Genomic DNA, 54611 nt, shown 5'->3' with positions numbered 1-54611 from the left:
GCCAACTCGCCCGCTCGCTGATGCAGAGGTTGCGCGTGCCGCGTCACGTGCCGAAAGCCGCAGCGGAGTGTCGGCCTGTAGATCTCGGGAGGCAAGCAGGGGAGGCGCCCCGAGGTAGTACCCAGATCCGTACCCAGGACGCATCGAAACGGGTCGGACCCTTGGGAAAGCGTGAGACGGATCGAGCATCAGATGAGTCGCGTAGCCGCGCGCTGTCGAGAGCCTGGCGTGCGCTTGAGACACCGTCAGGGCTACTCATAACCCAGAGATCGCAGCCGGTCGGGCGCGATGCATCCGCGCCCTCGATGAGGTCCCCGTCTGTTCCGCCCGCGCGGAATGCGTGCGGAGGACGGCAGACGCCCCTCTGTAAATCTGTCGGCGTATGCCTACGCAGGTTCGAACCCTGCACTCGCCACCAGCACATCGCAAGCCGAAAGTGGGCCCCTGACCTGCGGAAACGCAGATCAGGGGACACTTTCGTCTCAGCCCTCAGTGTCCGGCTGACTACGGCGGCCTACGGCTGTGCTTGCCATATCCCTGCCACCGTTTCAGGCGGGCTTCGCGGGTTCAGGCAGGTTACTTCGATCCCGAGCTGACCGATCCCCGCGCGCGCTGCCCTCCTGCTGGCCCGTGCTGCGGCACGCCACTTCTGCGCCGACTGGGGCGGGCGTCTTGCGCGCGTTGCGGGTCGCGTGCACCGCGAACGGCTGGCCGGGCCGAGGTCTTCGTCGCCTTCGGATCCGACCCGGCCATTCGACAACCACAGGGGCCGCCCGTACCGGGCGACAACCACAGGGTCGCCCGTACCGGGCGGCCCCTTCCGTTCTTACGCCCGGCCGCGTAACACGATAGTGCGCTCCTCGGAGTCGGTCCCACAGTCGAAGGACCCGCAGGCGAGCGCGTTCGTGACACTTGCCGCCTTGCCCCCGGCGAACTTGCCGCCGTCGGGCAGGATCTCCATACTCCACGACTGCGGCGTGCCGTCGCACAGAATGCCGGAGATAGTGTTCCGGCCGCGCACGGTGAACCGCCCGGCCCGCTGCGTCAACTCGGTGCTCACGTCCGTGAAGAATGGCTCGCCGGTGCAGGTCGCGGTCCCGCTCACCGTCGCCGTACCGGTCCGGCTGTTGAAGGTCGCGACCGGGTTCACGGTGATGTCGATCGTGGGTGGCGGCGGGAGCACATCGACCGTGAGGTTGAGCGTCCCACCGTTACCCCCTGCGTCGAACTGGTTGTCGAAGACCAGCACTGTGTACGTCGTACCAGCGGTCGCCCGCCAGGACGCCTGATTAGACCCACACACCACCTGGCTCCAGTTCCCCGGGCTGCCGGTTGCCACGATCGCGGTGGTCGAGTACGTCGACGAAGACACATCGAACCGGAGAATTTCGTCTGCGGTCGGGGTGATCCCGTACCAGACGCTGGCATCGGTCGGCAGGGGCGCGGGTGTTCCACAGAAGGCAGTACTGAGATCGTCGCTGTCGGTGGTCGCCTCGGTGGTGTCGAGGCTGTCGGTGAACGGGATGGCCCCGACCACGGTGCGGCCGCCGTAGGTGTCGTTGCCAGGCGGAGCCGCGAACCCGATGCCCGCGGACATGATCAGGGTCCCGAGCACAAGCGCAGACACGGCCGCGCTCCGAAGGTGTCTCATGATGCCGCTCCTTGCAGGATGCTGGCGGGCGCTACTCGGCGCCCGCAACTGGACGCTGTCCGCGGCGGTCGTCGCCCGGCAGACCCCGATCCCTCCTCCGGCCCGGAGCGGCGCCGGCACCCTCACCCGGCAGGCCTCCGTCCACCGGGGCACCGCTCTATTGGTATTGATGCGCCGGCGGGTCGATTAGTTATCCGCCGTATGCGCCGAAATTGCCGGCACAGGGAAGTAGCGCGCGACACCTACGACGCTCCGGGACGCCAGCAGCGGTGATAGGGCTGGACATCGATGCGTAGCCTCGCGGGCTATCGACGGCCATTAACCCAAGGCCCCGGAGAGCGCCGCGGCGTGCCGTCGCTTTGCTGCCTCCTCCTGGCCATCGATGCAGCCCGCGTAGACCTGGAGTAGCACCTTGACGAGGTGTCCGGCCCACTCCGCCACCTGCGTCGCGGGGACCCCAGCGTTGAGCCAGAGGCTGACCCGTCGTGGCGTAGGTCCTACGGGTGGCGTGCGAGCGGTGATCGGTACTGGGCTTCGGTCAGCGCCTTCTTGCGTGCCTTGTTCCACATCCGGGTGGACGTGTTCGGGTGTCGCCATGGGAGCGGGCAGGCCGGAGCGGACATCGAACGGGATCCCGGCTCGTGCTGCGGTTGTTGGCTTGGCCCGGAACGGATCACCTCGTTTCTTGGTCGCGTGAGGCTCCGGGGGCGTCTGCGGGCCTGCTCTAAGGAAGCTCTAAAGGTGGCTGAAACCGCAGCTGAGGCCGCGCTGTTTGGGTTGTTGCCACGGCGCCGGTTCTCGTCCGGCGCTCTGTGGACGAAAGGAATCGCGATGATGAAACGCAAACGGCTGGTCGCGGCCGCAGTCACGCTCGTGGCGCTCGCCACGACCGGTACTGCGTCGGCGGCGACGTCCGGTTCGGATCCGAAACCCGGCGCCGCGAAATCCGGTGCCGCGGTAAAGGCGGAGGGAAAGTCCAAGCCGGCTGCGGATGCCGACTTCGCCGCGATCGCGGCGAAGCTCGGGGTGACGACCGACCGGCTCACCGCCGCGCTGGACGCGGCCAAGAGGTCGCTGGCCGGCTCGACCACAGTGACGCCGGAGGCATTCGTCGCGGCGGTCGCGGCGAACCTGGGGCTGCCTGCCGCGCGGGTCAAGGCCGCCGTGGAACCGTTGTTCCTCAAGCCTGGGCGCCCTCGTGCCGGCGACGACAAGCAGGACGGCAAGGACAAGAAGGGGGCGGACGACCCGCGGACCTCGCCGTTCACGACCAACGCCGCAGCGGCACGCTTGGCCGCGGCACTCGGCGTGAGTCGGGCGAAGGCCAAGGCCGCCCTGGTCGCTGTGGTATCGGCTCCCGGCGGAATCGTTCCGACGTCCAAGGCCTTCGGTGATATCGCCCACTCGCTCGGGGTCAGCGCCGATCGGCTCAATACCGCGTTGGGGGATCTGAAGCAGTCACTGGCCAACGGCTGACAGCGGCCTAGTCTCACATCATCACAACTTCATGATCGACGGCGAGGATGGACGACCATGCGGATACTTGTCGTGGACGATGACCCGGCTGTTCGGCGGTCCTTGGAGCACGCGTTGGGCCGCGACGGCTACGACGTGGCATCCGCCGCTGATGGGGCGTCCGCACTCGCCGAGCACGGCGTGTTCCGCCCGGACGCGGTGGTGCTCGACGTCCTTATGCCCGAACCGAACGGGCTCGAGGTATGCCGGACGCTGCGTTCGGGCGGGTACGACACGCCGATCCTGATGCTCACGGCCCGGGACCTGGTCACCGACCGGGTCGCCGGGCTCGACGCGGGGGCCGACGACTACCTGGCCAAGCCCTTCGCTCTGGAGGAGTTGCGGGCGCGGCTTCGAGCCCTGCTGCGGCGCAGCGGCGTAAGAGACGAGGTGCTGCACTTCACCGACATCGAACTGGATCTGAGTGGCCGCCGGGCCGAACGCGCCGGCCGGCGCCTTGAGCTGACCAAGACGGAGCTGTCGCTGCTGGAGCTGTTCCTGCGCAATCCCCGTCGCGTGCTGAGCCGGACCCAGATCTTCGAGTCCGTCTGGGGCTACGACTTCGGCCCGGAGTCGAACGCGCTCTGGGTCTACATCAGCTACCTGCGCAGCAAGCTCGAAGCCGACGGCGGCAGCAGACTGATCCAGACGGTGCGCGGCCTGGGGTACGTCCTGCGCGAGGAGCCATGAATCTGCGCACCCGGCTGGCCATCGCCGGAGGCTCCATAGCCGCGGGTGCTCTGGTGCTCGTGTCGGTTGTTCTCTATCCGGCCGTGGAAGCCAACCTCCGCGGCCAGATCGACAGCTCCCTGGTGACGGCGTCCGGCCAGGCACCGGACGTGGCGAAAGCCATCAAGGAGAAATTCAGGGGGACGTCCAACGAGTCGGCCTTCCCAGCTGTTCCGCTGGGGATAGGGAGCACCCAGCTGCAAATCGTGCCGGATCCGGTCCGGACCGGGCCGTCGGCGCAGTTCGTCGACCTCACCGCCCGCGACGTCGAGGTCGCGAACGGATCCGCCGCTGCCTACTTCCGTAACGCGGTCTACGGCGGCGTCGCCTACCGCATCTACACCGCCCCATTCCCAGGAGCACCCGGAACGCTCGTGCGGACCGCGATCCCGCAATCCGATCCCGCACCCACCCTGCGCCGACTCGCGTGGCTGCTCGCCGCATCGACGGTGGCCGCCGGACTCCTGGCGGCACTTGCCTCACGCCTGGCCGCGCGCCGCGTCCTACGACCCGTACGTCGGCTCACCAAGACCGTCGAACTGATCCGCACGACCGGCGACCTGGCCATCCCGATCCCCGCCGACAGCCAGGACGAGATCGGCCGGCTCGGCTCCGCGTTCGCCGGGATGACCGCCGCGCTGGACGAGTCCGTCGGCGCCCAGCGCCGCCTGGTCGCCGACGCCTCGCACGAACTGCGCACACCACTGACGAGCCTGACCGTGAACCTCGAACTGCTGGCGGAAGACCTGGGCGACACGCAGGCCCCACACCTCGCCGCCGAAGCGCTCGACCAAGCCGGCGAACTCAAGACACTGATCAACGACCTGGTCGACCTGGCCCGCTACGGCCAGCCCGCTTTCCACACTGAAGACGTCCGCCTGGACCTCGTCGCCGAGCGCGTCGCGGCCCGCGCAACACGTCGGGCAGCACAGATCGGCTTCGACCTGACCTGCGCGCCCACCCTCGTCCACGGAGACCCCGACGCCTTGGAACGCGCCGTTGCGAACCTGGTCGACAACGCCGTGAAATGGAGCCCGTCCGGCGGCCGCGTCCTGATCAGCGTCAAGGAGGGCATTCTCGACGTCGCGGACGCCGGCCCGGGGATCCCCGACAGCGACCTCAAGTTCGTCTTCGACCGCTTCTACCGCTCACCCGCTGCCCGCGCGCATCCCGGGTCCGGACTGGGCCTGGCCATCGTCCGACAGGTCGCCGAGGCGCACGGCGGGACGGCCGAAGTCGTGCCATGTCACAGTGGCGCGCGACTGCGCCTGAGACTGCCGGTGTCCAGCGAACACGCTGAGCCCTGGGCAACACCGAGTTGAAGGTCTGGCTTTGCGCTCTCAGGAGAGCGCGGCGATCCAGTTGCGCAGGTTAGCGTCGGTCACTTCGCGGGCCGGTGTCACGTGTGCGAACCTTCCGTTCGAGGCGACCAGCGCGATCGTCACCTGCGTGAGATCCGGCGGGACCGTGCTGTCACCCGAGAACACCCAACTGGCGGCGCCCTTGAAGTCGAGGCCGACCGGAACGGCGAACGTTCCCGCCGACTTCGAGATCGAAGCCGCCAGTTGGTCCACGTCCTTGGGGTTCAACAACGAGCCCTTCCAGTCCTCCGGTGGCATGACCAGCAGGAAGCCCACGACCGGAGGTTTACCGGCTCGCGTCATCGGCAGCAGGCGGCCGAGCGCAGTCCGGATCCCGTCCGCCGATCCTGCCACGATCACGAACGGCTTTCCGCCGTACGACATACTGTCGACGAACCCGCCACCGACCGCGTTGAGCCGGAAGCTGCCGATCTCGTCAGGCCCGAAGTCACCGCTATCCGGCGGCACCTCAGTCGACTCGGCATCCGGCGGCACGTCGGTCGACTCGCCTTCCGGGGGCGCCACGGACGTGTCGGCGCCTGGCGGCAACTCGGTTGAGAAAGTGTCGGCCTTGATCACTGGGCCGAAGGTCACCTCGGTGATGACTTCCACGGCGCCGTAATCCATCACCAGACCGGTCTTCTCGTCCAGCGCCATCTCTCTGGCATCCATGGCCGGCTGGTCACTGGATTCCACCTTGTCGCAGTGGTAACGGACCGCCGTCCGCCCGAACAACGTCTTCGTGCCGAGCCGCTTCGCCGCCGGACACAGCTGTTCGAACTTCTCGGTGCCCGGCCGGTAGAAGAACGTGCTGTCGGGCGCGTCGTCTGTGCCCGGATTCTCGATCCGCTGGTATTTCGGGTCCTCGGCGGGGTTGTAGAGCAGCAGCACCTTGCCGTCCCAGACCTGGGAGTACCCTGCACCTCGGCCCGTGAGCATCGTCAGCCGGAACCGCCTGTTTCCGTCCGCGAACAGCTCGAAGGACTCCGGACCGCCTTCGTCTTCCGTGAACGCGCCTCTGATCCTGCCCAGATCGGGCGACGCCGTTGATGTTGCCGAAGGCAACGCAGAGCTGCTGCCTGCTTGTTGCCCGCCACAACCACTTGCTGCCGCGACGGCGAGCACGACCGCGACGATTGTCATCCTTGCTTGTTGCCCCCGCACAGTCATGCCGACTGCGCTCCTCCCCGGTCGGTGATGCTCCAGGGACCGGCGGTGGCGACCGGCCGTGATCCTGTGGTGCACCCCAGACCTGCCCCTGGGTGCACGCACGCTGTTTCAGCTCAGTCTGCGCGTGGAGAGCCCGGCGCCGACTGAGTAATAGTGCTCAATTCGCCGGCCGCGAAGGCCCCGGGGCCGGGCAGTGCCTCAAATCGAGACATCTGCCGGGCGCGCAGCGGCATAAAGTCTCACCGTCGGGATGCGCCCGAAAGGAGCTTGCCATGGCGACCATCGATGCCGATGCCCAAGGCGCCCAAGAGGTACGTGCCCAACATGCCGCTGAGGCCGCGGTCCCAGCGGTGACCGGAGACCCATCCCTGATCGGTCTCCCCAGTTTCATCGTGGGATCGGTCGCGCTCGGTCTCGTCCTCGTCAGCTACGTGCCTGCGGCGGCGGTGGGGGCCTCGCTCCCCGTGATCGTCGCGGCCACCGGCCTGGGCCTGGTGATCGCGGCCGTCTGGGCGGCAGCTGTCGGCCAGAGCGCGGTCGCCGGGGTTTTCGGCATCTTCGCCGGTTTCTGGCTGAGCTACGGAATGCTCGTACTGGGCCTGACGCACAACTGGTACGCCATTGTCGCTGCGGACGCCCTCCATACGCAGGGGGTTTTCCTGATCTCGTGGCTGGTGGTGATCGGGATGCTGACTCTCGCCACACTCCGGTTGCCGATTGCCTACACGGTGCTCTTCGTGCTCATCGAAATTGCCTTGGTGCTGGTCTTGATCGGCACGCTGCAGCAATCAGCCAGCACGCTGAAGGTCGCCGGTGTGGTGGTGTTCGTCTTCGCCGCGGTGGGTGTCTACCTGTTCTTCAGCTCGGCCTCGCAGGCGACAGGCGGTAAGGCGCTTCCGCTCGGACGGCCGCTTCTCCATTAGCTGGGCAGCCGGACGAAGTCGGTTACGCCTCGGGGGGCTTGCGGGGGCGGAATCTCGAGCGGAACTTCGAGTCGTACTCCAGGTGTACGTAGCCCGAGGAGTGGACGCCTACCGCGATGCATCCCACGGCCAGGAAGACGATCCCGGCAATGAAGGAGATGTGCCAGAAAGCTGCCGCGATGCCTGCGAACGCGGAGCCCTGGGCGATCGCCTTGGCCACGCTGACGAGTGGCGACTTGCTGGTCCGGCGACGGAACTCCTCCTGCCGGTTCAGGACCAGGAGTGCGGCGAGTAGCGGTATCGAGACGGCGAACGCGATGACGCACACCAGCGCCGACGGGTCGAGTGAGGGCTCGGTCAGGAACGGCTGGACCACGACCAGGCCGGCGGCCGCCAGGCCGCCGTAGATCAGGTTGGACTGACGGATCCATTCCTGCTCGGCGGCCGGGTCGGAGGTGACGTCTTCGGCTTCCTGCCGGATGCGTTCGGCCTCGGCTTCCATCTGATGTGCCTCGGCCAGGAAGTCCTCGTCCTCGTTCATGGGCTCATCCTCCCCCGAAACTGCCGTCTGTCAGGATCGCCGGGTGGTTGGACTGCGAGAGCTGTGGAACGACGCCGTCCCAGATGCGGGCGCGTTGGCCGACGACCTGCTCGGGCGGTACGCCGGGATGAGCCGGCACGTGTATCGCGATCGGTACGTCGTGAGTCCCAGACCGTCGTGCGACCGCGGTGTCGTGGCCGCCGGCGACCTGATCCTGGTCGGAAGTGACCACTCGCTGACGGCTCTCCGCTAGGTGGGGAATAGCGTTGGGACAGCGAGCGGTTTGCTATTGATTGACCAGGTTCGTGACCGAGGAGAGCGATGAAACCCACTGAGTTCGTGAAGGTGAATGGGCAGTTCTGGGGGGATCACCTGCGGAGCGTGAGTGAGCATCTGCCCACGAGTCACCGCAATGAGCTGACCGGGCCGCTGCTGTTCCCGCGGATGATGGTGCTGACCGAGACCCCGGACTGGAACATCCTCGAGCTCGTCGGGGTGAGCCGCGAGTACCGCTCGCTCGAAGTACGGCGGCAGAAGGCGCAGAGCGTCGAGGAGTACTTCGGCCTCGGCAGCGGCTCGCCCGTGGTCAAGCTGTCCGGGGAGAACCTGTTCAAGGACGCGACCATCGCGACCGAGGCCGGCCGCCGGGAGCTGGACGGCCGGTTCCCGAGCGCGGTGACGATGCTGGGGCAGGAGTTCGTGGGGGCGGGCGACCAGCTGCTGCAGTTCGCGCCGGGGAACTACTCGACCTTCGACCGCACCCTGCTCGTGCACACGGCGAACGAGTCGATCCGGCTGCACTGGACGTTCTTCGCGATCGCGATCCACCGGTCCGAGCCCGCGGACAAGTACCTGACCTTCCTCCAGAACTACTCTGCGGCCCGGCCGCACCTGGACCCGATCGGCACCCTGAGCGTGCCGGCGGACGCCGCTGATCTGAAGAGCGACGCCTTCGCCAGCACCTACCTCGCGCACGGTCTCCAGGACGCGACCGTCGACCAGTTCCTGGACGCGAACGAGAGCATCCTGCTGTCGGCGTTCGACGCGACCCGGCTGATCCGCCAGCCCTTCCTGGACGACCTGCAGCCCGACTTCATCCTGGAGCGCGCGGACGGCAGCCACATCATCGGCGACCTCAAGCTCCCGGTCGCCGACACCACCAACGGCAAGAAGCGCCGCCGTGCCTTCAAGGCGCCGGTGCCGGAAGGCGCCGCTCAGCTCGCTCGGTACGCGGAGTACTTCAACTCCGCCGAGAACCGCGCGTTCGCCCAGACCAAGTACGGCGTCGAGGTCAGCGACCCGCGCAAGCTCCTGATCATCCCGACCCAGGAGACCGTCGCCGCCGGCGAGTTCGCCGACGCGGGCGTGGAGATCGTCGACTACGACACGATCCTGCGCCTCCACCTCGCGACCTGATGCAGTACTTCGTCTACGGACGCGACCGGCCCGGCGGGTTCGGCCTCAAGGTCAGCCTGACCGAGGAGCACTGGGCGTTCATGGACGGGTACGCCGACGCCCTGATCGCCCGCGGCCCGACCCTGACCGAGGACGGCGAGGAGACGACCGGCAGCCTCCACATCGTGGACCTGCCGGACGTCGCGGCGGCACGCTCCTTCGCGTGCGACGAGCCCTACCACCGCGCCGGCGTCTTCGACGAGATCCTCCTCTGTCGCTTCGACAAACACGTCGGCACCACGATGTGGGACTTCACCAGCACCGTCGAGGGCCTCCGCCGCTACCTCGTCCTCACCCAGGACGAGCCGCGCCCGGTCGAGTCGCCGTACCTGATCATGTACGGCGACCTGCTCGGCCTGACCGAAGACACCCACCTCGGCCGCGCAGCCCTCGTCGAAGCACGTGACGCTCAGCACGCCGCCGTACTGCTGTCGGCCAAGCTCACGGACGTGCACCCGTGGGAGTTCGGTGGTCGGCGGGACTGAGAAGCCTGCTGCGGCCAGTTCTGGCCGTGGCCAGATGGGGCCGCGCAGGTGCCTGGACACCCGGTCCTGGCGCTGACGAGACTGCTGGACGTTGCGCCCGGCCGCGAACGTCCACCGGGCGAATCCTGACCTGGAGGTTTCGCATGCCGGCTCCGCTGCCACGTCCGTCCTCAGATTCCGGGCGAGCTGTGTCGTCACGCCGAGGCTCGATGGTTCGCTCGCCGGGTTCGCGACCGGGACGGCGCTGGGTGCGGGGCGTCGTACCGGCAGTGCTTGCCGGGCTGTTGGCGTTGCAGTTGGTTCCGGTGCCGGCCGTCGCCGCAACAGCGACACCTACGCAGACACCGCCCCAGCCTTGGCAGGCCAAGGTGACCACCGGCCTGCTCGCCGGTCTTGATGCCGGGAAGAAGACCGACTTCATGATCAGGTTCGCCGAGCATGCCGACCTGAGCGCAGCGAAGTCGATCAGGGACTGGAAACAGCGGGGCCAGTACGTCGTACAGCAGTTGCAGCGGGCCGCGGAAGAGGGGCAACGGGCGACCCGCGCGACGCTCGACGCGGCAGGCGCTGAGTACAAGTCCTTCTGGATCACCGATGCCGTTCTGGTGAAGGACGGCTCGGCCGCGCTGGCCGAGAAGCTGGCTGCCGGTTCGGACGTTGTGGAGCTGCGGGAGGCGCCGGCCTACGACGTGCCCGAGCTGACACCGGCCGCCGAGCGGAAGGAGGCGGCGGCGGTCGAGTGGGGCGTCGCGAACATCCGCGCGGACAAGGTCTGGTCGGAGCTGGGCGATCGCGGCCAGGGCATCGTGATCGGCAGCATCGACACCGGGGTTCAGTTCGATCACCCGGCGCTGGTGGGCTCCTACCGCGGCACGGTCGGCCCGGGGGTGTACGACCACGACTACAACTGGTTCGACCCGTCGGGTGTCTGTCCGTCGGCCGCCCCGTGCGACAACATCTTCCACGGCACGCACACGATGGGCACGATGGTCGGCGGCGACGGGCCGCGCGGCCGGATCGGTGTCGCGCCCGAGGCCCGCTGGATCGCGGCGAAGGGCTGCGAGGACGAGGAGCGTGGGTGCAGCCTGGGCGCCCTGCTGTCCTCGGGCCAGTGGGTGCTCGCGCCGACGGACCTGTCCGGCGCGAATCCCCGCACCGACCTGCGCCCGAACGTGCTCAACAACTCGTGGGGCGACGACAACGGCAGCGTCGAGGATCCGTTCTACGACGACGTCGTGAACGCCTGGAACGCGTCCGGCATCTTCTCCGTGTTCTCCAACGGCAACAACGGAGAGGACGGCTGTGACACGTCCGGATCGCCGGCCGACGGTACGGCGACGTACGCGGTCGGCGCGTACGACGAGGCGAACAAGATCGCCGACTTCTCCGGTCGCGGGCCGGGTGGTCCCGGGCTGGTCAAGCCGGACATCGCCGCCCCGGGAGTCGCGGTCGGTTCGTCCATTCCGGGGAACGCCTTCGGCACCGCCAACGGCACCTCGATGGCTGCGCCACACGTCTCCGGGACGGTAGCGCTGATCTGGTCGGCGGCCCCGTCCCTGGTCGGCGACATCGACGGTACGCGCGAGTTGCTCGACCAGACCGCGATCGACACCGACGACCTGTCCTGCGGCGGCACGGTCGAGCGGAACAACACCTTCGGCGACGGCCGCCTGGATGCCTTCGCGGCTGTCCATGCCGCGCCGGTCGGTGACACGGGCACTCTTGTGGGCCGGGTCGTGAGCAGCGCCGGGCAGCCGGTCGCCGATGCGACGGTCGTCGCTGCCAACGCTGACCACGAACGGCGGACGACGACCGGTGACGACGGGACCTTCGACGTCCGGCTGAGTGCCGGCAGCTACGACCTCACGGTCTCGGCGTACGGGTATCACGGGGCCTCGGCCGACGGCGTCGAGGTGACGAAGGATCGGCAGACGACCCGCGACTTCAGCCTGACCCAGGTGCCGATGGCAACGATCCGCGGGAAGGCGACCGACAGCTCCGGCCACGGGTGGCCGCTGTACGCCGCCCTGAGGGTGGCCGGCACTCCGTTGGCCCCGATCCACACCTCACCGGTCGACGGCACGTACAGCGTCCAGGTGCCGGTGGGCTCGAGCTATGACATCTCGGTGGACCCGGAGTACCCGGGCTACCAGACGATCACTCGCAAGGTCAGTGTCCAGGGCAACATGACGGTCGACGTCGGCGTACCGGTCACGGCGACCCCCTGTACGGCGCCCGGCTACCGGACCGAGCACCAAGGTCTCGGCGAATCCTTCGACGGTACGGCGATCCCGGCCGGATGGACCCAGAAGACGGCGATCGGCGACGGCTGGGAGTTCGCCGACCCGGGGGAGCACTCCAATCTCACCGGCGGCAGTGGTGGTTTCGCCAGCATCGACAGCGCTTCGGGCCAACGGTTGGAGGACTCGCGACTGGTCTCGCCCACCGCCGACCTCACCTCCGTACCCGAGCCGGTGATCGGCTTCCGCACCGACGTGGTTGGTTCGGCGGCAGCGGTCGAGGTCGACCTGTCGACGGACGACGGCGCAACGTGGACGAATGTGTGGCGCCGCAAAGGGACCTGGCGCGGGCCGCAGCAGGTCCAGGTGCCCGTCCCCGCGGCCGCGGGGCACGACAAAGTGCGGGCGCGGTTCCACTACAGCACGGAGCTCGCGGGCAACGGCTGGCTGCAGATCGACGACGTGGTGATCGGCGCGACGACCTGTGCTCCGGTCGCCGGCGGCCTGGTGGTAGGCAACGTGCGGGACGACCGGGCCGGCAACGCCGTCGTCAACGCGACGGTCCAGAACCTGGCCCGGCCGGCTGATGTGGCCACTGCTGCGGCGACGCCGACCGACCCGGGCGTCGACGACGGCTTCTACTGGATGTTCTCGCCCGCCGGCCGGCAGCGGTTCAGGTCGCAGTACGACGCCGGGCAGTACGAGGCCAGGACCCGTGAGATCGTCGTACCCGCGAACAAGGCGGTCCGGGTCGACTTCGGGCTCGGCATGGCCGAACTGAAGGTGACCGCGAAGGAGCTGACGGGATCGGTCCGGATCGGAGATCGGCGGACGATCGACCTCACGGTGAAGAACATCGGGACCGGACGGGCGGCCTACGAGTTGACACCGTTCGAGGACAAACCCGACGTCAAAGCGACGCGGGCCGGCTTCGTGCCGGAGCAGCGGTACCTGAACACCGACGACGGCGGTCCGTTGCCGGCGGCTCCTCGATCGACCGCCAAGGCACCGGGCCTGACGATCGCGCCGTGGGAGAGGATGGCCGACCTGCCGGCCGGCGACATGGACACGCTCGCCGCCTACCACGACGGCAAGCTGTACCAGATCGGTGGCGTCGAGGGGCTGAACCAGAGCGACCAGCGGCACTTCGTCTACGATCTCGCGACCAAGTCCTGGCAGGGCATCGCCAAGACCACCGATGCGCGGGAGAAGCCGGCCGGGGGTTTCGTCGGCGACAAGCTGTACGTCGTCGGCGGCTGGGCACGAGGCGGTGCGCCGTCGGCCGGCCTGATGATCTACGACCCCGCGACCGACGCCTGGTCCACCGGTCCCGATGCGACCATCGGAACAGCCGCGGCAGCGTCCGCCGTACTGGGCGGCAAGCTCTACATCATCGGCGGCTGGACCAGCACTGACGCCGAGGGCGGCAACCGCGCCGTGTTGGTGTACGACCCGGCGAGGGGCAGCTGGACGCGGGCGGCGGACTATCCGTAGCCCGTGGCATGGGGCAACTGTGGAGCGATCGGCGAGCGGATCTACTGCGCCGGTGGGCAGCACCGCGGCGGTGAGGGTTTGCGGACCGCGTACAGCTACAACCCGGCGACGAACACCTGGTTGCGGCTGACTGACCTGCCCACCACGGTCTGGGGTGCCGCCTACTCCGCGGCAGGAGGCGAGCTGCTCATCTCGGGTGGAGTGGTCGCCGGCTACCGGAGCAACCTCGGGTTCGCCTACAGTCCGGCCTCGGACACCTGGCGATCGTTGCCCAACTCCCTGTTTGCGGTGACACGCGTGGCCGGCGCCTGTGGATTCTTCAAGGTGGGTGGGGGAGAAGGCAGCCTCGGTACCAAGCCGTACGTCGAGCGGCTGCCCGGGTACGACCGGTGCGAGCCAGGCGGCCGGGACGTACCGTGGCTGAAGGTAGACCGGCCGTCCGGGAGTCTCGCGCCGGGGCAGTCGACCCGGATCCGGGTGACACTGGATGCGGGCACACCGGCAACGACCCAGCCGGGTGAGGTCGCCGCGCAGCTGCTGGTCATGGAGAACACGCCGTTCCGCAACGCGCCGCTGACCGTGGCCATGTCCGCGACGGCGCCACCGAGCTGGGGCCGGATCACCGGGACGGTCACCGGGAAGGACCGGTGCACAGGTCAGGTCGACGTACTGCCTGGTGCCTCCTTGACGATCCACACGAAGCGACACGACGTGCGGCTCAGCACCGACGACGAGGGACGTTACTCGTACTGGCTCGAGGCTGACCGGTCGGTTCCGGTGACTGCGGGCAAGCCAGGCTGGACGGCGGACTCGCGGACGGTGCGGGTCGATCCGAAGCGAACTGCCGTGGCGGACTTCCGGCTGGCCAAGCTGGGTAGCTGTCCGGCGGTGCGCAACAGATAGGGCTCACAGAAATGGCTTGCGCTCGGTGGATAGCGTGCCGGTTGTGGCCAGGCAGAAGCGGGTGAACGGCAACAATCCGGCGGGGGAGTCAGTGGCGAACCTGGCGATGCTTGGCGTCGGCGAGTTCGAGGAGCGGGCGTACCGGATCCTGTTGAGATCACCGGGCCTGACCGTCGCCGGCCTCGCCGATCGGACCGGGGCGGAGCCGGCCCGGGTACGCCGTGCCGTCGGCGTGCTCGAGCGGTCCGGGCTGATCACCCGGACACCGGTCCCGACGCCACGTCTGTTGCCGGTGGCACCGGATGCCGCGGTTGAGGCCCTGGTTCGCCGGCAGGAGTCCGAGCTCGGGCGGATCCGCGCGCTCGCCAGGTCCTGGGTGCCGGAGTTCCGCGCCGGCGGCCGCGCCGGACCGGTCGAGCTGATCGAGGTCGTGAGCGGTGCCGAGGCGGTGCTCAGCCGATTCGACCAGCTCCAGCGAGCGGCCTCCGACGAGATCCAGGTCCTCGACACCCCGCCGTACGCCGGCCAGGCGGGGCCGATCACGAATGACGAGGAGTTCGCGGTCCTGGCGAGAGGAGTGACCTGCCGTGCGATCTACGACCGGGCCGCTCTCGAGCAGTCGCCGAACGCCGTCACCGCGATCCTCCGGTACGTCGCCGCGGGTGAACAGGCGCGGGTGACGTCGGAGCTGCCGCTCAAACTCGCCACCTTCGACCGCAAGGCGGCCTTCATTCCCCAGTCGGCGGACCAGCGGGACATCGCGAGCGCGATCGTGGTCCACCCGTGCAGCCTGCTCGATGTACTGCTCTATGTCTTCGACCGGCTGTGGGACCAGGCGACCCCGCTGACGTCTGCGGAGCCCCACTTCGCGACCGAGCAGGACGACGTGGTTGAGCCGACGGCCGACGACCGACGCGTGCTGGCCCTGCTCGCCAGCGGGATGAAGGACGAGGCCATCGCGCACCACCTGGGCTGGAGCCATCGCACCACCAGGCGGCGGATCGCAACGCTGATGACCTCGCTGAATGCGGACACCAGATTCCAGGCCGGCCTGTACGCCGCCCGCCAGGGCTGGTTGTGACCGGCGGTTGTTCTTCATCAGCACGAGCGCCGGGCCTGTACCACTCACCCGGTAGGCGATCCGGGCGTCGTGCAGGGCGACGTACTGGTACTGCATCAAGCTCGGGCGAGGATCGTCTGCAGCGTGGTCGTGAGCGTCTGGCGGGCTGTTGCGGGAAGGTCGGAGGTCAGTGCTTCGATGCGGTCGACGACGGCGTCGTGGGCGTCATGGGCCAGGGACCGGCCGGCGGGGGTGAGCTCGATGTGGCTGGCGCGGCGGTCGGCCGGGTTGGCGGTCCGGATGACCAGGTCGCGGCGTTCCAGGCGGTCGACCATGCTGGTGAGGCTCGAGCGCTCGATGCTCAGGATCCGGCTGAGCTCGGTCATGCCGAGCGGGCCGCCGAGGAGAACACAGAGCAGGTGCGCCTGCTGCGGAGTGAGGCCGAGCGGCCGGCTGGTCTCGGCGTGCAGATCCTGCAGCCGATGCATCGTCTGGACCAGAGCCCCGGCCAGCTCCTGATCCCGTGCCGTCGTCGTCGCCATGTCTGCCATGATAGTCCGGCAGCCGGATAGTTTGTAGGTCTAACAGTTCGTGGTACTACTATTTAGATGTACGAACTATCTGGAGGACTGCGATGACTGTGAAGTTCGGATATGGCTCACCCGACAAGCTCCGCGACGTGCCCGCCATCCTGCGGCTCGCGGAGCGGGCCGACCGCGACGGGCTCGACCACGTCACCCTGTCGGATCACCCCTATGTCGCCGACCTGCTGGACGGGCATGCGGCGATTGCCTTCATCCTCGGCCGGACCGAGCGGCTGTCGGCCTTCGTCAACGTGACGAACCTGCCGTTGCGTCCGGCCCCGGTGCTCGCACGTACGGCGTCCGCCCTGTCGGCGTTGTCGGGCGGACGGTTCGTCCTCGGCCTCGGCGCCGGCGGAGCGTGGGACCGGATCACCACGATGGGCGTCCCGGAGCTGCGCCCGGCCGAAGCGGTCGAGGCCTTCGAGGAGGCCATGCAGCTGGTCCGTTCGATGTCCGACGGCGGCCGCCCGGCCCCGACCAAGCACTACCCGATCGGCGACCTCCAACCGGCCGCCGTCGCCGCCCCGCTCATCTGGACCGGATCGAACGGCCCGAAGTCGCTCGCCGCGACCGGCCGCCAGGCGGACGGCTGGATCCCCGGCCGCGCCGCGGACTGGCTGAGTGACCGCTTCCGCTGGTCCCGCCCGATCATCGACGAGGCCGCGCTCTCGGTCGGCCGCAAACCCGCCGACGTCGCCACCATCTACAACTTCCCGGGCGCCATCACCGCAACCCCGGTACGCCGGACCCGCGACGCCGAAGGCCGCTGGATCGGCGGATCCCCGGCCCAGTGGACCGAAGAACTCACCGACGCGATCCTCAACCACAACGCCGCCGGCTTCACCCTCTTCCCCCGCGGCTCCGACCCGTACGAAACCCAAGTGGCCCGCTGGTCCGAGGAAGTAGTCCCCGCCATCCGCGCCGCAATCAGTCAGCCGACACCGGCTGCGGGATGACGTCTCAGTTCAAGCTTGCGAGTTCTTCGGGAGACAGGTGGAAGGTGCCGGCGGCGATGTTCTCTTCGAGATGATGCGGGTTGCCGGTGCCGGGGATGGCGAGGACGTTCGGGCCCTGGTGGAGGGTCCACGCGAGGCGGACCTGTTGGGGTGAGACGTCGTGTCTGTCGGCGATCGCCTGGATCGCGTCGGAGTGGTCGGCCGCGGCTCCGCCTTCGCGGGAACCGGCGGCGATCGCGAAGAACGGCACGTAGGCGATGTTCCGCTCCGCGCACAGCTTGATCAGCGCGTCCTCATCGCCGCGCAGGTCGATCGCATAGCTGTTCTGGACGCACACGACCGGCGCGATCGCGAGCGCTTCGTTGACGTGGTCGGCGCGGACGTTCGACACCCCGAGCTGACGGATCAGCCCGGCGTCGCGCAGGTCCGCGAGCGCGCCGAACCGGTCGGCGATCGAGTCCGCGCCGGGCTTCTTCATGATCCGCAGGTTGACCACGTCAAGACAGGTGACGCCGAGCTGCCGTAGGTTCGTCTCCACCTGCGTCCGCAGCTCGGCCGCGGTCGTCGCATGGTAGAAACCACGGTCAGGGTCCTCGCCCGGCCCGACCTTGGTGGTGATGACCAGATCCTCCGGGTACGGCGCCAGCGCTTCACGGATCAGTTCGTTCGCGTACCGCACCGGCCCCTCGCCGACCCGCAGCGTCCCGCCCGGCGACACGTAGAACGCCGCCGTGTCGATGTGATTGACGCCGAGCTCCACCGCGCGACGCAGTACGCCGATCGCCACCGAGCGATCGGGATTCGCGGTGATCCGCATGGCACCGAAGCCCATCCGGTTGACGGTGACGTCGCCCAGTTTCCAGGTGCCGGCGGCGGCTGCACTCATTCTTCGATCGCTCCTCGGACTCGGCGCAGGTGCTGGCGGAAGGTCAGGGACGGGTCGGCGGCGCGCACGAGGAGATAGTCGGCGAATCTCACCTGTTCGCGCAGCGACCGCCCGGCGCGGATCGCGTCGGCCTGCTGGTGCTCGGTGTCCCGGATCGACTCGGCCAGCCCGAACAACTCCTCGACACGGTCGGCCGGGACGAAGATCGCGCCGTCCTCGTCCGCGAGTACGACGTCCTCGCGGGTCACCGTCCAGGCGCCGATCGTTGCCGTGGACAACGCATCGGCCGGCTGCGGGTCGAGGCGGAGCGGTCCGGTCGGCAGCGCGCCGAGGCTGAAGACTGGAAGGCCGATCGCGGTGATGTCGACCGTGTCGCGATGCAAGCCCCAGATCACGATGCCCGCGACGCCGGCGGCCTTGGCTTCGAGGGCGACCAGGTCACCGACGCACGCCTCGTCCCGCCGCCCGCCGTTGTCCACGACCAGTACGTCGCCCTCCTCGGCGGACTCGAAGGCCTCCAGGAACACGTCGACACTGCCCACGTGCTGCGCCGGCAGCACCCGCCCGGCGACCCGGCCGCCGGCCACGGCCGTCAACGACACCGTGCGTACCGGCACCCCGGCCCGGACGCACGCGTCCGCCATGTGCGCCGTGGTCAACCCCGCGAATCGCGCCAGCATCCCTGCCCCTCTCGATCGAATGCCCGCCAACGACCTTAGGACAGGAAGGCAAGGATCCCGTCGAGTGGTGGGTTGGTGGTGGTGTCGACGGTCAGAGCGGGGACCGGCAGGTCGACCGGCTGGAAGGCGTTGTGGGTCCGCAGCCGGGCCTCGGCGCTGATCTGCGCGTCCTCGTGAGCGGCCCGGCGGTGGTCGGTCGTCGTACGGGCGTTGATCCGGGCCAGCGCGACCTCGGCCGGGACCGTGCAGTGCAGGATGCGGACGTCGGCTCGACCGAGGAGCGGGGCCAGACCGGGGTTCCACAGCCGGTCCTGGAACGCGGCCTCGGCGACCACCGTCGTACCGCGGCCGACGAGCAGACCGATCACGTCGAAGAACGTCGACAGCGTCCGCATCGTCAATGGATCGCCCGGCCCGGGCACGAACCCGGGAGTCGCGTGCACCATGCCTTCCTTGATCTCGTCCCGGCAGATCGCCGGGCACCCGATCGCGGCCGCCACCCGGTGCGCCAGGGTCGTCTTCCCGGTTCCCGGCGGACCACTCACCACAACCACCATCGGTTTCGACTGCACCGCCGCACCCTAGCGACCCCGGCCCGCGATCTCCACCGAACTGTCGGTGGACCCGGTTAGCGTGATGTCCGGATGCGGCCGGACTCCTCGTGGGGCGGAGGTGACAGTGGATCGATGACGACCTATTCGGCCGTGCGTACGACGGGGATCTACTGCCGCCCGGGCTGCGGCGCGAAACCCCTCGCGGAGAACGTGCGGACCTTCGAGCTGCCCGCCGCCGCGGAGGCCGCCGGGTATCGCGCCTGCTTGCGCTGCCGGCCGTACCGGGTGGCCGGGACGGTGGCGGACGACGCGCCCGAGCTGGTCTGCCGGGCGGTGCAGTTGATCATCGCCGGCGTGCTGGACGAGTCGGGCGAGGCGGCGCTGGGTGCACGGCTGGGCTTGTCGGCGCGGCACCTGCGCCGGATGTTCCACGAGCACCTGGGCGTCACGCCCGATCAGTTCGCCCGCTCCCGGCGGGCGCATTTCGCGCGGCGGCTCCTGGACGACTCCGAGCTCGGAATCGCGGACATCGCGTTCGCGGCCGGCTTCGGCAGCTTGCGGCAGTTCAACCGCGCCATGCGGGAGGTGTTCCGCGCCAGCCCGCGCGAGTTGCGCGACCGCCGGCGGCGGACTGATCGCCTGGTCGCCGACGGCGGTCTGGTACTGCGCTTGCCGTACACCCCGCCGTACGACTGGGAGGCGATGAGCGCGTTCCTCGCCGAGCACGCGATCCCGGGAGTGGAGTCGATCGAGGACGGCATCTACCGGCGGACGATCGCACTGGACGGCGACCCTGGGTTGCTCGAGATCGGCCCGGGAGGGTCTGATCACCTGCTCTTGCGTGCACATCTGCCCTACTGGGAAGGCGTCATCCATGTCGTCGACCGCGCCGCCCGCTTGGTCGGGCTCGACGCCGAGCCGGTCCTCGCGATGACTCTCCTGTCCGGCGACCCGGTCATCGGGCCACTGATCGCGGTCCGCCCCGGCGTCCGCGTGCCCGGCGCTTGGGGCCCGTTCGAGGTCGCCGTCCAGGCAGTCGTCCGCGACCAGCTCCCACGCGACGATGCGTACGACGTACTCCACAAGCTTGTCGAAGTCCACGGGATGCCGGTCCCCGGGCTCGGCCACGAGCTGACACACGCCTTCCCGGGCCCGCAGGCGCTGACCGAGGCAGAGCTGGTCGGGCCGCTTGCGCAGGAAGTTGCTGCAGGCAACATCGTGCTGGATGTCGGAGAGGACGCCGAGGCGCTGATCGCTTCGCTGGAAGCGGTGCCCGGCGTCAGCACCAAAGCCGCGCACCACGTGGCGATGCGGCTTGGCGCTCGGGACGCTTGGCCGTTCGACGACGACGCCGAGCGACTACGACCGTGGCGCTCGCTGGCCGCCGTTCACCGAGTGCTCAGCGACTCGTAGGTGCCGCTCGAGAGCAGTTCCTTCGCCGCGGCGGTCGCCAATCCGTACGCGGCAGTGGTGATGGCGGGGCCGACGCTGATCCGGGTGACGCCTAGCGCGGTCAGTTCGGCGACGGTCGGTGCGCCTGGGCCGACCATCACGTTGAGGGGGAGTGGTGACTCCTTCACCAGCTGCTCGATGGTCGATGGGTCGACGACGCCGGGTACGAACAGGACGTCCGCGCCGGCCTCGGCGTACGCCTTGGCTCGGTCGGCCGTGCCCGAGCCGTCGCCGAACAGGTACGTGTCGGTGCGGGCGTTGATCACGAGATCGATGCCTGCAGCAACTGCTGCGGCGCGCGCTGCCGCGATCCGGGCGGCGTGAACCGCGGGATCGTCGAGCACGCCGCCCGTGCTGTCCTCGAGGTTGATGCCCACGGCACCGGCTTCGAGGACAGCCGCGACTGTTGCCGCCACGTCGTCGTACCCGGCCTCGATGTCGGCGGTGACCGGGACCGACACGGCCGCACAGATCGCGCGGAGTGCCGCGATCGCCGTCGTACGGTTCAGGCCGCCGGCGTCTTCCACCCCGGCGGCCCAGGAGACGCCGGCACTCGTCGTCGCGATCGCGGCGGCACCGGCGGCCTCGATCGCTCGCGCCGAGCCGGCGTCCCAGGCGTTCGGCAGCACCAGCGGCGGCTGGGCGTGCAGCGTGCGCAGCTGCCGGGCCAGGTCGGTCTGCGTGGTCACAGGCTCACCACCAGTTCGTGGTCGGTCTCTACGAACTCCAGCACTTGATTCCTCCTGAGGTCTGTCTTCGGCCTCTCAAGACTGCCGCGCAGGACGACCCTGGGTCTGGCCAGATTCGGACATCTCCGTCGGTCCATTATCCGAGACAATATGTCTCACGAAACAAGATCGTGCGCTAGCGTGGATCCTGTCGGCAAGGGGCGAAGGAGCCTGGGATGAACAATGTGTACACGCACGGCCACCACGAATCGGTACTGCGCTCGCACAGCTGGCGCACCGCGGAGAACTCGGCTGGCTATCTGCTCCCCCATCTTCGGCCCGGCATGTCGTTGCTCGACGTCGGAGCGGGTCCCGGCACCATCACCGCCGACCTGGCGCGCCTGGTCGAGCCCGGCCGGACCACCGCGCTGGAAGCGAACGAAGCGGCGCTCGACATCACCAGAGCGACCTTCGCCAAGCTCGACGTCCAGGTGGAGTTCGCGGTCGGCGACGTACACGCCCTCGACCTTCCGGACCACACGTACGACGTCGTGCACGCACACCAGGTCCTGCAGCATGTCGCGGATCCGGTGCAGGCGCTGAAGGAGATGCGGCGGGTCTGCAAGCCGGGCGGGATCGTCGCCGTCCGGGACTCCGACTACCACGGCTTCGTCTGGTATCCGGAGCTGCCCGAACTGGACGAGTGGATGGCGCTGTACCAGCGGATGGCTCGCGCGAACGGGGGCGAGCCGGACGCCGGCCGGCGACTGCTGTCGTGGGCGCTGGCGGCCGGCTTCGAGCAGGTCGACGCGACCGCGACCACCTGGACCTTCGCCAACGACGAGGATCGCGCCTGGTGGGGTGGGATGTGGGCGGACCGCATCCTGAAGTCCGCCCTCGCCGACCAGTCCCGCGCGGCCGGCGTCCCCGAGGAGACGCTCAGCGCCATCTCCAAGGCCTGGCAGACCTGGGCGTCGCGCCCCGACGGCTGGATCTCGATCCTCCACGCCGAACTACTCTGCACTGCATGACCGCCAAGCTGAGAGCTACCGGGTCTTTGACGGATGGGAGCGCTGGCGGGAGACCTCGTACAGCACCGCCGTTGCCGCGTTGGCCGCGTTGAGTGAGCTGGCTGAGCCGGTGATCGGGATCCGGACCAGCTGGTCCGCGGCCTCTTTCCACGCGGTGCTCAACCCGCTCGTCTCGTTCCCGATCAGCACCAACGCCGGCTGGGTGAAGTCGAAGTCGAACACGTCGACCGACCCGTGCTCATCGGTGCCCACGACAACGATCGGGATCGCGGACCGCCGGACCCAGTCGAGCACCTCACGGTGCGACGGCACACGTACGGCGGGAACCGCGAAGAGCGACCCGGTGGTCGCGCGCACCGCCTTCGGATCGTAGACGTCGGCGGCGTGCCCGGTGACGATCACGCCGCGGGCGCCGAACGCGTCCGCGGACCGGATGATCGACCCGATGTTCCCCGGCCCGGTCGGCCGGTCGAACACGACCCCGAGAAACTCGGGCCCGACCTCGATCCGCTCCAGATCGTCCGGCGGCAGCTCCAGCACTGCGATCATCTCCGGCGCCGTCTCGTCCTTCTCGCCGAGCTCGGCCAACAGCTCCGGCGCCATCGCGACGCGCTCGACGCGGGGCAACCGCTGCAACAACTCCTGGGCCCACCGCGACAGCGGTCGCGACGCATCGGTGATGACCGTCCGCACCGGCCACCCGTTGTCCACAGCAAGCGAAATCGGGCGTACTCCCTGCACCAGGAACTCCCCGGCCCGCTGCCGCTTGGTCCGATTGGTCAGGCACGCCTGCCACACCTGAAACCGGGCATTCCGCGCCGAGATCCGCTGCACGCCCCCACCCTACGGCGGACCGTCTCAGTGCGCTCGCCGCCGTCTTTGGCGGCGCTTGTACCGGACGAGACCCCACAGGATCAGGGGCAGGAGCCAGATGATCGGCAACCAGGGGAGACGCCACCAGTACGAGTCGCCGGCGAGTTTCGGCTGGTCGTCGTCGGCGACGAGGGGCCGGGCGGAGGCGGACCAGGCGAGGAAGGCGTCGCCGATCGGCAGCGTCCCGAACAGGTACCGCTTCGTCTTCAGACCGCTGAGGGGCAGACCGAGCAGGTCGCCTTCCCTGGCGAGCCGGTCCGCGAGCGGATCGTGCTGGACGCGGGCCGCGCCCATCGTGACCACGCTCGCGGACAGACCGAGCCCGAGGATCAACGGCCCGGAGTCGACATCGCCCTTGCCGCCCACACCTTTCGGATACTCGCGTACGCCGACCCCGGTGACGAACTTGTCCCGGAAGAGCTCGTACTGCGCCCGTGCGAAGACCGGGTCGATGTCCACCAGGAAGCGTTGGATCATGCCCTGCGACGACGCCCGCGCTCCGATCGGCTCCGGGGCCACCTGGTGCGGCAGCAGCCCGGTCGCCGGATCCAGCTTGGTCTTCACCGCCGCCACCCAGTTCGTGGCGATCCGGCCGAACCGCGGTGCCACGAGTTCGTCGTACAGGCGGAGGGAGGCGATCGCGACGGCCGAGTCGACGGGCCAGGCCTGGCCCGGATACGACTGGAGATAAGGGGTCTTCGCGGTCCGGAACGCGGTGGCGATCTCGACCGATCTGCTGCTGAACTCGTCGATCTCGGCCGCGTTGGAGTGCTTGAGGGCGATCAGTCCGCCGCGCAGCCAGTTCGTCCAGCCCGCGTAGAAGACGCCGTACCCCGGCTGGAGCGAGGCGTCGAAAGGCCCGGTCCCGTCCGCGGACTGCAGCCGGTCGAGGGCCCAGCGTGCCTCGGCGGTCGCGTCGACGGACCGGTCGGGATCCGCGAGCCCGACCTGGACCCACGTCAGTCCGTAGAGCGCGTTGAGGAAGAAATACCCCTCCGGGAACTGCTTCTGGGCGGCGTGGTCCGCGCCGCCCTCGATCTGGGCGCGCAGGAACGCCAGTTGCTTGACCACACCACGGGTGGGATCGGTCCGGGGAAGGACCAGGCGTGCGGTGCCCACCCCCGCCACCATCGTGGCGATCACCGCTACGCCGATCAGGAGCTTGCGCAGCACCTGAGTCAATCTAGCGAGTACGGGCAACCAACGGCGGACGAACGGGCGACCATCCGGTGTCAGGTGCCGAGCGTCGACTCGCGGGTGACCAGGCGGGTGGGCAACTCCATCAGGCCGGGATGCGGCGATCCGGCGATCGCGTCCAGCAACAGATTGGCGGTACGGCGGCCGAGCTCCTCGAGCTCGAGATCGACAGTGGTCAGCGGCGGCCGGCCGGCCAGCGCCATGACGGACCAGTTGTCGTAGCCCGTGACCGCGATGTCGTCGGGCACCGAGCGGCCGAGCTCGCGGAGCCGATCGCAGACACCCCGCGCGATCTGGTCGCTGCCGCAGGAGATCGCGTCGAGATCAGGTGTCGTGCGCAGCAGTACGTCGACCGCGTGCCGCCCCCATCGCTCACTCCACTCGCCGTGCATCGGCTCACCGGCCAGCGCGTCGCCGGCCGTCTCGACCGTCGCCGCGGCGCGATTTCGCGCACTCTGATGGGTCGCCGGTCCTGTCACGTGTGCGATCCGCTGCCGACCGAGTGAGAGCAGATGTCGCACCGTCGACCCCGCCCCTCCGTGATCGTCGACGACCACTGAGGTGTCGGCCGGATCGGTCGACGGGCTGAACGCGTAGACCACCGGAATCGGTACGTCGATCGGCGCGCGTGCCTCGGTCCGGCGACCGGTCACGATGATCCCGTCCACCCGCCGCGACACCAGCGAGCGCAGGTAGTGCTGTTCGCGCAGTGGATCGTCCCGGGTGTCGCACAGCACCAGCGCCATCTCGCCCGCGCTCAGTGCGTCCTCCGCGCCGAGCATGATCGGGATGCTGAACCGGCCGGAGCTGTCAGTGGTGATCAGCCCGACCGTGAAGCTGCGGCCGGACGACAACGCCCGGCCCCGGCTGTCCGGGGTGAATCCGAGCTGCTCAGCGGCCCGCCGTACCCGCTCTCTGGTCTCCTCGCGGAGCTGGCCGGTGTCGTTCAGGGCCTTCGACGCGGTGCTCGTCGAGACCCCCGCCAGCGCGGCCACATCCGTGATCCGGGGCAGCGAGGGACCGCGTGACGCCATCCGGCAACTCCTTTCCGAATTTTCCGGAAACAGTACCGCAGGCTGACCGGTCTGTCCGAACCTTGCCAGGTCCGAGGGGTTGACCAAGGCCTGGAACCTCTCTAACTTCGTGCAGGAAAACGTGTTCCGAATTTTCCTAACCTTCCCCAGGAGTCACGTCCTATGACGGAAGCAGTCACCACCTCCCGCAGCCCGGCAGCCGCGACCAACGGCCGCTGGCAGCCCCTCGGACTCGGCCAGGCGACGATCATCGGCGGCTTCTGGGCGCCGCGCCAGGCCCGCAACGGCGAGGACGCGATCCCCGGCGGTCAGGACCAGTTGGAGACAGCGGGCAACCTACAGAACCTGCGCCTCGCGGCCGGCATCGGCGAGGGCGAGGCCATCGGCCCGGTGTTCGCCGACTCCGACGTCTACAAGTGGCTCGAGGCCGCCGCGTGGGAGTACGGGCGCAATCCGAACGACGACCTGCTCAAGCGCATCCGCGACTTGACCTGTGTGGTCGCCGCCGCGCAGCGCGAGGACGGTTACCTCGACTCGGTCGTCCAGCTCCGGTACGGCGACGAGGGCCGCTACCAGCAACTCGTCTGGAGCCACGAGCACTACTGCGCCGGCCACCTGATCCAGGCCGCCGTCGCGCAGGTCCGCTGCACCGGCGACCGTGCGCTCCTGGATGTCGCGATCAAGCTCGCCGACCACCTGGTCGCGACCTTCGGCGACGACAAGACCGTGGACGTCGACGGCCACCCGGTGATCGAGATGGCCCTGGTCGAGCTGTATCGGGAAACCGGTACGACGGCTTACCTCGACCTTGCCAAGTGGTTCGTCGAGGCTCGCGGCCACGGCATCATCAAGAACCACGGACACGAGCCGGCGTACTTCTCCGATCGCGTCCCGGTCCGCGAGGCCACATCGGTCGAAGGGCACGCGGTGCGCGCGGTCTACCTCGCGGCCGGAGCGACCGACGTCGCCCTCGAGACCGGCGACACCGACCTGCTCGACGCGCTGAAACGTCAGTTCGAGCACATGTGGTCGACGAAGACCTACGTCACCGGCGGTCTGGGCGCGCGTTGGGAGGGCGAGGCGTTCGGCGACGAGTACGAGCTGCCCGCGGACCGCGCGTACGCCGAAACCTGTGCGGCGATCGGCGGCATCCAGTGGGCTTGGCGGATGCTCCTCGCCACCGGTGAGGCGTCGTACGCCGATGCCGTCGAGCGGATGCTCTACAACGGGTTCCTCGCCGGGGTCTCGCTCAAGGGCACCGAGTACTTCTACGTCAACCCGCTGCAGTTGCGGGGTGGCGCCCATGCGGACAACGGCCGCAGCCCCGCGCACGGCCGGCGCGGCTGGTTCGACTGCGCCTGCTGCCCGCCGAACATCATGCGTACTCTCGCCAGCCTCGACGGCTACCTCGCGACCACACGCGATGGTGCGATCCAGATCCACCAGTACGCCGCGGGCACGCTGACCGTCGGCGACACCGAGCTGACAGTGGACACCGCCTACCCGTGGGACGGCACAGTTCGCATCACTGCGACCAAGCCAGTGGCAGTGCAATTGAGGATCCCGGCCTGGGCAGATGGTACCACCGTCAACGGTCAATCCGTGCAAGCGGGCACCTATGCTGATGTGACTGCTGACGCGATCGACCTGCAGTTGCCGTTGGCAACTCGCGTGGTCGGCGCCGATCCACGCGTCGACGCCGTCCGCGGTTGTGTCGCGCTGGAACGCGGGCCGCTCGTCTACGCGGTCGAACAGGTGGACCAGGACGCGAACGTCGACGACCTGCATCTGTTGCCGGAGGCATCAGTTGCCGCGAGCCACGACGACGATCTGCTGGACGGCGTCACCGTGCTCAGGACGCGCGGACGGATCGGCACCGGTCATCGTGACGGCTGGTCGTTCACCCCCGCGGCCAAGGACGACACCGGCGACGAGGTGGACGTGGTCGCGGTGCCGTACTACGCCTGGGCCAACCGCGAGATCGGCGCCATGCGCGTCTGGCTGCCGAGGGCCTGATCATGCTCACCGGCGGACGTTCCTCGGCCTGGCGGCCGCGGCGCCCACGGCGAGCGCCGTACCGGGCTGTAGCTCGGTCCTGGCCGAACCCGATGTCCAGGCGGCGGGGTTCGGCCAGGACGCCACCGGCACCGTGCAGGTGTGGTGCCGGGCGGCGACGCAGACTGGCCTGACCACTCGTCACCCCCGGCGCGGCCACGGTCGCTCTCTACGCCTTCCTCGCCGCCTGGACAGAATTCCTCGGCGCGCTCACCTTCCTCACCAAGGACGAGCTCTACACGCTGCCCGTCGCATTGGTGAACGTCCAGGCCGGCGCCTACGGCGAGATCAACTTCGGCTCCCTGGTCGCCGGAGCCGTCATCGCAATGATCCCCTGCGTTGTCCTCTACGTCGCCCTACAACGCTTCTACGTAACAGGCCTAGCCTCCGGAGCAGTCAAAGGTTAGCCCGCCTCCTCCCCTTGGGCGAACCCTCCAACTGAAGGGTCATCCCCTCAGCTGGAGGGTTGCCCACTCAGAATCCGAGCGGGCAACCCTCCAACTCAGGGGGCAACCCCTCGAACTCAAGGCAACCCTCCAGCTCGCGGGTTATCCCCTCGGCTGGAGGGTTGCCCATTCAGAATCCGAGCGGGCAACCCTCCAACTCAGGGGGCAACCCCTCGGACTCAAGGCAAGCCGCCGGCTCGGGGGCATCCCCTCAGCTGGGGGTGCCTGTCGTGGATCCGGGGGGTGCCGGCTCGGGGTGGGGAGGGGCGGAGTTAGAGGCTGGGGCGGACTTCGTGGTCGGGGTGGGCGGCGGCGTGGGCGTCGGCGACCTGGCGGCACAGGGCCATCAGTTCGGTCTCGTTCTTCACCTGGCGCCTGGCCTCCGGGCCGAGGTCGATGATGTGGTCGCGGGCCCGCAGCAGCCGCTGGAAGATCCGCTCGCGCTCGTGCGGGTCGTCGGTGTATTCGGCATCCAGGTAGGCGGTCGCGTCGCGGCGGATGTGGGCCATCGCGGTCTGCGTCCGGCCGCGGGTGCTGAACAGGGACGCGAAGATCGTGATCAGCAGCACGACCAGGATGACGAGCAGTGACAGCCCGGTGCTGATCTCGACCACGTCGACGGGCTCGCCGCCGTTCACGAACGGCAGGTTGTTCTCGTGCAGAGCGTGCAGGATCAGCTTCGTGCCGATGAAGAGCAGGATCGCGGCCAGCCCGAAGGACAGGTAGATCAGCCGGTCCAGCAGGCCGTCGAGCAGGAAGTACAGTTGCCGCAGGCCGAGCAGGCTGAACGCGGTCGCGGTGAAGACCACGAACACGTTCTGGGTCAGGCCGAAGATGGCCGGGATCGAGTCCAGCGCGAACATCACGTCGGTGCCGCCGATCGCGAGCATCACCAGCAGCATCGGCGTCATCATCCGGCGCCCGTCGACCACGGTCGTCAGCTTGTCGCCGTCGTACTCCTCGCTGGTGCGGAACAGCCGCCGGCTCAGCCGGACCACGATGTTCTGCGCCTGGTGTGACTCCTCGGTCTCCGGCTTGAGCATGTTGCCGGCGGTCAGCAGCAGCGCTATCCCGAACAGGTAGAACACCCACGAGAACGTGTGCAGCAACGCCGAGCCGACGAAGATGAACGCGGACCGGGCGATCAGCGAGACCACGATGCCGATCAGCAGCACCTTCTGCTGGTTCTCCCGCGGCACCCGGAAGCTGGTCAGGATGATCAGGAACACGAACAGGTTGTCCACCGAGAGCGCTTTCTCGGTGATGTACCCGGCGAAGTACTCCGAGCCCATCGCCGTCCCGCCGAACACGAGCGTCCCGAGGCCGAACAGTACGGCGATGCCGACGTACACCGTGGACCAGATCGCGGCCTCCCGCAGCGTCGGGACATGTGCGGACCGGACGTGGAAGAAGTAGTCGAACAGCAGCAGCGCGACGATGCCGAGCAGGGTCAGGATCCAGACCAGCGGGGACACGGCCATGGGCCCAACCCAACCATGCCCGATGGGCGTCTGTCCCTGAATCAGAAATTTGCCTAAAAGGCATCTTTGCCTAAAAGGCAAAGTTTGCTACGGTCAAGAACATGACCGAAGGGTTGCGGGAGCGGAAGAAGCAGGAGACGCGGATCGCGCTGAGCTGGGCGGCGGTGCGGCTGACGGTCGAGCGCGGGCTGGCCAATGTGCGGATCGAGGACATCGCGGCCGAGGCTGGGGTTTCGCTGCGCACGTTCCGGAACTACTTCTCCAGCAAGGCCGAGGCGATCGCCGCCCGGGAGGTCGACCGCAGTCTGGCCATCGCCGCCGAACTGCGCGCGCGGCCGGCCGACGAGCCGCTGTGGCCCGCGATCCGGGCGTCGATCGAGTCGCAGATGGCGCTCGGCGTGGAAGGCCACGGCGGCGACCAGCCGCCGGACCAGCGGTGGCTGGCCGGGATCCGGCTGATGGTCACCGAGCCGTCGTTGCAGGGTGAGATGGCGCGGGCGTATGCCGCCGCGAGCGAGGAGTTCGCCGCCGCCGTCGCGGACCGGACCGGGACCCATGGGCTGTATCCGCACCTCGTCGCAGAGGTCGTGGGCGCGGCCAGGGCGGCCGCGAGCGCCGAATGGCTGCGCGGCGATCCACCTCGATCCATGACCACCCTGCTCTCGGAGGCTCTCGACCAGATCACCGCCGGCCTCCCCGAACCCGACTAGAACCCACACACACCCCCAGCAGATACCCCCGGCGCCGCCGGGGCAGTCAGTCACGCCCATTTTTCACTGGAAGGACACGTGCCATGGATGTAGATGTCGTCATCGCCGGGGCCGGACCGAACGGCCTCATGCTCGCCTGTGAACTGCGGCTGGCCGGAGTGCAGCCGCTCGTGCTGGAGCGGTTGCCGGAGGCCAGCGAGGTGCCCCGGGCCAACGGCCTGGTCGGCCAGGTCGTCCGCATGCTCGACCGTCGCGGCCTGCACGAACGCCTCAGCGGTACGCCGGGTCCACCGCAGCCGCAGCCGCGCTACATGTTCGGCGCGTTCCCGCTCGACCTCAGCACGATCGAGCAGAACCCGGTGTACATGCTGCCGGTGCCGCAGCGCCGGATCGAGGAAGTCCTCCAGCAACGGGCACTCGAGCTCGGAGCCGAGATCCGCCGCGGTCATGAGCTGATCGGGTTCACGCAGGACGCCGACTCGGTCACGGTCGAGATCTCCGGCCCGGATGGCCCGTACCACGTGACGGCTCGCTATCTCGTCGGCGCGGACGGCGGCCGCAGCCTCACCCGCAAACTGGCCGGCATCGACTTCCCCGGCATCACCAACGACACGATGGTCTCCCGTACGGCGAACGCGCTGGTGCCACCCGAGTACGTCGATTCGGCCACCGGAGCCCTGTCGATCCCCGGGTACGGCGTGATCCCCGGCCTGATGCATCACCGGACCGAGCGCGGTCTGTTCCTCTACGGACGGCTGCCCGGTCGGTCGCCGGTCGTCAGCACCGGTGAGTTCGACGTACCGCCCGCAGGCCCGATGACGCTGGAGGAGTTGCAGGACAGCGTCGACCGGGTGCTCGGGGTACATCTGCCGCTCGCTCCGCCGGATGGTGACGGGCCGCACCTGCTGCGCCGGGTCGTAGGAGGCAACAGCCGCCTCGCTGACCGGTTCCGCGAAGGCAGGGTGCTACTGGTCGGGGATGCCGCGCACGTGCACTCCGCGATCGGCGGCCCGGGACTGAACCTCGGCCTGCAGGACACGGTCAACCTGGGCTGGAAGCTTGCCGCCGAGCTGCAGGGCTGGGCTCCTGACGGTCTGCTCGACAGCTACGAGTCGGAGCGCCGGCCGGTCGGGCAGCGGGTCGTGATGCAGACCCAGGCCCAGTCGGCACTCATTGCCCCAGGCAACGACGTCACCAGGTTGCGGGAGCTGTTCGGCGAGTTGCTGACCGAGCCGCGGAACGTGCAGCGGATCGCGGACCTGATCACCGGCGCGGACATCCGGTACCACGACGGCCCGCATCCGCTGATCGGCCGCTGGGCGCCGGATCTCATGGTCGACGGGACTCGACTGGCCGAGCTGATGCGCACCGGCCGTCCGCTGCCGGTCGACCTGACCCCGGAGGCGTGCTTCGCCGCGGGCATGACATCGGAGGCGTCGTACGCCGCGACCGTGGCCAGGGATCGGGTCGACGTTGTCGCCGGACGCGGTGAGTCGCCGATCGCCTTGCTGATCAGGCCGGACGGGTACGTCGCCTGGGCCGCCGAGCAGGACGGTGTCGCGGAGCAGACCGGCTTGCGGGACGCGTTGGCCCGGTGGTTCGGCGTACCTCAGGAACGGCCCTTGACCAGCGCCACCAGGTAGCGGCAAGGGGTCGTCCCCGGATTGTGGAACGTGGTCGCCGACGGCGGGCCGAGCTGGAGGCAGTCGCCGCTGAGCAGGTCGTGGACCAACGGGCCCTCGTGGAAGCGCAGGTGTCCGTCGAGGATCCAGAGCTGCTGGTACTTGAAGATGTAGGCGTCGGCCGGATACGACACCGAGGCGCCGGCCGGCAGCTCGACCTCGACCAGTTCGAGCGGGCTGTCGGTCACCGGTGAGACAGCCCGCCGCCGGTATCCGGTGGCCGGGTCCGTCCAGACCGGCTGGTCGCCGGCCCGCCGGAGGAGCTCACCGGTGTTCTCGGCGCGGGCGACCAGCTCGGACAACGTCATGCCGAGCGCGCCGGACAGCCGGCCGAGCAGTACGGCGGTCGGTTGAGCCTCACCGCGTTCGATCTTGCCGATCATCGCGCGGGAGACCCCGGAACGCTCGGCGAGCGCGTTCACCGACAGGTCCTGCGCGACCCGGGCAGCCTGCACGGTCGCCGCGAGTGAGGCAGAAAGCTCATCCAACATGCTTGCCACTATAGCGTCAGTTGTGGCTACTATCGTGACATGCCAAAGATCAGAGACGCCTGCGAGCTCGATGCCGAGGCTTGTGTGGCGATCTACACGCCCTACGTCACCGAGACGGCGATCACCTTCGAGATCGAGCCGCCGACCGCCGCGGAGATGGCGGCGCGGATCGCGACTGCGCAGGCGACCCACGCCTGGATGGTGCTGGAGGACGACGGTCGCGTGGTCGGGTACGCGTATGCCGGTCCGATGAAGCCGCGAGCGGCGTACCGCTGGTCCTGTGAGGTGAGCGTCTACCTCGAGTTCGGACGGCGCCGGACCGGCGGCGGGAGAGCGCTGTACGAGGCGCTGTTCGAGCGGCTGGCCGAGCGTGGGTTCCGGACGGCGATCGCCGGTATGACGTTGCCGAACGACGCCAGCGTCGGGCTGCACAAGGCGCTCGGGTTCGAGTCGATCGGGACCTATCGGAAGATCGGCTGGAAGCTCGACGCCTGGCACGACGTGCACTGGCGTCAGCGTCCCCTCGCCGTACTCCCAGATCCGCCGGAGGAGACCCGCTAGGAAGCCGTCTTGGTCATCGGTGGGCAGATCCCGCCCGGGGCGGTGACGAGCTCGAAGTGCCACAGCTCGTTGGACAGGGTCTGGCAGAGGCCGAAGCGGTTGCCCTTGCGGATCAGCCAGTCGTCCGCGGCGGTCGGGCCGATGTCGACCGCGTGACCGGTGACGTGGTGCGACTCGTCGGGGGTGGAGACGTACTCGAGGGCCTTCTTCTTGCTGCCGTACTTGCGGATCGCCTTGTCCAGCAGCTCCTGCTGGTACTTCTTGCTCCGCCACCCGGTGGTGACCTGCATCGTGATGCCTTCCTCCTTCATCGTCTGCTCGGCCTGCGGGACCGCTTTGCGCAGCGTCGGGTCGAGGTTCGCGACGCCGGGCAGGCTGGTGTCGAAGGCGGAGGTGCGGTCCGGCAGGACGCCGTCGGCGGCGCCGGGCGGGCCGCTGCGCGCGCCGCGGGTGGTGGTGCTCGGGGCGCCGGCCGGCGCGTCGGCCGTCGACGGTGCCGGGTCGTCCTGCGCCGAGACCGCCGTACAGGAGACCAGGGTCAGACAGGTGACGGCGGCAACGATCGCCAGGGCGGTCAGGACCGTCAGTCGGTGTTCGCGTTTGCGGGTGGCTACGAGTTGATCGGTCGGCATGGCCACCAGTTCAGCTGGGCCGATGTTGCCGGAGCGTCTGCGTTTCGGCATACGTTTTCGATACGTCCGGCCTGGTTCAATGGTCGGTATGCGGGTGCTGGTCGTCGAGGACGAGGTCTATCTCGCCGAGGCGATCCAGGCCGGGCTGCGGCTGGAGGCGATCGCGGCCGACCTTGCCTTCGACGGCAACGCCGCGCTGGAGGCGGTCACGGTGAACGCGTACGACGTGGTCGTGCTGGACCGTGATCTGCCGGGAGTGAGCGGTGACGAGGTCTGCCGGCAGATCGTTGCGCAGGGCATCAGCTGCCGGGTGCTGATGCTGACCGCGGCCGGCGATCTCGACGACAAGGTGATCGGCTTCGAGCTCGGCGCCGACGACTACCTGACCAAACCCTTCGAGCTGCGGGAGCTCGTCGTCCGGCTGCGAGCCCTGGTCCGGCGACCGGCGGCGGCCGCACCCACCGTGCTCGAGTACGCCGGGGTCCGGCTGGATCCGTATCGGGGGGAGGTGTACCGGTTCGGGCATTACGTGAAGCTCACGCGGAAGCAGTTCGCCGTGCTGGAGGTGCTGATGGCGGCGCGGGGTGGCGTGATCAGTGCCGAGACACTGCTGGAGAAGGCGTGGGACGAGAACGCGGATCCGTTCAGCAACGCCGTGCGGATCACGATCTCGGCGCTGCGGAAACGACTCGGCGATCCGTGGGTGATCCACACCGTCCCCGGCGTCGGCTACCGGGTCGGCGAAGCGTGAGCGACGGGCGGTGCCGGCGTGAGTGACGAACGGTTGATGAGCTGGCGGCCGCGGCTGACGGTCCGGTTGCGGCTGACGCTGAGCTACGCGGGTCTGCTGGTCATCGCCGGTGCCGTCGTCTCCTGCATCATCTGGCTGGTCTTCCGGATCGTGCCGAACTACCCGCTCAACGGCGCCAACCCGCGCGACCGGCGCGTGCTTCCGCCGTCACGCGGGGACATCCTCCACCTCGTGGTGACGCTGTCCGGGTGGGCGCTCGGGTTCCTGGCGATCGCCGGACTGGTCGGTGGGTGGTTCCTCGCGGGGCGGATGCTGAAGCCGCTGCAGGAGATCACCGCGGCGGCGCGGAAGGCGGCCAGTGGGTCGCTCGACCACCGGATCGGGCTGACCGGGATCCGGGACGAGTTCACCGATCTGTCGGACACGTTCGACGAGATGCTGGGGCGGTTGCAGCGGTCCTTCGAGCAGTACCGGCGGTTCGCGGCGAACGCCTCGCACGAGCTGCGGACGCCGCACGCGGTGATGAAGACGATGCTGGAGGTGGCGGCCGCCGATCCCGATCACCAGGACCTCCCGGAGCTGGTGAAGCGGCTGGCCGAGACGAATCAGCGCGGGATCGACATCGTCGAGGCGCTGCTGAGCCTGACCGCACTCAACAACCGGTCGGTAGAGCTGGATCCGCTGGATCTCGCGGCAGTGGTGCGGTCCGCGTTGCCGGCGCTCTCCTCGGAGGCGCGCGCCGCCGAGGTCGAGCTCACCTGCGATCTCGCGGAGTCGGTTGTCGAGGGCAACGAGGTGCTGCTGCACCAGGCGGTGGTGAACCTGGTGCAGAACGGGATCCGGCACGGCGGCGGCTCCGTCGCGATCACGGTCGCGCCCGGGCGGCTCGTCGTACGGAACACCGGATCGGTGCTCCACCCCGCGCGGATCCGCACCTTTACCGAGCCGTTCGCCAAGGCCCGGTACGGCGCCGGCCACGGACTGGGGCTCGCGCTGGTCGACCGCATCGTCGAGACCCACCACGGGGGCCTCGACCTGGCGCCGATCCCGGGTGGCGGGCTGGTCGTCACCGTCGTCCTCCCGACGGCCGACCTGGTCGGCTGACGGCCCTGCTTGGGCTGACCTCGTCGGCGGGCGAGGATGGTGGGGTGAGTGAACACCGCCTGCCCGATGACCGCTCGACCGACCAGCCGTTGACCGTTCGCCGTGCGGTCGAGGCCGACGACGCCGCGCTGCTCGCGATCGACCGGACCGCGTGGGACGCGTCGTCCGGATTCCCGTCGTACCAGGAGACCATCAAGGACACCTTCTTCGCCCGCTCTGGGCCGGAGGCACACCTGGTCGCCGAGTACGACGGTGAGGTCGTCGGCTACCTCCGGCTCGAGAACAAGTACCCGTTCCCGGAAGGCGCCGGCGTCCTCGCCATCAATGGCCTGGCCGTCGCCCAGTCGGCCCGCGGCCGAGGTGTGGCGAGCACGTTGCTGGCCGCGGCCGCCGCGGAGGGCAGACTCCGCAACGCCCGCAAGATCAGCCTGCACGTCCACAGCACCAACACCGCCGCCCGCCGCCTCTACGAACGCCACGGCTACGTCATCGAAGGCACCCATCCCAACGAATTCCTCATCGAAGGCGCCGACATAGCCGCCCTCGACATGGCCAAGAGCCTCTAACGACAAGCCAGGAGGTCGTGCTGGAAGGCGCCGCGCATCATCCGGGGCTGGATGAGCGCGACGCCTTCGTGACAGCGGTGAGCAGGTTCCTCGGTACTACGGGTTGAGGCCGTGCTCGCGGAGCCAGGGCTCCGGGTCGATCGGAGCGCCGCCGCCCGGGAGGACCTCGAGGTGGACGTGCGGGCCGGTGGTGTTGCCGGTCATGCCGATCGCGCCGACCTTGGTGCCGGCCTGGACGTGCTGACCGACCGAGACGTCGAACTCGGACATGTGGCTGTACGACGTGACCGTGCCATTGGCGTGCCGGACCTTCACCTGGCGACCGTAGGCGCCTTCCCAGTCGGCCTGGATGACCACGCCGGCCATCACCGAGCGCACCGGCGTACCCATCGGAGCCGCGAAGTCGAGACCCGTGTGGTTGTGCGCCCAGCGGCCGCCGGCCTGGTTGAAGCGGGCGGTCAGGTGGTAGCCGGTGGTCGGGAGGACGACCTTCGGCGCGGCTGCGGCCGCAGCGGCGGCGGCCTTGGCCTTGGCGATCGCGGCGGCCTTCGCCGCGGCGAGCGCGCGCGCCTTGGCGGCGGCCTTCTTGGCGTTGGCCGCCTTGGCCGCGGCCAGGGCCAGGGACCGGCGCTGCGTCAGTGTCGCGGTCGCGGCCAGCCGGGCGGCGCGCTGCTTGGCGATCTGGTCGGCCTGGGCCTTGCGGGTCGCGGACAGGTCGGCCCGGGGCGCGTCCCGGGAGCCGAGGTCGCGTCGGTCGATCCGGGCCGCGGTCAGATCGCCGGCCTGTGAGGGGTTCAGGCCGGTGCTCGTGGTGGCGGACGGTCCGCTCGCGGAGGAACTGAGGCCGACGGCGGTGGTACCGGCCGCGGCCGCGAGTGCGGCGGTCAGGCCGATCAGCTGGGTACGGCGTTTGCGACTTAGCCGGCTTAGTCGGGAGGAACGATGCTTGGCCGCCCGACGCGGTGCATCCGGACGACGAGGTGCCGGCCGTTCTGCTCCGGGCACGTCGAGGTGTTTGGGCACGAGAAACCTTCCAGGGAGGGGCAGCCGTCGCTGGAGGGGGTGCGACAGCCTCATCGACCATAACGAGGCGGTCGGAGGCCCTCAAACGCAGACTGCCAACAGATGAACGAAATCGCACACACACCGTGAAGGTTTCCTACCGCCGCGTACGCGCTCAGGCGTGAACCCGACTGGCGGGTAGTTGAAAGCGACCGTGATGCGGATCACCCGGCCGACAGCGCCGAGCAGCCCTCCGGACCGGTATAAGCCGTCCACATAATGAGAGCCTTGTCGACCAAGTTACTAATCTTTCACGCCCGGCTCATACTGAGATGACCGAGCCGATTCAGGGCCTAACGGAGGTGACGGAGATGACGCGCGAACTGCCGTACTACCGCCTCCACATCGACCTGCTCAGGGTCTCCAGCGCACTTTGTCTGCGCTGAGCTGAGACACCCCCCGCACCGACCTCTGCACCGCTGACGGCGTCCGTTCCAGGACGTCGGCCGCGTCGTGCCCGCGAAGCCTGCCCACCGCCAGGGAGTCACTGTGCCGACCACCTCAGTCACGTCCGCACCCGATACCGCCGGACCACCGGAGTACGCCGTACTGCTCGATGCCGACCTGCCCGTCGTCGGGCGCCGGCATCCGTGGCGGTGGGTCGGTGCCGGGATCGTCCTTGTCCTGCTCGCGATGTTCGTGCACGGTCTCGTCACGAACCCGGGCTGGGACTGGCCGACCTTCTTCCAGTTCTTCGCCACCCGGACGATCTTCTCCGCGCTGTGGGTGACCGTGCAGCTGACCGTCTACGGCACCGTGCTCGGGTTCGTTCTCGGTGCGGTGCTGGCATCGATGCGCCTGTCCAGCAGCCCGTTCCTGCAAGTAGTTGCCTGGGGCTACATCTGGGCGTTCCGGTCGATCCCGTTGATCGTGCAGTTGCTGTTCTGGTTCAACATCGCCTACCTGTATCAGGAGTTGAGCCTCGGCATCCCGTTCGGTCCGGAGTTCGTGCACTTCAGCACGAACAATCTGTTCGGTCCGCTCGGCGCCGCGGTCCTCGGGCTCGCGTTGCATCAGGCGGCGTACGCGGCCGAGATCATCCGCGGCGGGATCATCTCGGTCGACGCCGGGCAGCTGGAAGCCGCGGCGGCGCTGGGGATTCCGCGGTTGCGGCAGTTCTTCCGGATCGTGCTGCCGCAGGCGATGCGCTCGATCCTGCCGAACGGCGCGAACGAGGTGATCAGCCTGTTCAAGGGCACCTCGATCGTCTCGGTGATGGCGATCCCGGAGCTCTTCTACCAGGTCCAGGTGATCTACGGCCGCAACAGCCGCGTCGTGCCGCTGCTGATGGTCGCGACGGTCTGGTACATCGTGCTGACCACCTTGCTGTCGATCGTGCAGTACTACGTCGAACGTCGCTTCGCCCGTGGGACCACCCGATGATCGACGTCAAGGGTGTGCACAAGAGCTTCGGGGATCTCGACGTACTCAAGGGCGTCGACCTCGACGTCGCGGCCGGCACGGTGACCGTGATCCTCGGGCCGTCCGGGTCGGGGAAGTCGACCCTGCTGCGGTCGATCAACCATCTGGAGAAGGTGGATCGCGGGCTGATCCGCATCGACGGCGAGCTGATCGGCTACCAGCGGCGCGGGAACAAGTTGCACGAGTTGCGCGAGCGGGACATCCTGCGGCAGCGGTCGCAGGTCGGCTTCGTGTTCCAGAACTTCAACCTGTTCGGTCATCTCACCGCGCTGCAGAACGTGATCGAGGCGCCGGTGTCCGCGCAACGCCGCAAGCGCAGCGAGGTCGAGCCGCTGGCGCGGGAGTTGCTGGAGCGGGTCGGGGTCGGCGACAAGGCGGATGCGTACCCGCGGCAGCTGTCCGGTGGGCAGCAGCAGCGCGTCGCGATCGCGCGGGCGCTGGCGTTGCGGCCGAAGGTCCTGCTGTTCGACGAGCCCACCAGCGCGCTGGATCCCGAGCTGGTCGGCGAGGTTCTCGACGTGATCAAGGAACTCGCCCGCGACGGCGCCACGATGGTCGTCGTCACGCACGAGATCGGCTTCGCCCGGGAGATCGCCGACACGGTGGTCTTCATCGACGGCGGCCGGATCGTCGAGTCGGGTCCACCCCACGCGGTGCTCGACAACCCCGTCCATGAGCGCACTCGCGCCTTCATCTCCAAGGTCCTCTGATGACGAAACGCTGGAACGTGCTGGTTGCCCTGGTCCTGGTCGCGGCGGCGGCGTGTGCCGACCCGCAGACGAATGCGTCACCCAACAGTGGTGATGCGTCGGTTGTCGCCTTCGACACCTCGGCGAATCAGCAGCACATCACGTCGGCCAAGGTGGACAGCATTGCGGCTGAGCTGCCGGCCGCCGTACGCGAGAGCGGGAAGCTTGTCGTCGGCAACGGGTCGGCCGGGGGTGGGCTGCCGCCGTTGGGGTTCACCGCGGACGACAACAAGACGCCGATCGGGGCGGAGATCGATATCGCCTACCTAGTTGCGAGTGTGCTCGGGCTGAAGGCGGAGATCGACACCACCAGCTGGGAGAACCTGTTCCTCGGGCTGGACTCCGGGAAGTACCAGGTCGGCATCTCCAACATCGGGGTGTCCGAACTGCGCAAGGAGAAGTACGACTTCGCGACGTACCGGCTCGGGCTGCACGCGTTCGAGGCGAAGAAGGGTTCCGGCCTGAAGATCGCCGGCCCGGCCGACATCTCCGGCAAGACCATCGCGGTCAGCTCGGGCACGCTCCAGGAGGCGATCCTCGTCGACTGGAACAAGCAGAACGTCGCGGCCGGCCGCAAGCCCGCCAACCTGAAGTACTACCAGCAGGCCTCGGACACCTACCTCGCGCTCGAGTCCGGCCGGATCGACGTCTACCTCGGCCCGAACCCGAACGTCTCCTACCACGTCGCGACCCAGGGCAAGACCGAGATCGTCGGCACCGTGTCGTCCAGCTACCCGGTCCAGGGCCTGGTCGGGATCACCACGAAGAAGGACAACGGCCTGGTCAAGCCGCTCGCCGACGCACTCAACGCGGCGATCGCGGACGGCAGCTACGCGAAGGTCCTGAAGAAGTGGGGCCTGGACGCCGAGGCGGTGCCGAAGTCCCTGATCAACCCACCCGGTCTCCCCAAGGAAAAGCAGAAGTAGGAGGCGAGCCATGGCAACGATCGCAACCATCTCGAGCAGTCCGTCCATCCCGTCCCGCACCGACGCGGTTCTGGACTATGTGACCAAACGCTTGATCAGCCACGGTCATCACGTCACGCCGATCGTGCTGCGCGACCTGCCCGCCGAGCCGCTGCTGCGGGGACGCGCTGACGACCCCTCGATCGCCGCCGCGGCAGCGCTGCTGGCGTCCGCCGACGCCGTTGTCGTCACGACTCCCGTCTACAAGGCGGCGTACTCCGGGCTGCTCAAGGTGTTCCTCGACCTGTTGCCGCAGTACGCGCTGAAGGGCAAGACGGTGTTGCCGTTGGCAACGGGCGGTACGCCGGCGCACGTGCTGGTGATCGACTACGCGCTGCGGCCCGTCCTGACCAGCCTCGGCGCGGGCGCGATCGGGCAGGGATGGTTCGTGTTGTCGTCCCACGTCCGGTTGTACGACGGGGGTGGGGTGCTGCTGGATCCGGTGGCGTCGGTGCCGCTGTACCAGGTGACCGATGCGTTCCTCGCCACTGTCGAAGGCGGTCAACCGGTCGAGAGTGCGCCGGTGCAGGCTGCCACGGTCGAAGCGGTGCGCGCGCGGCCGGAGGACCCGGAGGCGGCGCCGCTGCTCGCGGACCTCGTCGTCGAGTACAGCACCCGCTACGGCCGGACCAACGAGAACACTCAGCTCACCGAGGTCCCACCATCCGACTTCCACGCCGAACGCGGCGGCGCGTTCGTGCTGCTGAGGTACGGCGACCAGACCGTTGCCGGCGGCGCCATTCGCCGGTACGACGACGAGACCGCGGAGGTGAAGCGGATGTGGACGTCCCATCTGTATCGGCGCCAGGGGATGGGCCGCCGGGTTCTGGCGGAGCTCGAAGCGGCGGCTCTCGACCTCGGTTACCGGAGGCTCTACCTGACCACCGGACCACGTCAGCCGGAGGCGGCGGGGTTGTATCTGGCCGTCGGCTTCCAGCCGCAGTTCGACACCGAGGTCGATCCGGAGTCGATCGGGCCGCTGCCTTTCACGAAGGACTTGCCGGTTGCCTTGAAGGTGGCGTCATGAGCCGCCGGTTGATCACTGCGATCGAGATCGACGGGGCCGGCGGACACCCGGGGGCTTGGCGTGGGGCCGAGGTTGATCCGGCGGCGATCCTGACCGGTGAACTGGCGTTGCGGGCGGTCCAGCGGGCCGAGGCAGCTGGGGTTGACCTCGCCACTTTCACGGACACGCTCGAGGCGCCGGCCGACGTACCCGATCAGGTGAGTGTCCGTCTGGACGCGCTCGGTCTGGCCGCGCGGATCGCTCCCGCGACCGACCGCATCGGCCTGCTTCCCACGATCACCGTCACCCACACCGAGCCGTTCCACGTCCAGGCCTCCGTCGCCACGCTCGACTACGTCTCGTCCGGGCGTGGCGGGTGGATCGCCGACGTCTCGACCTCCGCCGAGGCCGCCGCGGTGATCGGCCGCCGCGAACCAGCACCGGCCGCCGACACCTGGCGCGAAGCCCGGTACGTCGTCGACGTCGGCCGCCGCCTCTGGGACTCGTGGGAAGACGACGCCATCATCCGCGACGCCACCACCGGCCGCTTCATCGACCGCACCCGCATCCACTACGTCGACTACCAGTCCCCGACCTTCACCATCAAAGGCCCGTCCATCGTGCCCCGCCCACCGCAGGGCCACCCGATCACGGTCGTGAGGGTGAGCACGCCTGAGGCCCTGGAGGCAGTAGCCGACGCCGACTTGGTCCTCCTCCCAGGCACCGCGAACCTCGCAGAGCGCGTGGCGACCGTCCGGGCCGCCGCAGAGGAGCGGGCGATGGGTTTGGGGGTGCCGCGGGTGCTGGTTTCGGTGGGTGTGTTGCTGGATGAGGATCCGGTGGCTGCGGCACGGCGGGCCGACGGTGCTACTCAGCTCAACTACATCGGCGGGGTGGAGCGGTTGGCGGACCTGGTCGGGGAGTGGAAGGCGGCCGGCGTGGATGGGGTGCATCTGCGGCCCGCCTCGTTGGAGGTCGACGTACCGGTGATCGCGGAGCGGCTGCTGCCGTTGCTTAGGGCAAGGAAGCTGGCCGGACCGGTGGAGCGCGCGACGACGTTGCGCAACCGGCTCGGGTTGCGGCGGCCGGAGAACACGTACACGGCGGGGAGTGGGCGATGAGCAAGCAGATTCATCTGGCGGCGCACTTTCCGGGCGTGAACAACACGACGGTGTGGTCGGATCCGGAGTCCGGATCGCAGATCGACTTCGCGTCGTTCAGGCATCTGGCGGAGACGGCGGAGCGCGGGACGTTCGACTTCTTCTTCCTGGCCGAGGGACTGCGGCTGCGGGAGGTGAAGGGGAGGATCCATGACCTGGATGTCGTCGGCCGGCCGGAGTCGTTGACGGTGCTGAGTGCACTGGCGGCAGTCACCACGCACCTCGGCCTCGCGGCGACCGTGAACTCGACGTTCAACGAGCCGTACGAGCTGGCCAAGCGCCTCTCCACCCTCGACCACCTCTCCGGCGGACGCGCCGCCTGGAACGTCGTCACGTCCTGGGACGCGTTCACCGGAGAGAACTTCCGTCGCGGCGGCTACCTGGACAAGGCCGACCGCTACGTCCGCGCGCAGGAATCGCTGCGGATCGTGCGGAAGCTGTGGGACTCCTGGACCGAGGACGATCTGGTCCTGGCCCAGGCGGCAGGTGTGTTCGCCCGCGAGGGCGCTGGGGTCTTCGCGGACGAAGGCGCCCACTTCGGCATCCGCGGCCGGTTCGGCCTGCCGCCGTCGCCGCAGGGACGGCCGATCGTGATCCAGGCCGGTGACAGCGACCAGGGCCGGGAGTTCGCGGCCTCGAGTGCGGACGTGATCTTCAGCCGGCACGGGGCATTCGCGGCCGGGCAGACCTTCTACAAGGACGTGAAGGCGCGGCTGGCCCGGTACGGCCGGACCGAGGAGTCGCTGAAGATCATGCCGGCGGTGACGGTGGTCGTCGCCGACACCGACGCCGAGGCGATCGAGAAGGCCGCGCACATCCGCGAGCAGCAGGTCTCCGGCCCGACCGCGCTCGTGCTCGCCGAACTCCTTTGGGGCCGCGACCTCTCGTCGTACGACCCGGACGGCCCATTACCGGCCGACGACCCGGTCGTCGGCTCCACCGTCACCCAAGGGCGCGTCGGGTACAACGACCCCGCCCCGATCGTGGCGGAGTGGCGAGCCCAGGCCGAGGCCAACGGTTGGTCCCTCCGTCAAACCGTCATCAACCAGCAAAGCCGCCAGACCTTCGTCGGCTCCCCGACCACCGTCGCGGAAGCGCTGAACCACCACGTCCAGGAGAACGCCGCCGACGGCTTCGTCCTGGTCCCGCACCTGACCCCAGGCGGGTTGGACGACTTCGTCGACCGCGTCGTCCCGCTCCTCCGCGACCGAGGCGTCTTCCGCACCGAGTACACAGGTACGACGCTCCGCGACCATCTCGGGCTGAACGCATGACCGGGCGTCCGGATCTTCGCTCGGTGACTCCGGGGGCGGAGAACCCACCTCCGTTCGCCACGTCGCCGCCCGAGGTGGCGACCGTTGTGTTCGTCGGTGGTGGGCCGCGGACCGTGGGACTGCTGGACCGGTTTGCGGCGAGTGCGGAGGAGTTGCTGGGCGGGCGGCCCGTGGAGGTTCATGTGGTGGATCCGTATCCGGCGGGTGGGGGGCGGATCTGGCGGCGGGAGCAGTCGCGATTGTTGTGGATGAACTCGATGGCGTCGGACGTGACGATCTTCACCGACGAGTCGGTGGAGTGTGAGGGGCCGATCACGCCCGGCCCTGATCTTGCGACCTGGGTGGCCGGGGAAGGGGCGGTGATTCTGGAGAAGGCGGGACTCGACCTGCCGGGGCCGATGGACTTTCCGCCGCGGCTGGTGCAGGCGGAGTACCTGGCCTGGGTCTGGGAGTGGGTCGTGCGGGACCTGCCGGCGACGGTCACCACGCATCTGGAGCGGGCGGTCGAGCTGACCACGGACCAGCGCGTGATCCTTGCCTCAGGCAAGGAGATTCGCGCCGACGTGGTGGTGCTCGCGCTCGGCTACCTCGATCGGTTGCCGACGGCATCGGAAGCGACCTGGGCCGCGCAGGCCGCGGACGCTGGTCTGATCTACATCCCGCCCGGCTACACCGCCGACGTGGATCTGGACGAGTTGTGGCCGGCGGAGAACGTGATCGTCCGCGGCTTCGGCCAGGCCTTCATCGACCTGATGGTCCTGCTGACCGAGGGCCGCGGCGGCTGGTACGACGAGTGCGACGGCGTGCTCACCTATCACCCGTCCGGTGACGAGCCCGTCCTGTACGTCGGCTCCCGCCGAGGCGTTCCGTATCACGCGAAACTCGGCTACACGGTCGCCGGCACCAAGCCGGTGCCGACCCGCTACCTCACCAAGGCGGCGCTGGCCGAGTTCGGTGACGGCGTGCTGGACTTCCAGAGCCAGATCGCCCCGCTCATCGACAAGGAACTGGCCTTCGCCCACTACCAGCAACTGTTCACCGCCCATCCAGAGCGGACCAGGTGGTCGTGGGAGCGTTTCGCCGAAGCCCTCGACGGTTGGCGGCCCGGCGGTCCCGCATCCGACGACGCATTCGGGGTGGCTGTGTGCGCCGCCGTACCGGATCCTGCGGATCGGTTTGTTCGATCTGAGGTGGATCGGCCGCTGGGTGGGCGGTTCTTCGGGGATCGGGAGCGGTTCGAGCGGTTTCTCACCGGGCTGATCGAGACGGATCTGTTGCGCCGGGCGGATCCGGCGTACTCGGCTGATCTGGCGGTGTTCAACGCTTTGCTGAGCATCTACAGCGTGCTGTCGCAGGCGATCACCGAAGGCCGGTTGTCCGACGAGGATCGGGTCCGGCGGGTGGAGACGGAGTGGCACGGGTTCTTCTCGTTCGTGGCGAGTGGACCGCCACCGCGCCGGCTCGAGGAGTTGCTCGCGTTGCATCGCGCCGGGATCATCCGGTTCGCCGGGCCTGACCTGGAAGTGGCCATCGACGACGATCGCTTCGTTGCCCGCAGCACCGGGGTGGCCGGGGAGATCCGCGCCCGCGCGTTCGTCGAGGCTCGGCTGCCACGTCCCGACGTCCTCGCCACCACCGATCCGCTGCTGCGTGGCCTGCTGGAGTCCGGCGTACTCGCGGCCGACGAACTGTTCGCCGCGGACGGGACCAGCCTCGGCGGTGGTCAGCTCAAGGCGGACTCGCACTGCCGGGCGATCCAGGCCGACGGCACCGTCCACCCGGCCCTGTTCCTGCTCGGGCCTTCTGTCTCCGGCTCGGCCGGATCGTCCGGCTTCTCCCGGCCGCACTTCAACGGTCCCGGCTTCCGCCAGAACGACGCGGTCGCCCGGCACCTGCTCAGCCTGCTCGCACCGACCGTACGGAAGGAAGAACGTCATGCCAGTTGAGTTCCTGGGAATGGGCGGGACCAACCCGGCCAGCGAGGTGACACCGCGAACCGGTGGCCCGTTGGACCTGGAGTACACGGCCAAGCTCGCCCGCGCACACGAGGACAACGGGTGGGACCGCATCCTGTTCGCATACCACTCGGGATCACCCGATCCGGCCCAGGTCGCGGCGTACGTCGCCGGCCGGACCGAGCGCATCAACCTGGTGGTCGCGCACCGGCCGAACGTCGCCTACCCGACGCTGACCGCGAAGACGTTCGCGACGCTCGACCACATCAGCGGCGGCCGGTTCGAGGTGCACGTGATCACCGGCGGGTCGACCGCGGACCAGGCCGCGGAGGGTGACTTCCTGGCCAAGGACGACCGGTACGGGCGCACCCGCGAGTTCATCCAGATCCTCAAGCGGGCGTGGACATCGGACGAACGCTTCGACTTCCATGGCGAGCACTACCGGTTCGACCAGTTCGTGGCCGACATCAAGCCGCTGCAGCAGCCGCGGCCGCGGATCTCGTTCGGTGGCTCGTCGGCCGCGGCGTATGCCGTCGGTGCCGCCGAGGCGGACATCTTCGCGCTCTGGGGCGAGCCGCTGGCAGGGACCCGCGAGCAGTTGTCGACAATCGACAAGGCGGCTGCTGACGCCGGGCGAGCGGATCGGCCGACGATCCAGATCGCGTTCCGCCCGATCCTCGCGCCGACCGAGGAGCTGGCGTGGGAGAAGGCCGAGAGCATCCTCGGCCGGATCAAGGACGTGCAGGCGGGCGGCGCCCCGTCCCGCCTCCGCTCGAAGAATCCTGAGAATGCCGGATCGCAGCGGCTGCTCAAGGCCGTCGCGGAAGGCGAGCGGCACGACCGCGCACTCTGGACCGCACCGACCGGCCTGACCGGTGGCGGCGGGAACTCGACCGCCCTGGTCGGTACGCCGGACACCGTCGCGGCCGCCCTGCTCGACTACTACGACCTCGGCATCCGGATCTTCTCCGCCCGCGGTTACGACATCTACGACGACGCGATCGATTTCGGCCGCTACGTGATCCCGCTGGTCCGCTCCGAAGTCGCGCACCGCGAGCAGAACAACCGGAAGGACTTGGCCTCATGACTGTCGTCTCTGATCTCGAGCAGGACTGGCAGACCTGGCACGCAGCCCGCGAACAGGATCTGGACACGGACTACGGCTGGCTGTCCATTGCCGCGTTCGATTGGTTGCCCTCGGCCCCGACCGCCCTGCACGGATTGCCCGGCACGTGGTGGGCTGACGGCGAACGGGCGCATGTGCGGGCCGACGGTGAGCTGACCCTCGGCGGCGAGCCGGTCCACGGTGAGACCTCGGCCAGCGTCGCGGAGGCCGGTTCACTGAGTTGGCTGCTGCACGGCGACCGCCTCGCCGAGCTCGTACTGCGTGGCGGACGGTACGCCGTTCGCCAACGGGACCCACGGACGGCGACCAGGCGGGACTTCACCGGCGTACCGACGTACCCCGTGAACCCGGACTGGATCGTGCGCGGTTACTACACGCCCTTTGTGACGCCTCGGAAAGTAGAGGTCTCCACAGCGCGCGATGACCTGCGTCAGCACGTCACTGCGGTCGGTACTGTCCACGTGGCGCTTGGCGGGTCGGCGTACGAGCTGGTGGCGACGGCGGCCGGAAGTGGACGGCTCGCGCTGTCCTTCCACGACAAGTCGAACGGCGAGGAGACGGCTCCTTGGCGCACTGTGACCACCGGGATCGTCGAGCGTGACCAATCGGTGCTGATCGACTTCAACCGGACCATCAACCTCCCGTTCGCCTTCACGCCGTACGGGACCTGCCCGGCCCCGGTGGCGGGCAACCGACTCGGCCTGCCCGTGACCGCCGGCGAGAAGAAGGTCCGGTGAAGTTCTGTACGTACACGCTGATCGACAACTCGCCGGATCCGATCAGCGGGGTGCAGTTGACGCCCTACGAGCGGTTCCAGCATGTCGTACGCCAGGCGCAGTGGGCGGAGGAGCTGGGGTTCGACGGGTACGGCGTGGGGGAGCGGCACGCGCAGCGCTTCATCTCGTCCTCGCCACCCGTCGTGCTGTCCTACATCGCGGCGGCAACGTCACGGATCCGGCTGCTGACCACGGTGACCGTGCTGTCCTTGCTGGACCCGGTGCGCGTCGCCGAGGACTACGCGACGCTGGACCAGCTGTCGGGTGGACGGCTGGACATCATCATCGGGAAGGGGAACGACCCGGACCAGAACGCCCTGTTCGGGTACGACCTGGACGGGCAGTGGGACCGGAACCGGGAGAAGTACGAGCTGCTCCGGCGATTGCTGCGCGAGACCGGTGTCACCTGGTCGGGGTCGTACCGTCCGCCGCTGGTGGATGCGACGACACAGCCTCGCCCTTACCGGCCGACCGGCATTCCCTTGTGGCACGGATCGGCCTCATCGACGGAGTCCACCGAGTTGGCGGCGCGCTGGGGTGACCCGTTGTTCTCGGCGAACGGCTTCCACCCGCTGGCGAAGTACGCCGGGCTGATCCGGCACTACCGGGAGCGGTGGGAGGCGTACGGGCGTGATCCGGCGGCAGCGGTCGTCGGGGCCGGGTTCAACGGGCTGTATGTGAAGAAGACGTCGCAGGAAGCGGTGGAGGGGTACCGGCCGATCTTCGATGCGTTCATGGACTCACCGGGAGCGCGGCACAACCAGCTGCCGTTCCGGACGCTGGAGGAGTTCCTCGAGGGCGGTTCGGTGCTGGTGGGGTCGCCGGAGCAGGTGATCGACAAGTTCGGCCGGTACCAGGCCGCGTTCGGGCACGAGCTGTCCGGCATCTCCCTGGAGGTGGCCGGACTCCCGGAGGACGAGAACCGGGCCTCGGTGGAGACCTTCGTGACGGAGGCGGTGCCGGCACTGCGCTCGTCGTACCCGAGCCGTGTCTGGGTCTAGCCGTACGTCGGGTGTTGCGGCCAGCCCTCCGGTGAGTCCTCCCACGACTCCTGCCGGCCATACGGCGCCAGGTCCAGCATGTTGTTGACGAACAGCAGCCGGTCCACGCCGCGCTGGCCGGTGGAGTAGGTGCGGTAGACGTCGTCGCCGTCGCGGAGGAAGAGGTTGAGCAGGAAGCCGCCGCCGGCTCCACAGTCGGCGGAGAACGTCGTACCGGCGGAGGAGGCGAAGGGCACCGTCCAGTCCATCTGCTTCCAGTAGCCGGCCATCTGGTCGAGCGGCATGTCCGACACGGTCGCCCAGGCGACGCCGTTGCGGGCCAGTCCGTCGAGGTCGGTGACCTGCTTGGTGAAGTGCGTGCAGCCCGGGCAGAAGTGGTCCGGGCCGCTGTGCATGAACTGGTAGAGCGCGAGCTGCTGGTGCTCGCCGAACAGGTCGCGCAGCGTCACCGGCCCATCCGTCGACGCGAACGTGTACTCACCGAACCGCACCATCGGCAGCCGTCGCCGCTGCGCCGCGATCCGGTCCTGCGCCCGGGTGGCCTCCTTCTCGGCGGTCAGCAGCTCCGCCCGGGCCTTCTCCCACTCCTCAGCCGATACCACCGGGGGCAGTGCCTTGTTGTCAGTCATGGTTCGTCCTCTCGTCTGGTCCTGACCGTATGACGAATCCGGGGGCCGAGTCTCGACATCGACCGTCACACGTCTGCTGACCGCAGACGATGCTTCACCGCCGCGATGCCGACGGGTAGGACTGGGTGCATGCGGATTGCGATCTTGGGCGGCACTCGGTTCATCGGTCGGGCAGTGCTGGAACGGCTGGCGGGGGAGGGACATGAGTTGCTGGTGGTGCACCGCGGCGAACACGAGCCGGCCGGGCTGGCGGACGTCGAGCACGCGCACGTCGACCGGCACGACGGCCCGGCGTTGGCAGCGGCGCTGAAGCCGTTCGACCCCGAGGCGCTGGTCGACATCTCCGGGATGAACGCGGCGGCGGCCGACGCGGCTCTGGAGGCAGTGAGTTCGTCGGTGAAGCTGGTGGCGATCTCCAGCTGTGACGTCTACCGCGCGTACGACGGCCTGCACTCGGAGCGGACCACGGACGCCGTGCCGCTGACGGAGGAGTCGCCGTTGCGGACACGGCGCTTCGTCGACGGGCCGAAGTACGAGAACCTGGAGATGGAGGAGCGGTATCTGCCGCGTGGGGCGACGGTGCTGCGGCTGGGGGCGGTGTACGGCGAGCACGACTATCAGCAGCGGTTCGAGTTCGTCCTGCGCCGCGTGCGGGCCGGGCGGCCGCGGATCCCGATCGGGTCGGGGCAGTTCTTGTTCAGCCGCGTGTACGTCGGGGATGTCGCCGCGGCGGTGTCGTTGGCGCTGTCCGGGGATCACCGCGGGGAGGCGTTCAACGTGGTGGAGCCGTCGACGGCGCCGTACCGGCTGTTAGCCGAGCAGATCCTCGCGGCGGCGGATGCGTCGGACGTGGAGCTGGTGAAGGTCCGGGACGATCTGCTGCCGGAGGATCTGTCGCTCACCGGGGCACTCAGCCAGGACCTCCTGCTGGACTCGTCGAAGGCTCGTGCCGTGCTCGGCTGGTCGCCGGTCGATCCGGTGGAGACCCTGCGCACGTCGGTCCGGTGGTACCTGGAGAACCCGCCGGCCGATGCGTCCGGCGACTTCTCCGCGGATGACGCCGTACTGGGGTGAAAATTGGTCAGAAGCACTCTCTGGGAACCGGTATGCTTTCCGGGACGGACTGAGGGGCCTGCAAGGTGCGCCCGGCTCGATTTCACATCGAGGCGGCGGACCGTGTAATCTCTCTCCTCGGCCCGCCCCTTTAGCTCAGTCGGCAGAGCGTCTCCATGGTAAGGAGAAGGTCTACGGTTCGATTCCGTAAAGGGGCTCTGAGCACGCCATCTCACCCGGTCCGCCGGGTGGGGTGACGGACTCTCCCGGCGGGGTAGCTCAGGTGGTTAGAGCACACGGCTCATAATCGTGGTGTCGCGGGTTCGACTCCCGCCCCCGCTACCTATCAACGCAGTACCTGAGAGTGCGATCACCCAAGTTGCGCACTCCTGACAAGAAGAGGCAGCAGTGGCCAAGTCAACCGACATCCGCCCGAAGATCACGCTGGCGTGCACCGTCTGCAAGGAGCGCAACTACATCACCAAGAAGAACCGGCGTAACGACCCGGATCGTCTTGAGCTGAAGAAGTACTGCGCGCGCTGCAACGACCACACCGACCACCGCGAGACCCGCTGACCTTCAGTACTTTCGCGAGGGCCGCTTCGGTTGACCGAAGCGGCCCTTTCGCTGTGCCCGACGAGCACTGTGCGTGTCTCAGACCGTGAGGATCGGGCGGCCGCCTTCGTACGCGGTGAGACGCTCGTCACGCGGCGTCAGGCAGCAGGACCCGCAGAGCGTGCCGGTGCCGACCTCGCTCGTGTAGTAGAGGCAGCAGGTGTTCCGCAGGTAGACGAGCTTCCCGGCTGCGATCTCCACGTCGCCGAGCCGCGCCAGACCGCCCGGGGCCTCGGTCACGAACGTCCGCCAACGCTCCAGCAGGTACGCCGGCTCGACCGTCACCTCCTCGCGGGTCGCAGCGCAGAACCCCATCGCGCACCCAGCGGCCACGCCACCGTGCAACTGGCGCAGACCGGCTCGCGTACGGCGGTGAAGTTCGGCGGACAGAGGTAAAAGGTGCTGCCGGAGGACCACGTCGTACAGCGTCTCCAGACCGCCCGGGAGGAAGCTCGCGGAGCGTACGGCGACCGCCGCTAGCCCGTGCCCGTCGTGGGGGCGGACCCAGAGGTTGTGCGGGCGGATGTCGAGGACATCACCCTCCAGCGCCCACAGGAGCAGCGCGGTCGCGGGGGCGCGACCGGCGTAGAAAGACATCAGGCTCAGCGCGTTGGCGTGATCCGTCCGGTGGCCGCTGGCGTCGTGGTCGCGCTTGAGGAGCTCTGTCAGCTCGGGACTGTCCGGCTCCAGGATCCGGTCCACGCGCAGCCACTCGGAGCCCGTCGGCTCGCCGATCTCCAGCTGGTACCGAGGCGCGTACCTGGCCAGCGCCGTCACTGCCGTCACGTTCAACCTTCCCCAGTCGGGTCTCCCGGTGAGTGGGTGGCGGCACTCGGGGTCTCAGTGTGCCAGTAGGCTCTTCCGATATGACGATCGACGCCACGATGGTCGGCCGGAGCTACACGGCCGCCGAGTCCTACCAGGTCGGCCGGGAGAAGATCCGGGAGTTCGCCGACGCGATCGGCGACTCGAACCCGGCGTACCGGGGCGATGACGCGATCGCGCCGCCCACCTTCGCGTTCATGCTCGGCAGCCGCGCGCTGGAGCAGTTGCTGACCGACGAGGAGCTCGGCCTGCGGCTGGACCGGATCGTGCACGGCGCGCAGAAGTTCACCTACACCCGCCCGATCAAGGCCGGCGACGACATCGCCGCGACCGCCACCATCACCACCGTGCGCAAGGCCGGTGACGTCGAGGTGATCATGTACGAAACCGCCCTGACCACCGTCGACGGCGAACCGATCGCCACCTCGACCTCCACGATCTCCCACAACCGGGCGGACGCATGATCGAAGCAGGCACCGAGCTGCCGGCGCTGACTGTCACCCTCCGCCGTGAGGACCTGGTCCGGTACGCCGGGGCGAGCGGGGACTTCAACCCGATCCACTGGAGCGACCGAATGGCGGCCGCACTCGGGCTGCCCGGTGTGATCGCGCACGGCATGCTCACGATGGCGTCCGCGGTCCGCGTGGTCACCGACTGGCTGGACGACCCGGCCGACCTGGTGGAGTACGGCGTGCGGTTCACCAAGCCGGTCGTCGTACCGGATGACGACAAGGGTGCGAGCGTGACGTTCTCGGCCAAGGTCGACAAGGTCACCGACGGGCTGGCCGAGATCGACATCACCGCGATCGCCGGCGAGGAGAAGGTGCTCGGCCGGGCCAGGGCGGTCGTGCGCGTCTCGTGAGAACGCAGGTGCCCCTGGCCGAATTCACCACCCTGCGGATCGGCGGGCCGGCCGACAAACTCCTCGAGGTCAGCACCGAGGACGACCTGATCACCGCCGTCCGCGACGCCGACGCCGCCGGGGAACCGGTGCTGCTGCTGTCCGGCGGCAGCAACGTGGTGATCGGCGACGACGGCTTCCGCGGCACCGTGATCAAGATCGCGACTCCCGGTATCCGGGTCGATGCGGATGCTTGCTCCGGGGCGATGGTCCACATTCAGGCCGGTGAGGACTGGGACGCGGTGGTGCAGCGCGCGATCGCCGAGGAGTGGAGCGGTCTCGAGTCGATGTCCGGGATCCCGGGCCTCACCGGATCCACTCCCGTCCAGAACGTCGGCGCCTACGGACACGAGGTCGCGGAGACGATCGCGTCGGTCCGGGTATGGGACCGGGCCGACAACCAGGTCCGCACGATCTTCGCCGCCGACTGTGGATTCAGCTACCGGAACTCCCGCTTCAAGGCCGACCCGTCGCGGTATGTCGTACTCGAGGTCGCCTTCCAGTTGAAGCTCGGCGACCTGTCCGCCCCGGTCGGGTACGCCGAACTCGCGCGAGTGCTCGATGTGGAACCAGGGTCGCGGGCCCCGATGACCGACGTACGCGAAGCCGTCCTCGGCCTGCGCCGCAGCAAGGGCATGGTGCTGGACCCGGCCGACCACGACACCTGGAGCGCCGGCTCCTTCTTCACCAACCCCATCCTCGACACCCCCGCCGAGGTCCCCGCCGGCGCGCCCCAATGGCCCCAGCCCGACGGCCGCGTCAAGACCAGCGCCGCGTGGCTGATCGAACACGCCGGCGTCTCCAAGGGCTTCACCATCGGCAACGCCGCCGTCTCCACCAAACACACCCTCGCCCTCACCAACCGCGGCACCGCCACGGCCAAAGAACTCCTCTCCCTGGCCGCCCACGTCCGCACCCAGGTCCACCAAGCCTTCAACATCACCCTGGTCAACGAACCAGTCCTGGTGAACTGCACCCTCTGACGCCGCAAGGACAGGAGGTAGCGCCTGGCGGACGGTATTTCCAGGAATCGGTGAGCGTGACACCAGTGCGAAGGTCGCACTACCTCCTGTCGTTAGCGGACTTGTGGATAACTTCAGCCACGATCTCCGTCCATTGGGCAGGATCCTTAGGTGGCATCCGTTGTCGAAGCATTGACCCGACTAGGCGGTTCGGCGACTTCTGCCGAGCTTGCCGGAGCGACGACTGAAGCGGCAGTGAAGGCGGCGGTCCAACGCGGTGAGGTCGAGCGACTCGCCCGTGGGGTCTACGGGCTGCCGGGTCTCGGCGCCGACAGGCTGGCTGCGATCGCCTACGACGGCGTCATCTCGCATCTGAGCGCGGCCGTGGTCTGGAACCTGCCGTTGCTGGTCCGGCCGGAGAAGCCGCACATCACGGTCCCAGTGAAGCGGCGGCCACGTCCTGGTCGGCCGGTGGCCATGCATTGGGCTGAGGTCTCGTCGGCTGAGCGCCTCAGCCGGTTGACTTCGTTGCTGCGAACGGTCGTCGACTGCGCCCGCATCCTGCCGTTCGGTGAGGCACTTGCAGTCGCCGATGCTGCCCTTGCGACCGGCCGACTGAGCCACGACGAACTGGAAGCAGCGACCAGGGCGATGCGCGGACCAGGGCGGCCGAACGCGGTGCGTATCGCGGCCGCGGCAACCGGCCTTTCCGAGAGCTTCTTGGAGTCGATGCTCCGGAGTCTGCTGCTGGCTGAAGGGATTGATACCTTCGAGCCACAGTTGCTGGTGGACACCGGCGGCGCCCGGGTCCGGGTCGACCTGGGGCACCGGCCGGCGCGGATCGCCCTGGAGGCGGAGGGATACGAGTTCCACGGCTCGGCCGGCGACTTCGCCGCCGACTGCAGGCGGTACGACGACTTGGTCGCCGCCGGTTGGCTGGTCCTCAGATTCACCTACCAGCAGGTTCTCGGGGATCCACGGTGGGTGGTCGGAACAGTCCGTAGCGCGTTGGCTCAGCGATTGTCGGCACCTAACGACAGGACGTAGTGCCGGCCCACCGCGCCGGTGCCGTGGACCTGTGCCTGTGGGCGACGGCTGTCAGGTACTACCTCCTAATGGGTGTTATCGGGTCGGTTGGTGACAGACTCGGTGGCTGGTAGCCGCTGGTGGGTGAGCACTGATACCTCCTGGACTGTTTGAGTCCTGTCG

Annotated in this window: 55 protein-coding genes and 2 tRNA genes; 40 read left to right on the top strand and 17 right to left on the bottom strand. The window is 68.7% G+C overall.

Annotation, left to right across the window (positions count from 1 at the left end):
- Positions 1 to 826 precede the first annotated feature (826 nt).
- Positions 827 to 1651: a hypothetical protein gene (locus tag ACXC9Q_RS08580; RefSeq protein ID WP_457055950.1), complete on the bottom strand. Its 825-nt coding sequence runs from the start codon at positions 1649 to 1651 to the stop codon at positions 827 to 829.
- A gap of 1 nt (position 1652) precedes the next feature.
- Between ACXC9Q_RS08580 and ACXC9Q_RS08575 the strand changes: the two genes are divergently transcribed.
- The 4 genes from ACXC9Q_RS08575 (at position 1653) to ACXC9Q_RS08560 (ending at position 5217) form a co-directional block, all read left to right on the top strand.
- On the top strand, positions 1653 to 1841 hold the full coding sequence (locus tag ACXC9Q_RS08575) for a hypothetical protein (RefSeq protein ID WP_457055949.1): 189 nt from the start codon (positions 1653 to 1655) through the stop codon (positions 1839 to 1841).
- Positions 1842 to 2482: 641 nt separating this feature from the next.
- The gene (locus tag ACXC9Q_RS08570; protein WP_457055948.1) at positions 2483 to 3127 is read left to right on the top strand and encodes a hypothetical protein; all 645 of its coding nucleotides are present in this window, start codon (positions 2483 to 2485) and stop codon (positions 3125 to 3127) included.
- A 57-nt stretch (positions 3128 to 3184) separates the two neighbouring features.
- The gene (locus ACXC9Q_RS08565) at positions 3185 to 3856 is read left to right on the top strand and encodes a response regulator transcription factor (RefSeq protein ID WP_457055947.1); all 672 of its coding nucleotides are present in this window, start codon (positions 3185 to 3187) and stop codon (positions 3854 to 3856) included.
- On the top strand, positions 3853 to 5217 hold the full coding sequence (locus tag ACXC9Q_RS08560; RefSeq protein ID WP_457055946.1) for a sensor histidine kinase: 1365 nt from the start codon (positions 3853 to 3855) through the stop codon (positions 5215 to 5217). The genes ACXC9Q_RS08565 and ACXC9Q_RS08560 overlap by 4 nt, the downstream gene beginning before the upstream one ends.
- A gap of 18 nt (positions 5218 to 5235) precedes the next feature.
- Here the strand turns inward: ACXC9Q_RS08560 and ACXC9Q_RS08555 are convergent, their stop codons facing one another.
- Positions 5236 to 6399: a hypothetical protein gene (locus ACXC9Q_RS08555; RefSeq protein WP_457055945.1), complete on the bottom strand. Its 1164-nt coding sequence runs from the start codon at positions 6397 to 6399 to the stop codon at positions 5236 to 5238.
- Between the two features lie 299 nt (positions 6400 to 6698).
- On the opposite strand from ACXC9Q_RS08555, the gene ACXC9Q_RS08550 reads away from it, so the two are divergent.
- Entirely contained in the window at positions 6699 to 7349 is a 651-nt protein-coding gene (locus tag ACXC9Q_RS08550) for a GPR1/FUN34/YaaH family transporter (protein WP_457055944.1), read from the top strand.
- 22 nt (positions 7350 to 7371) lie between these two features.
- On the opposite strand, the gene ACXC9Q_RS08545 is transcribed toward ACXC9Q_RS08550, so the two are convergent.
- Positions 7372 to 7890, bottom strand: coding sequence for a hypothetical protein (locus tag ACXC9Q_RS08545; RefSeq protein ID WP_457055943.1), 519 nt, complete (start codon positions 7888 to 7890; stop codon positions 7372 to 7374).
- 43 nt (positions 7891 to 7933) lie between these two features.
- Here ACXC9Q_RS08545 and ACXC9Q_RS08540 point away from each other — a divergent pair, with 43 nt between their 5' ends.
- The 6 genes from ACXC9Q_RS08540 to ACXC9Q_RS08515 all read left to right on the top strand — a co-directional run bounded on the left by ACXC9Q_RS08540 (position 7934) and on the right by ACXC9Q_RS08515 (position 15548).
- A complete protein-coding gene (locus ACXC9Q_RS08540; protein ID WP_457055942.1) occupies positions 7934 to 8143 on the top strand; it encodes a hypothetical protein in 210 nt (69 codons plus the stop codon).
- 68 nt (positions 8144 to 8211) lie between these two features.
- Positions 8212 to 9306 carry a hypothetical protein gene (locus ACXC9Q_RS08535; RefSeq protein WP_457055941.1) on the top strand — a complete coding sequence of 365 codons (1095 nt, stop codon included), beginning with the start codon at positions 8212 to 8214 and terminating at the stop codon, positions 9304 to 9306.
- A complete protein-coding gene (locus tag ACXC9Q_RS08530; RefSeq protein ID WP_457055940.1) occupies positions 9306 to 9830 on the top strand; it encodes a YciI family protein in 525 nt (174 codons plus the stop codon). Before ACXC9Q_RS08535 ends, ACXC9Q_RS08530 begins: the two co-directional genes overlap by 1 nt.
- A gap of 209 nt (positions 9831 to 10039) precedes the next feature.
- Complete coding sequence (locus ACXC9Q_RS08525) at positions 10040 to 13564, top strand: S8 family serine peptidase (RefSeq protein WP_457055939.1); 3525 nt, start codon at positions 10040 to 10042, stop codon at positions 13562 to 13564.
- A 3-nt stretch (positions 13565 to 13567) separates the two neighbouring features.
- A complete protein-coding gene (locus tag ACXC9Q_RS08520) occupies positions 13568 to 14467 on the top strand; it encodes a hypothetical protein (protein ID WP_457055938.1) in 900 nt (299 codons plus the stop codon).
- A gap of 43 nt (positions 14468 to 14510) precedes the next feature.
- Positions 14511 to 15548: a MarR family transcriptional regulator gene (locus ACXC9Q_RS08515; protein ID WP_457055937.1), complete on the top strand. Its 1038-nt coding sequence runs from the start codon at positions 14511 to 14513 to the stop codon at positions 15546 to 15548.
- A gap of 95 nt (positions 15549 to 15643) precedes the next feature.
- Here the strand turns inward: ACXC9Q_RS08515 and ACXC9Q_RS08510 are convergent, their stop codons facing one another.
- Positions 15644 to 16069 (bottom strand): MarR family winged helix-turn-helix transcriptional regulator, encoded by a 426-nt coding sequence (locus tag ACXC9Q_RS08510; protein WP_457055936.1) that lies wholly within the window; start codon positions 16067 to 16069, stop codon positions 15644 to 15646.
- Positions 16070 to 16161: 92 nt separating this feature from the next.
- Here ACXC9Q_RS08510 and ACXC9Q_RS08505 point away from each other — a divergent pair, with 92 nt between their 5' ends.
- Positions 16162 to 17067, top strand: a complete 906-nt coding sequence (locus ACXC9Q_RS08505; protein WP_457055935.1) for an LLM class flavin-dependent oxidoreductase — start codon at positions 16162 to 16164, stop codon at positions 17065 to 17067.
- 4 nt (positions 17068 to 17071) lie between these two features.
- On the opposite strand, the gene ACXC9Q_RS08500 is transcribed toward ACXC9Q_RS08505, so the two are convergent.
- Genes ACXC9Q_RS08500 through ACXC9Q_RS08490 form a run of 3 tightly spaced genes read right to left on the bottom strand, consistent with a single transcriptional unit; the run spans position 17072 to position 19205 of the window.
- The gene (locus ACXC9Q_RS08500; RefSeq protein ID WP_457055934.1) at positions 17072 to 17953 is read right to left on the bottom strand and encodes an aldo/keto reductase; all 882 of its coding nucleotides are present in this window, start codon (positions 17951 to 17953) and stop codon (positions 17072 to 17074) included.
- A complete protein-coding gene (locus tag ACXC9Q_RS08495; RefSeq protein ID WP_457055933.1) occupies positions 17950 to 18633 on the bottom strand; it encodes an RraA family protein in 684 nt (227 codons plus the stop codon). The genes ACXC9Q_RS08500 and ACXC9Q_RS08495 overlap by 4 nt, the downstream gene beginning before the upstream one ends.
- A gap of 35 nt (positions 18634 to 18668) precedes the next feature.
- Positions 18669 to 19205, bottom strand: a complete 537-nt coding sequence (locus ACXC9Q_RS08490) for an AAA family ATPase (RefSeq protein ID WP_457055932.1) — start codon at positions 19203 to 19205, stop codon at positions 18669 to 18671.
- 114 nt (positions 19206 to 19319) lie between these two features.
- Here ACXC9Q_RS08490 and ACXC9Q_RS08485 point away from each other — a divergent pair, with 114 nt between their 5' ends.
- Positions 19320 to 20600 (top strand): AlkA N-terminal domain-containing protein, encoded by a 1281-nt coding sequence (locus ACXC9Q_RS08485; protein WP_457055931.1) that lies wholly within the window; start codon positions 19320 to 19322, stop codon positions 20598 to 20600.
- Here the strand turns inward: ACXC9Q_RS08485 and ACXC9Q_RS08480 are convergent.
- Positions 20576 to 21328 carry an isocitrate lyase/PEP mutase family protein gene (locus ACXC9Q_RS08480; protein WP_457055930.1) on the bottom strand — a complete coding sequence of 251 codons (753 nt, stop codon included), beginning with the start codon at positions 21326 to 21328 and terminating at the stop codon, positions 20576 to 20578. The genes ACXC9Q_RS08485 and ACXC9Q_RS08480 overlap by 25 nt on opposite strands.
- A 215-nt stretch (positions 21329 to 21543) precedes the next feature.
- On the opposite strand from ACXC9Q_RS08480, the gene ACXC9Q_RS08475 reads away from it, so the two are divergent.
- Positions 21544 to 22338 carry a class I SAM-dependent methyltransferase gene (locus ACXC9Q_RS08475; RefSeq protein WP_457055929.1) on the top strand — a complete coding sequence of 265 codons (795 nt, stop codon included), beginning with the start codon at positions 21544 to 21546 and terminating at the stop codon, positions 22336 to 22338.
- Positions 22339 to 22353: 15 nt separating this feature from the next.
- Here the strand turns inward: ACXC9Q_RS08475 and ACXC9Q_RS08470 are convergent, their stop codons facing one another.
- From ACXC9Q_RS08470 to ACXC9Q_RS08460, 3 genes are read right to left on the bottom strand one after another with little or no spacing between them, the layout of a single operon-like run.
- Positions 22354 to 23172 carry a TrmH family RNA methyltransferase gene (locus tag ACXC9Q_RS08470; protein WP_457055928.1) on the bottom strand — a complete coding sequence of 273 codons (819 nt, stop codon included), beginning with the start codon at positions 23170 to 23172 and terminating at the stop codon, positions 22354 to 22356.
- Between the two features lie 24 nt (positions 23173 to 23196).
- Positions 23197 to 24384 carry a hypothetical protein gene (locus tag ACXC9Q_RS08465; RefSeq protein WP_457055927.1) on the bottom strand — a complete coding sequence of 396 codons (1188 nt, stop codon included), beginning with the start codon at positions 24382 to 24384 and terminating at the stop codon, positions 23197 to 23199.
- Positions 24385 to 24443: 59 nt separating this feature from the next.
- The gene (locus tag ACXC9Q_RS08460; protein WP_457055926.1) at positions 24444 to 25442 is read right to left on the bottom strand and encodes a LacI family DNA-binding transcriptional regulator; all 999 of its coding nucleotides are present in this window, start codon (positions 25440 to 25442) and stop codon (positions 24444 to 24446) included.
- 162 nt (positions 25443 to 25604) lie between these two features.
- Between ACXC9Q_RS08460 and ACXC9Q_RS08455 the strand changes: the two genes are divergently transcribed.
- Positions 25605 to 27458, top strand: a complete 1854-nt coding sequence (locus ACXC9Q_RS08455) for a glycoside hydrolase family 127 protein (RefSeq protein ID WP_457055925.1) — start codon at positions 25605 to 25607, stop codon at positions 27456 to 27458.
- Positions 27459 to 28215: 757 nt separating this feature from the next.
- On the opposite strand, the gene ACXC9Q_RS08450 is transcribed toward ACXC9Q_RS08455, so the two are convergent.
- The gene (locus ACXC9Q_RS08450) at positions 28216 to 29424 is read right to left on the bottom strand and encodes a TerC family protein (RefSeq protein ID WP_457055924.1); all 1209 of its coding nucleotides are present in this window, start codon (positions 29422 to 29424) and stop codon (positions 28216 to 28218) included.
- A 101-nt stretch (positions 29425 to 29525) separates the two neighbouring features.
- Between ACXC9Q_RS08450 and ACXC9Q_RS08445 the strand changes: the two genes are divergently transcribed.
- Both ACXC9Q_RS08445 and ACXC9Q_RS08440 read left to right on the top strand, forming a co-directional pair.
- Positions 29526 to 30134 carry an acyl-CoA-like ligand-binding transcription factor gene (locus ACXC9Q_RS08445; RefSeq protein WP_457055923.1) on the top strand — a complete coding sequence of 203 codons (609 nt, stop codon included), beginning with the start codon at positions 29526 to 29528 and terminating at the stop codon, positions 30132 to 30134.
- Positions 30135 to 30217: 83 nt separating this feature from the next.
- The gene (locus ACXC9Q_RS08440; RefSeq protein ID WP_457055922.1) at positions 30218 to 31777 is read left to right on the top strand and encodes an FAD-dependent monooxygenase; all 1560 of its coding nucleotides are present in this window, start codon (positions 30218 to 30220) and stop codon (positions 31775 to 31777) included.
- Here the strand turns inward: ACXC9Q_RS08440 and ACXC9Q_RS08435 are convergent.
- Entirely contained in the window at positions 31744 to 32307 is a 564-nt protein-coding gene (locus tag ACXC9Q_RS08435; RefSeq protein ID WP_457055921.1) for a helix-turn-helix domain-containing protein, read from the bottom strand. The genes ACXC9Q_RS08440 and ACXC9Q_RS08435 overlap by 34 nt on opposite strands.
- Positions 32308 to 32346: 39 nt before the next feature.
- Between ACXC9Q_RS08435 and ACXC9Q_RS08430 the strand changes: the two genes are divergently transcribed.
- Positions 32347 to 32868 (top strand): N-acetyltransferase family protein, encoded by a 522-nt coding sequence (locus tag ACXC9Q_RS08430; protein ID WP_457055920.1) that lies wholly within the window; start codon positions 32347 to 32349, stop codon positions 32866 to 32868.
- On the opposite strand, the gene ACXC9Q_RS08425 is transcribed toward ACXC9Q_RS08430, so the two are convergent.
- Positions 32865 to 33551: a M15 family metallopeptidase gene (locus ACXC9Q_RS08425; protein WP_457055919.1), complete on the bottom strand. Its 687-nt coding sequence runs from the start codon at positions 33549 to 33551 to the stop codon at positions 32865 to 32867. The genes ACXC9Q_RS08430 and ACXC9Q_RS08425 overlap by 4 nt on opposite strands.
- 37 nt (positions 33552 to 33588) lie before the next feature.
- Here ACXC9Q_RS08425 and ACXC9Q_RS08420 point away from each other — a divergent pair, with 37 nt between their 5' ends.
- Genes ACXC9Q_RS08420 through ACXC9Q_RS08410 form a run of 3 tightly spaced genes read left to right on the top strand, consistent with a single transcriptional unit; the run spans position 33589 to position 35921 of the window.
- Entirely contained in the window at positions 33589 to 34251 is a 663-nt protein-coding gene (locus tag ACXC9Q_RS08420; RefSeq protein ID WP_457055918.1) for a response regulator transcription factor, read from the top strand.
- 18 nt (positions 34252 to 34269) lie between these two features.
- Positions 34270 to 35355 carry a sensor histidine kinase gene (locus ACXC9Q_RS08415; protein WP_457055917.1) on the top strand — a complete coding sequence of 362 codons (1086 nt, stop codon included), beginning with the start codon at positions 34270 to 34272 and terminating at the stop codon, positions 35353 to 35355.
- A 44-nt stretch (positions 35356 to 35399) separates the two neighbouring features.
- Positions 35400 to 35921, top strand: coding sequence for an N-acetyltransferase family protein (locus ACXC9Q_RS08410; RefSeq protein ID WP_457055916.1), 522 nt, complete (start codon positions 35400 to 35402; stop codon positions 35919 to 35921).
- A 96-nt stretch (positions 35922 to 36017) separates the two neighbouring features.
- Here the strand turns inward: ACXC9Q_RS08410 and ACXC9Q_RS08405 are convergent, their stop codons facing one another.
- Positions 36018 to 36944: a M23 family metallopeptidase gene (locus ACXC9Q_RS08405; protein ID WP_457055915.1), complete on the bottom strand. Its 927-nt coding sequence runs from the start codon at positions 36942 to 36944 to the stop codon at positions 36018 to 36020.
- Positions 36945 to 37255: 311 nt separating this feature from the next.
- On the opposite strand from ACXC9Q_RS08405, the gene ACXC9Q_RS08400 reads away from it, so the two are divergent.
- From ACXC9Q_RS08400 to ACXC9Q_RS08350, 11 genes are all read left to right on the top strand, one after another.
- Positions 37256 to 37369 carry a putative leader peptide gene (locus ACXC9Q_RS08400; RefSeq protein ID WP_457055914.1) on the top strand — a complete coding sequence of 38 codons (114 nt, stop codon included), beginning with the start codon at positions 37256 to 37258 and terminating at the stop codon, positions 37367 to 37369.
- A 103-nt stretch (positions 37370 to 37472) separates the two neighbouring features.
- Complete coding sequence (locus ACXC9Q_RS08395) at positions 37473 to 38366, top strand: amino acid ABC transporter permease (protein ID WP_457055913.1); 894 nt, start codon at positions 37473 to 37475, stop codon at positions 38364 to 38366.
- The gene (locus ACXC9Q_RS08390; RefSeq protein WP_457055912.1) at positions 38363 to 39115 is read left to right on the top strand and encodes an amino acid ABC transporter ATP-binding protein; all 753 of its coding nucleotides are present in this window, start codon (positions 38363 to 38365) and stop codon (positions 39113 to 39115) included. The genes ACXC9Q_RS08395 and ACXC9Q_RS08390 overlap by 4 nt, the downstream gene beginning before the upstream one ends.
- The gene (locus ACXC9Q_RS08385; protein WP_457055911.1) at positions 39115 to 40080 is read left to right on the top strand and encodes an ABC transporter substrate-binding protein; all 966 of its coding nucleotides are present in this window, start codon (positions 39115 to 39117) and stop codon (positions 40078 to 40080) included. The genes ACXC9Q_RS08390 and ACXC9Q_RS08385 overlap by 1 nt, the downstream gene beginning before the upstream one ends.
- Positions 40081 to 40090: 10 nt before the next feature.
- Entirely contained in the window at positions 40091 to 41146 is a 1056-nt protein-coding gene (ssuE, locus tag ACXC9Q_RS08380; protein ID WP_457055910.1) for an NADPH-dependent FMN reductase, read from the top strand.
- Entirely contained in the window at positions 41143 to 42246 is a 1104-nt protein-coding gene (locus tag ACXC9Q_RS08375; protein ID WP_457055909.1) for an LLM class flavin-dependent oxidoreductase, read from the top strand. Before ssuE ends, ACXC9Q_RS08375 begins: the two co-directional genes overlap by 4 nt.
- Entirely contained in the window at positions 42243 to 43559 is a 1317-nt protein-coding gene (locus ACXC9Q_RS08370; protein ID WP_457055908.1) for an NtaA/DmoA family FMN-dependent monooxygenase, read from the top strand. The genes ACXC9Q_RS08375 and ACXC9Q_RS08370 overlap by 4 nt, the downstream gene beginning before the upstream one ends.
- Complete coding sequence (locus ACXC9Q_RS08365) at positions 43556 to 45505, top strand: FAD/NAD(P)-binding protein (RefSeq protein WP_457055907.1); 1950 nt, start codon at positions 43556 to 43558, stop codon at positions 45503 to 45505. The genes ACXC9Q_RS08370 and ACXC9Q_RS08365 overlap by 4 nt, the downstream gene beginning before the upstream one ends.
- Complete coding sequence (locus tag ACXC9Q_RS08360) at positions 45495 to 46601, top strand: LLM class flavin-dependent oxidoreductase (protein WP_457055906.1); 1107 nt, start codon at positions 45495 to 45497, stop codon at positions 46599 to 46601. The genes ACXC9Q_RS08365 and ACXC9Q_RS08360 overlap by 11 nt, the downstream gene beginning before the upstream one ends.
- Positions 46598 to 47377 carry a DUF1684 domain-containing protein gene (locus tag ACXC9Q_RS08355; RefSeq protein WP_457055905.1) on the top strand — a complete coding sequence of 260 codons (780 nt, stop codon included), beginning with the start codon at positions 46598 to 46600 and terminating at the stop codon, positions 47375 to 47377. The genes ACXC9Q_RS08360 and ACXC9Q_RS08355 overlap by 4 nt, the downstream gene beginning before the upstream one ends.
- On the top strand, positions 47374 to 48417 hold the full coding sequence (locus ACXC9Q_RS08350; protein ID WP_457055904.1) for an LLM class flavin-dependent oxidoreductase: 1044 nt from the start codon (positions 47374 to 47376) through the stop codon (positions 48415 to 48417). Before ACXC9Q_RS08355 ends, ACXC9Q_RS08350 begins: the two co-directional genes overlap by 4 nt.
- Here ACXC9Q_RS08350 and ACXC9Q_RS08345 read toward each other — a convergent pair.
- Entirely contained in the window at positions 48414 to 49046 is a 633-nt protein-coding gene (locus ACXC9Q_RS08345) for a DUF899 family protein (protein WP_457055903.1), read from the bottom strand. The two genes, ACXC9Q_RS08350 and ACXC9Q_RS08345, sit on opposite strands and share 4 nt — an antisense overlap.
- A gap of 129 nt (positions 49047 to 49175) precedes the next feature.
- On the opposite strand from ACXC9Q_RS08345, the gene ACXC9Q_RS08340 reads away from it, so the two are divergent.
- From ACXC9Q_RS08340 to rpmG, 4 genes are all read left to right on the top strand, one after another.
- Positions 49176 to 50120: an NAD-dependent epimerase/dehydratase family protein gene (locus tag ACXC9Q_RS08340; protein ID WP_457055902.1), complete on the top strand. Its 945-nt coding sequence runs from the start codon at positions 49176 to 49178 to the stop codon at positions 50118 to 50120.
- A 124-nt stretch (positions 50121 to 50244) separates the two neighbouring features.
- A tRNA-Thr gene (locus ACXC9Q_RS08335) sits at positions 50245 to 50317 on the top strand.
- Positions 50318 to 50367: 50 nt separating this feature from the next.
- Positions 50368 to 50441: transfer RNA gene (locus ACXC9Q_RS08330), tRNA-Met, on the top strand.
- Between the two features lie 66 nt (positions 50442 to 50507).
- Positions 50508 to 50675, top strand: a complete 168-nt coding sequence (gene rpmG / locus ACXC9Q_RS08325; RefSeq protein ID WP_325036947.1) for a 50S ribosomal protein L33 — start codon at positions 50508 to 50510, stop codon at positions 50673 to 50675.
- A 78-nt stretch (positions 50676 to 50753) separates the two neighbouring features.
- Here rpmG and ACXC9Q_RS08320 read toward each other — a convergent pair whose 3' ends face one another.
- Positions 50754 to 51500 (bottom strand): hypothetical protein, encoded by a 747-nt coding sequence (locus ACXC9Q_RS08320; RefSeq protein WP_457055901.1) that lies wholly within the window; start codon positions 51498 to 51500, stop codon positions 50754 to 50756.
- Positions 51501 to 51580: 80 nt separating this feature from the next.
- Here ACXC9Q_RS08320 and ACXC9Q_RS08315 point away from each other — a divergent pair, with 80 nt between their 5' ends.
- From ACXC9Q_RS08315 to ACXC9Q_RS08300, 4 genes are all read left to right on the top strand, one after another.
- Positions 51581 to 52003 (top strand): FAS1-like dehydratase domain-containing protein, encoded by a 423-nt coding sequence (locus tag ACXC9Q_RS08315; protein ID WP_457055900.1) that lies wholly within the window; start codon positions 51581 to 51583, stop codon positions 52001 to 52003.
- Positions 52000 to 52401 carry a MaoC family dehydratase gene (locus tag ACXC9Q_RS08310; protein ID WP_457055899.1) on the top strand — a complete coding sequence of 134 codons (402 nt, stop codon included), beginning with the start codon at positions 52000 to 52002 and terminating at the stop codon, positions 52399 to 52401. Before ACXC9Q_RS08315 ends, ACXC9Q_RS08310 begins: the two co-directional genes overlap by 4 nt.
- Positions 52398 to 53423 carry a UDP-N-acetylmuramate dehydrogenase gene (locus tag ACXC9Q_RS08305; RefSeq protein WP_457055898.1) on the top strand — a complete coding sequence of 342 codons (1026 nt, stop codon included), beginning with the start codon at positions 52398 to 52400 and terminating at the stop codon, positions 53421 to 53423. Before ACXC9Q_RS08310 ends, ACXC9Q_RS08305 begins: the two co-directional genes overlap by 4 nt.
- 150 nt (positions 53424 to 53573) lie before the next feature.
- Positions 53574 to 54449 (top strand): DUF559 domain-containing protein, encoded by an 876-nt coding sequence (locus ACXC9Q_RS08300; RefSeq protein WP_457055897.1) that lies wholly within the window; start codon positions 53574 to 53576, stop codon positions 54447 to 54449.
- Positions 54450 to 54611: the final 162 nt, after the last annotated feature.

This window comes from Kribbella sp. CWNU-51 (genome assembly GCF_054073265.1).
Note: the sequence above shows the minus strand (reverse complement) of the source record. Positions and strands in the feature narration are given on the sequence as shown.

Excerpts from the sequence above, each read along its gene's own strand:
- ACXC9Q_RS08580 (WP_457055950.1), bottom strand. The coding sequence starts at position 1,651 with ATGAGACACCTTCGGAGCGCGGCCGTGTCTGCGCTTGTGCTCGGGACC.
- ACXC9Q_RS08575 (WP_457055949.1), top strand. The coding sequence starts at position 1,653 with ATGCCGCTCCTTGCAGGATGCTGGCGGGCGCTACTCGGCGCCCGCAAC.
- ACXC9Q_RS08570 (WP_457055948.1), top strand. The coding sequence starts at position 2,483 with ATGATGAAACGCAAACGGCTGGTCGCGGCCGCAGTCACGCTCGTGGCG.
- ACXC9Q_RS08565 (WP_457055947.1), top strand. The coding sequence starts at position 3,185 with ATGCGGATACTTGTCGTGGACGATGACCCGGCTGTTCGGCGGTCCTTG.
- ACXC9Q_RS08560 (WP_457055946.1), top strand. The coding sequence starts at position 3,853 with ATGAATCTGCGCACCCGGCTGGCCATCGCCGGAGGCTCCATAGCCGCG.
- ACXC9Q_RS08555 (WP_457055945.1), bottom strand. The coding sequence starts at position 6,399 with ATGACAATCGTCGCGGTCGTGCTCGCCGTCGCGGCAGCAAGTGGTTGT.
- ACXC9Q_RS08550 (WP_457055944.1), top strand. The coding sequence starts at position 6,699 with ATGGCGACCATCGATGCCGATGCCCAAGGCGCCCAAGAGGTACGTGCC.
- ACXC9Q_RS08545 (WP_457055943.1), bottom strand. The coding sequence starts at position 7,890 with ATGAACGAGGACGAGGACTTCCTGGCCGAGGCACATCAGATGGAAGCC.
- ACXC9Q_RS08535 (WP_457055941.1), top strand. The coding sequence starts at position 8,212 with ATGAAACCCACTGAGTTCGTGAAGGTGAATGGGCAGTTCTGGGGGGAT.
- ACXC9Q_RS08530 (WP_457055940.1), top strand. The coding sequence starts at position 9,306 with ATGCAGTACTTCGTCTACGGACGCGACCGGCCCGGCGGGTTCGGCCTC.
- ACXC9Q_RS08525 (WP_457055939.1), top strand. The coding sequence starts at position 10,040 with ATGGTTCGCTCGCCGGGTTCGCGACCGGGACGGCGCTGGGTGCGGGGC.
- ACXC9Q_RS08510 (WP_457055936.1), bottom strand. The coding sequence starts at position 16,069 with ATGGCGACGACGACGGCACGGGATCAGGAGCTGGCCGGGGCTCTGGTC.
- ACXC9Q_RS08505 (WP_457055935.1), top strand. The coding sequence starts at position 16,162 with ATGACTGTGAAGTTCGGATATGGCTCACCCGACAAGCTCCGCGACGTG.
- ACXC9Q_RS08500 (WP_457055934.1), bottom strand. The coding sequence starts at position 17,953 with ATGAGTGCAGCCGCCGCCGGCACCTGGAAACTGGGCGACGTCACCGTC.
- ACXC9Q_RS08495 (WP_457055933.1), bottom strand. The coding sequence starts at position 18,633 with ATGCTGGCGCGATTCGCGGGGTTGACCACGGCGCACATGGCGGACGCG.
- ACXC9Q_RS08485 (WP_457055931.1), top strand. The coding sequence starts at position 19,320 with ATGACGACCTATTCGGCCGTGCGTACGACGGGGATCTACTGCCGCCCG.
- ACXC9Q_RS08475 (WP_457055929.1), top strand. The coding sequence starts at position 21,544 with ATGAACAATGTGTACACGCACGGCCACCACGAATCGGTACTGCGCTCG.
- ACXC9Q_RS08460 (WP_457055926.1), bottom strand. The coding sequence starts at position 25,442 with ATGGCGTCACGCGGTCCCTCGCTGCCCCGGATCACGGATGTGGCCGCG.
- ACXC9Q_RS08455 (WP_457055925.1), top strand. The coding sequence starts at position 25,605 with ATGACGGAAGCAGTCACCACCTCCCGCAGCCCGGCAGCCGCGACCAAC.
- ACXC9Q_RS08450 (WP_457055924.1), bottom strand. The coding sequence starts at position 29,424 with ATGGCCGTGTCCCCGCTGGTCTGGATCCTGACCCTGCTCGGCATCGTC.
- ACXC9Q_RS08445 (WP_457055923.1), top strand. The coding sequence starts at position 29,526 with ATGACCGAAGGGTTGCGGGAGCGGAAGAAGCAGGAGACGCGGATCGCG.
- ACXC9Q_RS08440 (WP_457055922.1), top strand. The coding sequence starts at position 30,218 with ATGGATGTAGATGTCGTCATCGCCGGGGCCGGACCGAACGGCCTCATG.
- ACXC9Q_RS08435 (WP_457055921.1), bottom strand. The coding sequence starts at position 32,307 with ATGTTGGATGAGCTTTCTGCCTCACTCGCGGCGACCGTGCAGGCTGCC.
- ACXC9Q_RS08430 (WP_457055920.1), top strand. The coding sequence starts at position 32,347 with ATGCCAAAGATCAGAGACGCCTGCGAGCTCGATGCCGAGGCTTGTGTG.
- ACXC9Q_RS08425 (WP_457055919.1), bottom strand. The coding sequence starts at position 33,551 with ATGCCGAAACGCAGACGCTCCGGCAACATCGGCCCAGCTGAACTGGTG.
- ACXC9Q_RS08420 (WP_457055918.1), top strand. The coding sequence starts at position 33,589 with ATGCGGGTGCTGGTCGTCGAGGACGAGGTCTATCTCGCCGAGGCGATC.
- ACXC9Q_RS08400 (WP_457055914.1), top strand. The coding sequence starts at position 37,256 with ATGACCGAGCCGATTCAGGGCCTAACGGAGGTGACGGAGATGACGCGC.
- ACXC9Q_RS08390 (WP_457055912.1), top strand. The coding sequence starts at position 38,363 with ATGATCGACGTCAAGGGTGTGCACAAGAGCTTCGGGGATCTCGACGTA.
- ACXC9Q_RS08385 (WP_457055911.1), top strand. The coding sequence starts at position 39,115 with ATGACGAAACGCTGGAACGTGCTGGTTGCCCTGGTCCTGGTCGCGGCG.
- ssuE (WP_457055910.1), top strand. The coding sequence starts at position 40,091 with ATGGCAACGATCGCAACCATCTCGAGCAGTCCGTCCATCCCGTCCCGC.
- ACXC9Q_RS08375 (WP_457055909.1), top strand. The coding sequence starts at position 41,143 with ATGAGCCGCCGGTTGATCACTGCGATCGAGATCGACGGGGCCGGCGGA.
- ACXC9Q_RS08370 (WP_457055908.1), top strand. The coding sequence starts at position 42,243 with ATGAGCAAGCAGATTCATCTGGCGGCGCACTTTCCGGGCGTGAACAAC.
- ACXC9Q_RS08365 (WP_457055907.1), top strand. The coding sequence starts at position 43,556 with ATGACCGGGCGTCCGGATCTTCGCTCGGTGACTCCGGGGGCGGAGAAC.
- ACXC9Q_RS08360 (WP_457055906.1), top strand. The coding sequence starts at position 45,495 with ATGCCAGTTGAGTTCCTGGGAATGGGCGGGACCAACCCGGCCAGCGAG.
- ACXC9Q_RS08355 (WP_457055905.1), top strand. The coding sequence starts at position 46,598 with ATGACTGTCGTCTCTGATCTCGAGCAGGACTGGCAGACCTGGCACGCA.
- ACXC9Q_RS08345 (WP_457055903.1), bottom strand. The coding sequence starts at position 49,046 with ATGACTGACAACAAGGCACTGCCCCCGGTGGTATCGGCTGAGGAGTGG.
- ACXC9Q_RS08340 (WP_457055902.1), top strand. The coding sequence starts at position 49,176 with ATGCGGATTGCGATCTTGGGCGGCACTCGGTTCATCGGTCGGGCAGTG.
- ACXC9Q_RS08315 (WP_457055900.1), top strand. The coding sequence starts at position 51,581 with ATGACGATCGACGCCACGATGGTCGGCCGGAGCTACACGGCCGCCGAG.
- ACXC9Q_RS08310 (WP_457055899.1), top strand. The coding sequence starts at position 52,000 with ATGATCGAAGCAGGCACCGAGCTGCCGGCGCTGACTGTCACCCTCCGC.